Origin of the sequence: Hymenobacter sp. (genome assembly GCF_036388155.1) — a bacterium.
Lineage (GTDB): Bacteria > Bacteroidota > Bacteroidia > Cytophagales > Hymenobacteraceae > Hymenobacter.
Map to the genome: position 1 here is coordinate 1 of NZ_DASVSI010000087.1, position 52,636 is coordinate 52,636.

General features: G+C 63.7%; 44 protein-coding genes. 23 read left to right on the forward strand and 21 right to left on the reverse strand.

Features of this window, described 5'->3' with window-relative positions:
- Window positions 1-129: 129 nt before the first annotated feature.
- From VF629_RS12055 to VF629_RS12065, 3 genes are all read right to left on the reverse strand, one after another.
- On the reverse strand, window positions 130-717 hold the full coding sequence (locus VF629_RS12055; protein WP_331058734.1) for a cytochrome c oxidase subunit III: 588 nt from the start codon (window positions 715-717) through the stop codon (window positions 130-132).
- A 153-nt stretch (window positions 718-870) separates the two neighbouring features.
- Window positions 871-1,209 carry a hypothetical protein gene (locus VF629_RS12060; RefSeq protein ID WP_331058735.1) on the reverse strand — a complete coding sequence of 113 codons (339 nt, stop codon included), beginning with the start codon at window positions 1,207-1,209 and terminating at the stop codon, window positions 871-873.
- Window positions 1,202-1,456, reverse strand: coding sequence for a hypothetical protein (locus VF629_RS12065; protein ID WP_331058736.1), 255 nt, complete (start codon window positions 1,454-1,456; stop codon window positions 1,202-1,204). Before VF629_RS12065 ends, VF629_RS12060 begins: the two co-directional genes overlap by 8 nt.
- Window positions 1,457-1,630: 174 nt before the next feature.
- Between VF629_RS12065 and VF629_RS12070 the strand changes: the two genes are divergently transcribed.
- Window positions 1,631-2,404 carry a hypothetical protein gene (locus VF629_RS12070; RefSeq protein WP_331058737.1) on the forward strand — a complete coding sequence of 258 codons (774 nt, stop codon included), beginning with the start codon at window positions 1,631-1,633 and terminating at the stop codon, window positions 2,402-2,404.
- Window positions 2,405-2,424: 20 nt separating this feature from the next.
- Here VF629_RS12070 and VF629_RS12075 read toward each other — a convergent pair whose 3' ends face one another.
- Window positions 2,425-3,810, reverse strand: coding sequence for a M23 family metallopeptidase (locus tag VF629_RS12075; protein ID WP_331058738.1), 1,386 nt, complete (start codon window positions 3,808-3,810; stop codon window positions 2,425-2,427).
- A 113-nt stretch (window positions 3,811-3,923) separates the two neighbouring features.
- On the opposite strand from VF629_RS12075, the gene VF629_RS12080 reads away from it, so the two are divergent.
- The 4 genes from VF629_RS12080 to VF629_RS12095 all read left to right on the forward strand — a co-directional run bounded on the left by VF629_RS12080 (window position 3,924) and on the right by VF629_RS12095 (window position 7,035).
- The gene (locus VF629_RS12080) at window positions 3,924-4,775 is read left to right on the forward strand and encodes a hydroxymethylglutaryl-CoA lyase (RefSeq protein WP_331058739.1); all 852 of its coding nucleotides are present in this window, start codon (window positions 3,924-3,926) and stop codon (window positions 4,773-4,775) included.
- Window positions 4,776-4,787: 12 nt separating this feature from the next.
- Complete coding sequence (locus VF629_RS12085; protein WP_331058740.1) at window positions 4,788-5,528, forward strand: (Fe-S)-binding protein; 741 nt, start codon at window positions 4,788-4,790, stop codon at window positions 5,526-5,528.
- 215 nt (window positions 5,529-5,743) lie between these two features.
- A complete protein-coding gene (locus VF629_RS12090; RefSeq protein WP_331058741.1) occupies window positions 5,744-6,238 on the forward strand; it encodes a hypothetical protein in 495 nt (164 codons plus the stop codon).
- Entirely contained in the window at window positions 6,196-7,035 is an 840-nt protein-coding gene (locus VF629_RS12095) for an O-antigen ligase family protein (protein WP_331058742.1), read from the forward strand. The genes VF629_RS12090 and VF629_RS12095 overlap by 43 nt, the downstream gene beginning before the upstream one ends.
- A 25-nt stretch (window positions 7,036-7,060) precedes the next feature.
- Here the strand turns inward: VF629_RS12095 and dapA are convergent, their stop codons facing one another.
- On the reverse strand, window positions 7,061-7,945 hold the full coding sequence (gene dapA / locus VF629_RS12100; protein WP_331058743.1) for a 4-hydroxy-tetrahydrodipicolinate synthase: 885 nt from the start codon (window positions 7,943-7,945) through the stop codon (window positions 7,061-7,063).
- A 131-nt stretch (window positions 7,946-8,076) separates the two neighbouring features.
- On the opposite strand from dapA, the gene VF629_RS12105 reads away from it, so the two are divergent.
- The gene (locus VF629_RS12105) at window positions 8,077-8,994 is read left to right on the forward strand and encodes a polysaccharide deacetylase family protein (RefSeq protein ID WP_331058744.1); all 918 of its coding nucleotides are present in this window, start codon (window positions 8,077-8,079) and stop codon (window positions 8,992-8,994) included.
- Between the two features lie 514 nt (window positions 8,995-9,508).
- On the opposite strand, the gene VF629_RS12110 is transcribed toward VF629_RS12105, so the two are convergent.
- The 8 genes from VF629_RS12110 to VF629_RS12145 all read right to left on the reverse strand — a co-directional run bounded on the left by VF629_RS12110 (window position 9,509) and on the right by VF629_RS12145 (window position 18,985).
- Window positions 9,509-10,333, reverse strand: a complete 825-nt coding sequence (locus VF629_RS12110) for a rhodanese-like domain-containing protein (RefSeq protein WP_331058745.1) — start codon at window positions 10,331-10,333, stop codon at window positions 9,509-9,511.
- A gap of 99 nt (window positions 10,334-10,432) precedes the next feature.
- Window positions 10,433-12,535: an NAD-dependent DNA ligase LigA gene (gene ligA / locus VF629_RS12115; protein WP_331058746.1), complete on the reverse strand. Its 2,103-nt coding sequence runs from the start codon at window positions 12,533-12,535 to the stop codon at window positions 10,433-10,435.
- A gap of 140 nt (window positions 12,536-12,675) precedes the next feature.
- Window positions 12,676-13,284 (reverse strand): DUF4920 domain-containing protein, encoded by a 609-nt coding sequence (locus VF629_RS12120; RefSeq protein WP_331058747.1) that lies wholly within the window; start codon window positions 13,282-13,284, stop codon window positions 12,676-12,678.
- A gap of 65 nt (window positions 13,285-13,349) precedes the next feature.
- Entirely contained in the window at window positions 13,350-13,970 is a 621-nt protein-coding gene (locus tag VF629_RS12125; protein ID WP_331058748.1) for a hypothetical protein, read from the reverse strand.
- 164 nt (window positions 13,971-14,134) lie between these two features.
- A complete protein-coding gene (locus tag VF629_RS12130) occupies window positions 14,135-14,908 on the reverse strand; it encodes a hypothetical protein (protein WP_331058749.1) in 774 nt (257 codons plus the stop codon).
- Window positions 14,905-16,716 carry a S8 family serine peptidase gene (locus VF629_RS12135; RefSeq protein WP_331058750.1) on the reverse strand — a complete coding sequence of 604 codons (1,812 nt, stop codon included), beginning with the start codon at window positions 16,714-16,716 and terminating at the stop codon, window positions 14,905-14,907. Before VF629_RS12135 ends, VF629_RS12130 begins: the two co-directional genes overlap by 4 nt.
- 142 nt (window positions 16,717-16,858) lie before the next feature.
- Window positions 16,859-18,313: a M20/M25/M40 family metallo-hydrolase gene (locus tag VF629_RS12140; protein WP_331058751.1), complete on the reverse strand. Its 1,455-nt coding sequence runs from the start codon at window positions 18,311-18,313 to the stop codon at window positions 16,859-16,861.
- Window positions 18,314-18,376: 63 nt separating this feature from the next.
- Entirely contained in the window at window positions 18,377-18,985 is a 609-nt protein-coding gene (locus tag VF629_RS12145; protein ID WP_331058752.1) for a histidine phosphatase family protein, read from the reverse strand.
- Window positions 18,986-19,140: 155 nt separating this feature from the next.
- Between VF629_RS12145 and VF629_RS12150 the strand changes: the two genes are divergently transcribed.
- From VF629_RS12150 to VF629_RS12205, 12 genes are all read left to right on the forward strand, one after another.
- The gene (locus tag VF629_RS12150) at window positions 19,141-19,821 is read left to right on the forward strand and encodes a response regulator transcription factor (protein WP_331058753.1); all 681 of its coding nucleotides are present in this window, start codon (window positions 19,141-19,143) and stop codon (window positions 19,819-19,821) included.
- A 113-nt stretch (window positions 19,822-19,934) separates the two neighbouring features.
- Window positions 19,935-21,305 carry a sensor histidine kinase gene (locus VF629_RS12155; RefSeq protein ID WP_331058754.1) on the forward strand — a complete coding sequence of 457 codons (1,371 nt, stop codon included), beginning with the start codon at window positions 19,935-19,937 and terminating at the stop codon, window positions 21,303-21,305.
- A gap of 244 nt (window positions 21,306-21,549) precedes the next feature.
- The gene (locus VF629_RS12160) at window positions 21,550-22,329 is read left to right on the forward strand and encodes a polysaccharide biosynthesis/export family protein (protein ID WP_331058755.1); all 780 of its coding nucleotides are present in this window, start codon (window positions 21,550-21,552) and stop codon (window positions 22,327-22,329) included.
- Between the two features lie 47 nt (window positions 22,330-22,376).
- A complete protein-coding gene (locus tag VF629_RS12165; RefSeq protein ID WP_331058756.1) occupies window positions 22,377-24,770 on the forward strand; it encodes a GumC family protein in 2,394 nt (797 codons plus the stop codon).
- A 32-nt stretch (window positions 24,771-24,802) separates the two neighbouring features.
- Window positions 24,803-26,386 (forward strand): lipopolysaccharide biosynthesis protein, encoded by a 1,584-nt coding sequence (locus tag VF629_RS12170; protein WP_331058757.1) that lies wholly within the window; start codon window positions 24,803-24,805, stop codon window positions 26,384-26,386.
- Complete coding sequence (locus VF629_RS12175; RefSeq protein WP_331058758.1) at window positions 26,383-27,630, forward strand: glycosyltransferase family 4 protein; 1,248 nt, start codon at window positions 26,383-26,385, stop codon at window positions 27,628-27,630. Before VF629_RS12170 ends, VF629_RS12175 begins: the two co-directional genes overlap by 4 nt.
- Window positions 27,631-27,660: 30 nt before the next feature.
- Entirely contained in the window at window positions 27,661-28,956 is a 1,296-nt protein-coding gene (locus VF629_RS12180; protein WP_331058759.1) for an O-antigen ligase family protein, read from the forward strand.
- 58 nt (window positions 28,957-29,014) lie between these two features.
- Window positions 29,015-30,235, forward strand: a complete 1,221-nt coding sequence (locus tag VF629_RS12185) for a glycosyltransferase family 4 protein (protein ID WP_331058760.1) — start codon at window positions 29,015-29,017, stop codon at window positions 30,233-30,235.
- A gap of 29 nt (window positions 30,236-30,264) precedes the next feature.
- Window positions 30,265-31,302 (forward strand): nucleotide-diphospho-sugar transferase, encoded by a 1,038-nt coding sequence (locus VF629_RS12190; RefSeq protein ID WP_331058761.1) that lies wholly within the window; start codon window positions 30,265-30,267, stop codon window positions 31,300-31,302.
- On the forward strand, window positions 31,299-32,585 hold the full coding sequence (locus VF629_RS12195; protein WP_331058762.1) for a glycosyltransferase family 4 protein: 1,287 nt from the start codon (window positions 31,299-31,301) through the stop codon (window positions 32,583-32,585). Before VF629_RS12190 ends, VF629_RS12195 begins: the two co-directional genes overlap by 4 nt.
- Window positions 32,586-32,747: 162 nt before the next feature.
- The gene (locus tag VF629_RS12200; protein WP_331058763.1) at window positions 32,748-33,587 is read left to right on the forward strand and encodes a glycosyltransferase family 2 protein; all 840 of its coding nucleotides are present in this window, start codon (window positions 32,748-32,750) and stop codon (window positions 33,585-33,587) included.
- Window positions 33,588-33,617: 30 nt separating this feature from the next.
- Window positions 33,618-36,296: a T9SS type A sorting domain-containing protein gene (locus tag VF629_RS12205; protein WP_331058764.1), complete on the forward strand. Its 2,679-nt coding sequence runs from the start codon at window positions 33,618-33,620 to the stop codon at window positions 36,294-36,296.
- A 147-nt stretch (window positions 36,297-36,443) separates the two neighbouring features.
- On the opposite strand, the gene VF629_RS12210 is transcribed toward VF629_RS12205, so the two are convergent.
- The 3 genes from VF629_RS12210 to surE form a co-directional block, all read right to left on the reverse strand.
- Window positions 36,444-37,190 (reverse strand): WecB/TagA/CpsF family glycosyltransferase, encoded by a 747-nt coding sequence (locus VF629_RS12210; RefSeq protein ID WP_331058765.1) that lies wholly within the window; start codon window positions 37,188-37,190, stop codon window positions 36,444-36,446.
- Window positions 37,191-37,312: 122 nt separating this feature from the next.
- The gene (locus VF629_RS12215) at window positions 37,313-38,653 is read right to left on the reverse strand and encodes an exopolysaccharide biosynthesis polyprenyl glycosylphosphotransferase (protein ID WP_331058766.1); all 1,341 of its coding nucleotides are present in this window, start codon (window positions 38,651-38,653) and stop codon (window positions 37,313-37,315) included.
- A 507-nt stretch (window positions 38,654-39,160) separates the two neighbouring features.
- Window positions 39,161-40,021, reverse strand: a complete 861-nt coding sequence (gene surE / locus VF629_RS12220) for a 5'/3'-nucleotidase SurE (protein ID WP_331058767.1) — start codon at window positions 40,019-40,021, stop codon at window positions 39,161-39,163.
- A gap of 159 nt (window positions 40,022-40,180) precedes the next feature.
- Here surE and VF629_RS12225 point away from each other — a divergent pair, with 159 nt between their 5' ends.
- The 3 genes from VF629_RS12225 to VF629_RS12235 all read left to right on the forward strand — a co-directional run bounded on the left by VF629_RS12225 (window position 40,181) and on the right by VF629_RS12235 (window position 44,600).
- Complete coding sequence (locus VF629_RS12225; RefSeq protein WP_331058768.1) at window positions 40,181-40,606, forward strand: DoxX family protein; 426 nt, start codon at window positions 40,181-40,183, stop codon at window positions 40,604-40,606.
- A gap of 57 nt (window positions 40,607-40,663) precedes the next feature.
- Entirely contained in the window at window positions 40,664-42,427 is a 1,764-nt protein-coding gene (locus VF629_RS12230) for a M14 family metallopeptidase (protein WP_331058769.1), read from the forward strand.
- 352 nt (window positions 42,428-42,779) lie between these two features.
- Complete coding sequence (locus VF629_RS12235; RefSeq protein WP_331058770.1) at window positions 42,780-44,600, forward strand: alpha-amylase; 1,821 nt, start codon at window positions 42,780-42,782, stop codon at window positions 44,598-44,600.
- A gap of 298 nt (window positions 44,601-44,898) precedes the next feature.
- Here the strand turns inward: VF629_RS12235 and VF629_RS12240 are convergent, their stop codons facing one another.
- The 3 genes from VF629_RS12240 to VF629_RS12250 form a co-directional block, all read right to left on the reverse strand.
- Entirely contained in the window at window positions 44,899-46,419 is a 1,521-nt protein-coding gene (locus tag VF629_RS12240; protein ID WP_331058771.1) for a sigma 54-interacting transcriptional regulator, read from the reverse strand.
- 101 nt (window positions 46,420-46,520) lie between these two features.
- The gene (locus VF629_RS12245) at window positions 46,521-48,092 is read right to left on the reverse strand and encodes a hypothetical protein (RefSeq protein ID WP_331058772.1); all 1,572 of its coding nucleotides are present in this window, start codon (window positions 48,090-48,092) and stop codon (window positions 46,521-46,523) included.
- Window positions 48,093-48,122: 30 nt separating this feature from the next.
- Entirely contained in the window at window positions 48,123-49,229 is a 1,107-nt protein-coding gene (locus tag VF629_RS12250) for a vWA domain-containing protein (protein ID WP_331058773.1), read from the reverse strand.
- 183 nt (window positions 49,230-49,412) lie between these two features.
- Here VF629_RS12250 and VF629_RS12255 point away from each other — a divergent pair, with 183 nt between their 5' ends.
- The gene (locus tag VF629_RS12255; protein WP_331058774.1) at window positions 49,413-49,694 is read left to right on the forward strand and encodes a DUF427 domain-containing protein; all 282 of its coding nucleotides are present in this window, start codon (window positions 49,413-49,415) and stop codon (window positions 49,692-49,694) included.
- 283 nt (window positions 49,695-49,977) lie between these two features.
- Complete coding sequence (locus VF629_RS12260; protein WP_331058775.1) at window positions 49,978-50,802, forward strand: methylated-DNA--[protein]-cysteine S-methyltransferase; 825 nt, start codon at window positions 49,978-49,980, stop codon at window positions 50,800-50,802.
- 87 nt (window positions 50,803-50,889) lie between these two features.
- Here the strand turns inward: VF629_RS12260 and VF629_RS12265 are convergent, their stop codons facing one another.
- Window positions 50,890-51,735 carry a cupin-like domain-containing protein gene (locus tag VF629_RS12265; RefSeq protein WP_331058776.1) on the reverse strand — a complete coding sequence of 282 codons (846 nt, stop codon included), beginning with the start codon at window positions 51,733-51,735 and terminating at the stop codon, window positions 50,890-50,892.
- A gap of 230 nt (window positions 51,736-51,965) precedes the next feature.
- On the reverse strand, window positions 51,966-52,636 hold a 671-nt coding region (locus VF629_RS12270; protein ID WP_331058777.1), incomplete at its 5' end, for an acyl-ACP desaturase.

The window sequence follows — 52,636 nt, forward strand, 5'->3', positions numbered from 1 at the left end:
CGTCCGGGACGCGGACTACAGAGTCCGCGCTACTTGTCGCGCTACATCAGGTGCCCAATGCTAAAGCCAAACGCCCCGCTAACCATTGAATTAGCGGGGCGTTTTGTTAAAAAAACTTGGGTTTCGACGTTAAAACAAGAACAGGAACACGGCAAACAGCACCACCCACAGCACATCTACAAAATGCCAGTAGGTACCTAGCAGCTTAATCTGCCGGCGGTGGTAGGGGTTGCGAATGAAAACGAGGCTGCGCACCGCGTCGCGGTCGGCGTGCAGCACCTGCAGCAGCAGGGCGAGCAACAACACCATGCCCCCCAGCAAGTGGGCGACGTGCAGCGCGGAAATCAGGTAGATGAACTGCCCGCTGCTGCTGCTGGCCTCGCCCCGAAACGGCACGCCATGCGTCATGAGCTCGCGCCAGCCCAACACCTGCAGGCCCGAAAAGATGCAGCCCAGCAACAGGGTGGCCCCCAGGCAACGACCGAGGCTGGCCAAGTCGTCGTGCTCGTACAGTCTGAGTGCTTGACCAATGGTGTAGCTACTAATAACTAGCACAATGGTACTCAACGAGAAATACCGGGGAAACGGGTGCAGGCCGGTGGGCACGCCACTGCGAATGCGGGCCGTGGCATAAGCCACCACCAGCATCAGAAACATGACGGTGATGGCTACCAGGGCCAGGTACAGCGCCACCTGCAACGGTGGCATTCGCTCCATGCGGTTGAACGGGGAAGGACGCCGCCGGGCCCCCCCCACTTGGTTTCTACGTTCGTGTTCGAAGTTCATCGGGCTACGCCAAGGGATGTCCTTACGCTAACCCATCGGGCAGAAATTAGTTGCAAAAAGCCCGTATTTGATAACGCCAGTGCGCTATCGAAAGAACGAGCCGATTTTGCCCAACACCGCGTTGAGCGTAATCTTGGGAGTCCGGTTCACGCCGAAAGTGACGTAGGTTTTGCCGGCCACGCGCAGGTCCAGCACCCAGCCCAGCTGCCGGGCCAGGTCGTTGATTTGCTGCATGGGGTCGGGCCCGGGCGGGCGCGGGGTTTTGGGCGCGCCGGGCGGCTTGGGCGGCCCGGCGGTGAGCAGGTCGAGCACCTGCTGGCTGGGCACGTTCAGGATGAGGTAGGTGCCGGCCGCGGCCAGCTGCAGGGGGTGGCCGTTCCAGCTAAGGACCAATTGGGCCTCTATTTCGAGGGTACTAGGCACCGGCTTCGGGGCCGTTGGCCGGGAGCTGGGGAGTGGTGGGCGCAGCGGCCGCGGGTTGGTCGCCCCGCGTGCGGATGCGTAAGGAGCCGTTCAGCTTCCAGGTAGCGGCGGGCGCGTTGGGATTCTGCGGGTTGGGCACTTGCAGCTCCATTTGCTCAAAAGCGCAGCTGAGCTCTACGCCGCCCGAAAGCTTGCCGAGCAGCGACGCGGCCATGTCGGCCCAGTTAGAGGAAGAAGAATCGGGCATGGTTGCTGTATAGAAAGGTGAAGCGGAGAAAGGAGAGCGTGTTTTTTGCCTCTACGAGGGGCGCAAAGTACGACCTTGCCCCCGCTAACGCAACCAAACGGCGGAGGTTGCCACCGGTTTGCGCGGCCCGCAAACTGCGTAAATTACCCCCGCTGCCTACTTAACTCATTCCCAATGCGCACCCTCGGTTCATTGTTCGCTTCCGCGGTAGCTCCCCTGCTGCTGCTTGCTCTTTCGGGGCAAGCCCAATCGGCGCCCCCCGCCGGCCCAGCAGAAGCCCCAACCTGCGACCATCCTTTCGGCTTGCGCGAGAGCCAGAACCTGGAGTACCGCTTGCTCGACGCCAAAGGCAAAGCGACCGGCACCTGGCGCTACCGCGTGCTGAAAATCAGCACCGACACATTGGGCAAAAAAAGCCGGCGGGTAGCGACCACCCGCGTCCGAATGAAGAGCGGCCTCTACGACCTGGGCAATCGCGTGAAGCAGCAGCAGGACCTCACCGTGTTCTGCCGGCGCGACACCACGTTTACCGATGGCATGGCCGAACTCAACTACGACGCCATGGATTCTTTCCGCGACCGCCTCAAGGCCTACACTCCCACTCCCATGGCTTGGCCCAACCAGCCCACCACGAGCAGTGCCCTGCCCAACGGCGGCATACTGGTACAGGTGAGCAGCTCCGCAGTGGCCATCGCCAAGGTGTCGTCCGTGGTGCGACAGCGCAAAGTGCTGGCCGGGCCAATGGCCGTCACGGTGCCCGCCGGCACTTTCACCTGCTACCAAGTGGAAAGCCAGCGCGAGTACGCCACCGCCGCCCGGGCCGACCTGGTGATGAAAAGCGGCGGCCGCACCGTGGACTACTACGACCCGGCCGTGGGCATTGTGAAAACCGAATACTACGACAAAGGCGGCAAGCTGGCCCAGACCAAGGTGCTCGCCAAGCGCTAGCGCGCTGCGGTATAGATGCGCTACAGAATCACCCAGCCGGTTTCCCCACCGGGGCCCCGCAAGAGACTGTAGCCCTCGGTTTGGCCGAGCACAGACACGGGCGTTTGGGCTGCCAACGCCCCCCGCGCCGGGGCGGCCGTGAACGGCTGGCCCAGCAGCTCTACCGCGGTGGGCAGCACCAATTGGCGCAGCGGCGCGCCACTGGCCCGCACCACGCCCTGGGCCGGCACGTACCCCTCCTGCCCCGTGGGCGTTTGGACCCGAAGCGAAGTGCCCTGCTGGCCCACTACCAGCAGCGGCAGCTGCTTGGGCAGCTTGGCAATGGCTGGCGCGGGGCGCTTTTTGTCCGCGGTTGGGGTGGGGCGCAGGTCGGTGGCGGCGCGCAGGCGCACAAACTCGCCCCGTTGGTCGGGGCCGTTGGGGAGGGCGGCCGCGGGGTCCGTCCGACGCACGAAGGGGAACGGGTCGACGGCTCCCCGGCCGCTCCGGTAAATGCCAAAATGCAAGTGCGGCACGGTGGTGCGCGCGTTGCCGGTGTTGCCCACCAGGCCCAGCGTGTCGCCGGCCCGCACCTGTTGGCCCGCACTCACCAATTGCTTGTCCAAATGAGCGTAGTAGAGGTGGCTGCCGTGCTTGGTGTCGGCCAGCCACACCACCCGGCCGCCGATGGGCGTTTCGCCGGTTCGGGTCACGAAGCCGTCGGTGGCCGCAATGGCGGGGGTGCCCCGTTGGGCGAAAATGTCAATGCCCTCGTGCTGCCGGGCGCCGGCGTCGCGCGCGGCGCCCCAGAAGCTGCCCACCGCCGCGTCGGTGCGTCCCAGCACCGGAAACACGCTCAGGCTGGGCTCGCGGCTTACGCGCAAGGTGTAGCGCCCGGCGGCCAGCAGCTCGGGCTGCACGCGGAGCAGGTGCTGCCCGTCGTCCTCGGCCCGGTAGCGGAAGTCAACGGCCAGGGTATCGGCGCTGGCCACCGGCGCGGCGGCCTGGCCGGGCACCACCTCAAAAGCATCCAGAAAAACCCGCACGGCCGCCCCTGCCCCCAGCGCCAGGCTGACGTGGATTTGCTCGCCGGCGCGCACGTTGTAGCGGTAGCTGGTGGCGGTGGGGCGCTCGGGCCGCAGGTAGCCCGTTTCGGCAAAGGGCAGGGTTACCACCAGGGAGTCGCGCAAGGCCTGGTCGGCGGCCTGCAGCCAGGCCCGGCCGGCGGGGCGAGTATCCAGCCCAGCTTGTTTTAGTTGGCGGGCGTACGCTTGGTGAGGCGTCGACTTTTGAAAAATTGCTTGCAGCGTCTGCTGTTTGCTACAGCCGCCAAGACCGAGCAAGCCGGCGGCCAGCAACATCCAACCAAATCCTGAGAGCGGCCGGGTAGTCAGCCGCTGAATGCGAGAGTCCGTGGTGAAAGGCATACCCGGCAAACAGCGGCGCGGGAGTCGTAGTTCGGCATGGGGCGCGGCCGCCTCCACGGGCCTGAACCGCGCTGCTACCTTTACGCCCGATTCCGCCCCTCACTCCTTCCCCCATGAAGCTTATCGAATGCCCGCGCGACGCCATGCAGGGCCTGACCGATTTCATTCCAACGGCCACCAAAACGGCTTACCTCAACGCCTTGCTGCAAGTGGGGTTCGACACGCTGGACTTTGGCTCCTTTGTGTCGCCGAAAGCCATTCCGCAATTGCGTGACACCGCCGAAGTATTGACAGGCCTAGATTTGACGAACACCACCACGAAACTGCTGGCCATTGTGGCCAACCGGCGCGGGGCCGAAACGGCCCTTGAGCACCCCGAAATCAGCTACCTGGGCTTTCCCTTGTCGGTGTCGGAAACCTTCCAGCGTCGCAACACCAACCAGTCGACCGCCGAAGCGCTGGCCGACGTGGCCGCCATGCACGAGCTGTGCGAGCAGCGCGGCAAAACCCTGGTCACCTACCTGTCGATGGGCTTTGGCAACCCCTACGGCGATGCCTGGAGTCCGGAAATCGTGACGGAGTTTACCCAGCAGCTAGCGGCGCTGGGCATCCGCATTGTGGCGCTTTCGGATACCATCGGCGCGTCATCCCAGGCCACTATCGCGCCCTTGTTTTCGGCCCTGATTCCGGCGTATCCGGCCATCGAGTTTGGGGCGCATCTGCACACCACTCCTACCACCTGGCACGAAAAAGTATCGGCCGCCTACCAGGCCGGCTGCCGCCGCTTCGATGGCGCCATTGGCGGCATTGGCGGCTGCCCCATGGCCGCCGACGAGCTTACCGGCAACATGGCCACCGAAAACCTGCTGGCCTTCCTGGCGGAAAACGGGCAGCCCTCGGGACTGAATTTGGAGGCCTTTGCCCGGGCGCGGGAGGCGGCGGCCGGCGTGTTTGCTTTTCACTAAGTCATCGCTGCCATGCCTACTTCCGTCGATATTTTCATCCCTTGCTTTGTCGACCAGCTGTACCCCGCCACGGCCCTCAACATGGTGAAAGTGCTGGAGCGCGTTGGGGTGCAAGTGCACTACAACGCGGCCCAAACCTGCTGCGGCCAGCCCGCCTACAATGCCGGCTACGCCTTCCAGAGCCGCACGGTGGCCGAGAAATTCCTTGTAGATTTTGAGGCCCCGGCTACGGAGGCGCGCTACGTGGTGAGCCCCTCAGCGTCCTGCGTGGGCATGGTGCGCAACAGCTACACCGAGCTGTTTGCGGGCACCTCCCAAGAGAGCAAATGCCGCGGGGTGCAGGGCCGCACCTATGAGTTCACCGAGTTTTTGGTGGATGTGCTGGGGGTGAGCGCCATACCCGGCGCGCAGTTGGCAGGCAAGTACACTTACCACGACTCCTGCTCGGCCTTGCGGGAGTGCGGCATTCGGGCGGCGCCGCGCCAGCTGCTCGACGGCGTGGCCGGCCTGCAACGCCTGGAAATGGCCGAAACCACCACCTGCTGCGGGTTCGGCGGTACGTTCGCCGTCAAGTTCGAAGCCATTTCGGTGGCCATGGCGCAGCAAAAGGTTGAGCACGCCCTCGACACCGGCGCCGACTACATTGTGAGCACCGACGTGAGTTGCCTTATGCACCTGGAAGCATACATCAACAAGGAAAAGCTGCCACTCAAATGCCTGCACGTGGCCGACGTGTTGGCCAGCGGCTGGTAAGCCGGCGCAAACGCATGGCCGCTCATCGCAGGCTTTTCGCGCTAGCCGAGCCCGCCTGCCTGAGTACCCCGAAATTTTATTTCGGCCCCGTTGAATAGTCGTAAGCAATTCGTTCAACCGGGCCGAAATAAAATTTCGGGGTACTTATTTACCCAAGCCGTTTTCAGGGGCCATCTTGCCGGACAAAAACCTCCCACTAGCTGATTTACCGTTCAGTGCAATACTATTACTCCGGTCGTCTTTCGCAGCACCTGCTGTGGCTGGCCTGCTTGGCGGGCGCAGCCGGCCTGTTGGCCGCGCGGGCGCTGGTGGCGCTGGCCCCGGTGGTGGGCGTGCTGGCCGCACTGGCTAACCCCAACGTGCGGCGCGACTGGCCCCAGTACCTGCGCAACGGCGCGGCCATGCGCGCGGCGGCCGTGGTGGTTTTTTTGCTGCTGAGCGGGCTGTACACCAGCGAGTGGGCCACCTGGCGACACGAGCTGTTCCGGAACCTGCCCTGGCTGGGGGTGCCGCTGGCTTTCACGCTGGCCGTGCCACTCACGGCGCGGCAGCGCCTGGCGGTGGGCTACCTGTTTGTGCTGGGCACTGCGGCCGTGGGGCTGGCTACGCTGGGCCAATACCTGATGGACCCCGCAACGGCCAACGAGGCCATTGGGGTGGGCAGAACATGGGGGCCATCACCCTCATCTTTCATATTTCCTTCGGCGTAATGCTGGCATCGGCTTGCTTCTGGGGCCTGTTGCTGCGCCGAAGTTCCTTGGTGGGACCGGTTGGGCGGGCCTTGCTGTTGGGCGCAGCCGTGGCAGCAGCCCTTACGCTGCACGTGCTGGCCTACCGCACGGGCCTGCTGGTGTTTTACGTAGGGCTGCTGGCTTACGCGGTGCGCCAATTACTGCAGAAGCACGTGGCCGCCGGCTTGGGGCTGGCGCCGTGGGTGGCGTACCGCTCGCTGGGGTCGGTGCGGCAACGGGTGGGCGCCACCCTGTGGGATGTGCAGCAATTCACGCTCGGCCACGACATCAACGACTATTCCCTGGCCCGCCGCTTGGCAGCAATAGAAACCGCCCGCAACGTCATCGGCCAGCACCGGCTGCTGGGCGTGGGCCCGGCCGACGCCCACGCCGCCATGATGGAGCAATACGCCTGGAAAGATTTTGGTCTGCGGCCCGCCAACCGCGTGGAAGTGCACAACCAGTACCTGCGCGCCATGCTTGGCGGCGGGTTGGTGGGCCTGACCCTGCTGCTGGCGGTGCTGTTCTGGCCCCTAACCAAGCCTTGGGCGCGGCGCAACCCGGCTCTGGTCTTTTTCATCCTGCTGCAAGCCACCGTCATGCTGGTAGACGCCGTCCTGGAAATGCAGATTGGCCTCAACCTGTTTGTGTTCGGCTACGGCTACCTGGTGGTGGCGGGGGAAAGGCAATGGCAAACTTCTGCTTCTGGGCAAAACGGGGCAGCGAGCCCACTCGCCTCTCCTTTGGCAAAGCAAGAGTTGGCCCGACCACTGTAGGGCGCTACCCAAGCTCAGCCGCTGCTTACAGAGATTTCCGGATTCGGTCTTTCAGCCCGGGCGTGGCTTCGAGCAGGGGGAGCCGCACGGCCGCGCCGCACACGCCCAGCGCCTCCAGGGCAGCTTTTACGCCCACGGGGTTGCTCTCCTCGTACATGAGGGGGTTGAGTGGCAACAGGCGAAACAGTTCTTCGCGCGACGCGGCAAAATCGCCGGCCAGCGCGGCGCGGGTCATGTCGGCGAAGCGTTTGGGGAAGGCATTGGCCAGCACCGAAATGATGCCTTCAGCGCCGCAGGCCACGAGCGCAGGCGTAAGCACGTCGTCGCCCGAGAGCAAAAGAAAATCTTTGGGCTTGCGGGCGGCAATGTTCAGGCACTGCTCCATGAGGCCGCTGGCTTCCTTGATGCCGATGATGTTGGGGTGCTGGGCCAGGCGCAGCGTGGTTTCGGCCGTGACGTTGGACGCCGTGCGGCCGGGTACGTTGTACAGAATCAGGGGCACGGGGCTGGCGTCGGCCAGGCGCAGGTAATGGGCTATCAGGCCGGCCTGACTGGGCTTGTTGTACGCCGGGCTGGCCGAGAGCACGGCCGCAATGCCGTGCAAATCCGTGGTTCGGAGCAGTTCTTCGGCGGCGGCCGTGTCGTTGCTCCCAATGCCGTACACGAGGGGCACGCGGCCGGCCACGTGCCCCTTGGCCACGCGCAGCAGCTCGGTTTTTTCGGCGGCCGTGGTTGTTGGCGACTCGCCGGTGGTGCCGTTCACCACGAGGTATTCCACCCCGCCTTCGATGCAGAAATCAAGCAGGCGCCGCCAGCCCGGGTAGTCCACCGCGAAGTCGGAAGTAAACGGAGTGACCAGGGCCACCCCCGTGCCGTGAAACTGCGCAAGGTGGGAATTAGTGTTGTTCATGCCGGGCTTTGGGAAGTAGTTTTGTGCAAAGGTAGGGGCGCGTCGCACGCGCCCGGCGGCCATTGCCGGTTGCCACGCCCGTTTTTTTCGCCGCCCCATCCGGCGGACGCGTGCGACGCGGCCCTGTTTCCATGAAATTCTCTTCTGCTTCCCTCCTGCTGGCGGGCCTTGTGTTGGCCGCTTGCGACACCAAAGTTGCCACCACCGGCGAAACGGCCACCAGCTCCGCCACCGTCGAGGCCGTGGACCCGGCCGCCGCCGAAACCTCCGGCACCCGCGCCACCTCCGACGACGAGGCCAACGCCGCGCCCGCCCCCGACCCCCGCACCATCCCGGCCGCCAAAGCCAGCGACGCGGCCGCTATTCTGGCCCGGCCGCAGGTGCCCATTTTGTGCTACCACCAAGTGCGCGACTGGACCGGGCGCGACTCCAAAGGCGCCAAGGACTACATCGTGCCGGTGGCGCAGTTCAAGGCCCAGATTAAGATGCTGGCCGACTCGGGCTACCACACCATTTCGCCCGACCAGCTCTACGCCTACATGACCACCGGCGCCAAGTTGCCGAGCAAGCCCATCATGCTCACCTTCGACGACACGGACCTCGACCAGTACACCGTGGCCCGCCCCACGTTGGACCAGTACGGCTTCAAGGCCATGTACTTCGTGATGACCGTGAGCCTGGGCCGCCCCCGCTACATGACCAAGGCCATGGTGAAGCAGCTGTCCGACGAAGGCAACGTCATCGGTTCGCACACCTGGGACCACCACAACGTGAAGAAGTACCAGGGCGAAGACTGGGTGACGCAAATCGAGAAGCCCACCAAAACCCTGGAAGAAATCACGGGCAAGAAAATCACCTACTTCGCCTACCCCTTCGGCCTCTGGAACCCCCAGGCCTTCCCCGAGCTCAAGAAGCGCGGCTTCGTGGCCGCCTTCTCGCTGGCCGAAAAGCGCGACCAAACCGACCCGCTGTTCACCATCCGCCGCATCATTGCCAGCGGCTACTGGACGCCCCGCACCCTGCACAACAGCATTGTACAGTCGTTCTAAACGAACTGCGTGTGGTTTCGCTGGTAAACCAATCTGCCCTAAAACGGGAAATAGCCTGGCTACTCGGTAGCTGGGCTATTTCTTTTTTGCTGCTGGCCGCTGTAGAAGCTGTTTCGCAAGTAGGCGCCGCCCGGTCCGACGCCTTAGGCGTCCGACCGGTTGCTGGTTGGGCTTTCGGGTGATTGTGCGACCAACAACCGGTCGGACGCCTACGGCGTCGGACCGGCCCATATACCGTCTTCAGAGCTGAGCTTAGCTTCGAATACCTGGCGCAGCCCGAGCTGGAAATCCAACTGCACAACACCTACTTCGTGTCTGAGCCTTAAGCAATTACCACACTCTTGTTTATGGTGCTGTCGTTGCCAACCTTCTTCTTGCGAGCTTTGGTGGCCAACTTCCGCCGGCGCGCAACCAATTGGGCACTGGGCGCGGTGCTGGTGCCCTGGGTACTACTTGGCCTGGCCTTGTTAGCGAGGTTTCTTATTTGGCACCCACGCGGGTAGCTTCCCCAACGCTACTTCGCGCCTGCCGCCTTCAAAGCAGAATAGCCGCCAGCGTTGATGACGTTCAGAATGCCCTGTTGCTGCATGAGGGCCGCGGCTTGGCCGCTGCGGTTGCCGGTGGCGCAATACAGCACGTAGCGCTTGGCGGGACTAAGCTTGGCCAATTGCTGCGCAAAATCAGCGGCGCGGAAATTGAGGTTTTGGGCATTGTTGAAGTGGCCCCCTGCGTACTCCTCGGGCGTGCGCACGTCGAGCACCGTCACTTGCGGGTCGGCGAGGTGCTGTACTGCGCTGGCAATGTCAATGGCTGCCACTGCCGAGGGCGCGGCCGGAGCCGTGCTGCCCGTCGTGGCCTTGGCGCTGGGCACTTGGTGCACCACCACCACAAACGGGTAGTCGCCTTTCATCTGGCTGTAAACGGTGGCTTCGAAGTCGGGCGCTTGAAAACGCACCGCCTCGCAGCCGGGGCACGTAACGGGCTGGGCGGTGAGTTTACGGCTTTTTAGCTCGCTGCGCAGTTGCCGGATGCAGGCCGCCTGCGTGGTTTTCAGCACCACGTCCTGCCCGGGGCGTTGGGGCCGCACGGTGAGCTTTGTGGCGGGCACGGCCCCGCCATCCGGCGCGGGCCACGACCAAAATGCCTCGCGCGAAGCCGGCGTCGAGCTTTGGAATTTCCACTCGGCGGGCAGCAGCTTGGTGACCGCCGCGGTGCTGGTGGCCGCGCTCGGGTCGGCCCCAATGGCAAGCAGACTGGAAAGCTCCAGGCATTGGGCCTGCACGGACGACGCGGCTACTCCTTTCCAAAGAAGCAGCAAGAGCACGACTAGAATTTTCATGAGTGGGAACAAGAGGTCAAATATCGGGATTTCAGTCGATAGACAAAAATATTGCCGATTTATTGCAAGCTCTTTCCCGCACGCCCCGCTCCTGTTTTCTTAGAACAAGTTTCCTTGCTCGCCAGGCCCGGCAGCGGCGGGCCCCTCGCTGGCAGCTTCGGCTGCCGGCGCTTCGCCGGGAGTGGGCAGCAGGGCCATCAATTCGGTTTCGGAGATAATCGGCACTTTGAAACCCAGGGCTTTTTCTCGCTTCGCCGGTCCCATGTTGTCGCCGGCTACCAGGTAGCTCAGCTTTTTGCTGATTGACCCCGTGATTTTGCCGCCGTTGGAGACGATGAGCTGCTGCAATTCTTCCCGGCTGTGGTGCTCAAACACGCCCGAGATGACAAACGTGAGGCCCACCAGCCGGTCCGAAGCGGGCACAGGCGCTTCGCCGGTCACGGCCAGTTGCACGCCCGCCGCTTGCAAACGCGCAATCAGGGTGCGGTTTTCGGGTTGTTGAAACCAGTGGGCAGCGGCCACGGCTATCACCCCGCCCACTTCGGGCACGGCCGCCATTTCTTCGGCCGAGGCGGCCATCATCGCCTCAATGCTGCGGTAGTGCGCGGCCAGTTTCTGGGCCACGGTTTCGCCCACGTAGCGAATGCCCAGGCCAAACAGCACCCGCGGAAACGGCACCTGTTTGCTGGCCTCAATGCCGGCAATGAGGTTGTCGATGCTTTTGGCACCGAGGCGTTCCAGCGTCACCAACTCCGGGCGGCGCGCGGGCAGGTCGTAAATGTCGGCCGGGGTGTTCACGAGGCCCAGGTCAAAAAAGCGGCCCACGGTTTCGGCACCCAAGCCGTCAATATTCAGCGCCTTGCGCGACACATAGTGCTCCAGCCGGGCCTTCAATTGCGGCGGACAGCCCCGCTCGTTGGGGCACCGGAAATGAGCCTCGCCCTCCGGCCGTACCAGCTGCGTGCCACACGCCGGGCAGGCGGTGGGGTACTGAATCGGGACGGCTTCGGCGGGCCGGGCGCTAAAGTCAACCCCCGTGATTTTGGGGATAATTTCGCCGCCTTTCTCCACGTACACCATGTCGCCCAGGCGCAGGTCGAGCAGGCCAATTTGGTTGGCGTTGTGCAGGGTGGCGCGCTTCACCACGGTGCCGGCCAGCGGCACAGGCGTGAGCATGGCCACCGGCGTGACGGCCCCTGTGCGGCCCACGTTGTATATCACCTCGTTGAGGCGGGTGCGGGCTGCCTCGGCCGGGTACTTGTAGGCGATGGCCCAGCGGGGACTTTTGGCGGTGTAGCCCAGCTGGTCCTGCTGCCGCAAGTTGTCAACTTTGATGACGATGCCGTCGGTGGCCACCGGCAGGTCGAAGCGCTTTTTGGCCCAGTGATGCACAAACTCCAACACTTCTTCGATGTTGGAAGCGCACCGCCAGGTGTCCGACACCGGCAGGCCGTAGCGGCTCAGGGCCTCCAAGGCGGCGCTGTGGCTGGGAAAGTGCCGGCCCGGCGTGAGCAGCGAGTAGGCGTAGAAGCGCAGCTTGCGCGCCGCCACCAGGGCAGAATCCTGCAGCTTGAGCGTGCCGCTGGCCGCGTTGCGTGGGTTGGCCAGCAGCGCCTCGCCGTTCTGCTCCCGCTCGGCATTGAGCTCGGCAAACACCGGCAGCGGCATAAAGACTTCGCCCCGCACCTCAAAGTCGTCGGGCTGGTCGGTGCCGGCGCGCAGGGCCAGCGGCAGCGTTTTGATGGTGCGCACGTTGGGGGTCACCACGTCGCCGCGGGTGCCGTCGCCACGGGTCACGCCCTGGGTGAGCTGGCCGTGCTCGTAGCGCAGGCTCATGGCCACGCCGTCGAATTTAAGCTCGCACACGTAGCTGAAGGGCGCGCCTTCGAGGCCGCGCTGCACCCGCTCGTCAAACTCCCGCAGGTCGTCTTCGGAGTAGGTATTGCCCAGGCTGAGCATGGGGTAGCGGTGCACCGCCGTCGGGAATTGCTTGGTGATGGTGCCGCCCACGCGCCGGGTGGGCGAGTTGGGCAGGGCCAGGTCCGGGTATTCGGTTTCCAGCGTTTGCAGCTCGGCCAGCATCTGGTCAAATTCCTGGTCCGACACCTCCGACGTGTCGAGCTGGTAATACTGGTGGTTGAGGTGGTGCAGGCGCTCGGTGAGGGCAAGGATGCGTTGCTGAACGGCGGAAATATCGGGCATGGGTGGGGCGCGGGAAGCCGCAGAAGAATTCGATGGAACTGGTAGCGCAAGCTACGACGCCCACGAAAAACGAGGTAATAACCGAAAAAGGCCGCCTCGAAGGGCGGCCTTTTAGTGCTTTAGCAGTCAGGCAGAAATGGCTAGTCGCGCACGATTACGCCATCCGCCAAAAAGGTGAGCTGCTGCTCGTCCTGCGTGATGGCGGCCACTTCCTGGTCGGACTTGCCGGCGTCTTTGGCGTAGTGTTGCAGGTCCTCTTTGGGCACCGTGCTGCGGTGGGCCCAGCCGCTCACCACTACGTTGTGGCCGCTGAGGTCTTTGGGCACAAAAAAGGCGTAGTCACGGAAGCGCACGCGCATTTCTTTGCCATCGGCGGTGGGCAAGGTCATCCAGCAGCCTTTGGCCTGGCACACGGCCGAGGCCTTGCCTACCAGCTTTACCTGGGCCGAATCGCGCCCGCCCAACGCGGTGTTGATGGCACTCACGGGCAGGGCGCCTTCGGGGCTGAACGCGGCGCCGTAGGTCTGGCCGGGCGCGGGCGGCGCAATCATGGTGCTGGAGTTGTTTTCGGCTTCTTCTTCGGTGGTGCGCTTTTCTTCCGAGCCGGGCGGCACTTCAGAATTATGCCCGTTCACTTCCTGCTGGCCTTCGCTCACGGGCAGCACGGGGTTGATGGGTGCCGAAGGCACCAAGCGGATGTACGCCAGAATGACGGCGAGAACGATGACAAACGAAACAAAAAACTTCATGACGCGAGGGCAAAAGGGGTGGCTGGTAAAAAGTAGTAACCGACGTTATCTACGCGGGGGCGCTGCTATTGGCTGAGGACGACGGCTTTGCCCAGCTTGCGGGCGTAGGTCAGGCGGCGCTCCACGCCGTTGGCCACGGCGTAGTCGAAGCCCACGGCGTTGGGGTCTTCCCGCAAGGCTGCCCAGGTTTTGGCGTCCACTTCGGCGGGCTGCTCGGTGCCGGCGGGCACGGCGGGCTGCATGAAATGCGCATCGGCAAAGAAGTTGTTCATGCCCTGCAAAATGGCGATTTCCTTGTCGCGCACGCTCGCCGACTGGGGGTCGTTCAGCGCCTTTTCGCTGAGCAGGGCCCGGGCGGGCATCACCTCGTGGCGCAGGGTGTCGCCGGTGCTGCTCGTCACAATCAGGTGGGCCTGCGCGGTGAGCACGCGCGGGCCCCGCAACTGCAGAATGAAGTTATCGGGCTTAACGGGGTCAGAGAAAGGATGCCTTACGCTCACGGTATTCAGCACGGTTTTGCTGCTCACGCGGTTGCGCTCGCCCGCTGCCGGGGGGCGGTAAGTGGTGCGGGGGTCAACGGTAGAGGTATTTACTTCGCGCTCGGTGCTGACGCACGAAGCGAGCTGCCCCGCCATGCCGGCGGCCAGCAGGAATAAGCCAGTAAGTTTGAGTGATGGGGTTTTCATAAGTTGAAAGAAGGCCGCGCTGAGTGGGAAGCGCGTGCGAAGGTAAGGTGGGAAAAGATGGCCAAAGGCTTTCCTTGGAACCAAAATCGAGCCAGCCATTTGCCAACGGGAAGTTTACGGCAACGCCTCGACAATGGGTTTCCGAAGGCCATCAAACCGGATGGTTAGAACAGTCCGATTTCTAGCCCTACCACCCACCGCGGCAGGTCGGGCCACTGCTCGTAGCCCGGCCCAAACACCGACGAAAGCCGGTAGCGCCCCGTAAGCGCATAGCGGTCGACGCCCAGCCGGGCTCCCACCCCGCTGGTCCAGCGGCGCAGGTAGGGCAGCCCGTGCTCGGTGGTCTCTACCGACCCAATGCCTGGGCCGGGCTCGTCTTCGGTGGCGTGGTTGGTGGCGGCCACCCAGCCCCCACCGGCCAGCAGGTCCAAGTAGCGGCCCACGCTATTGCCGCGGCGGCCGGCATTCAGGCGCACGCTGACTTCAGAGTAGAGCTGGTGCAGGCCCAGGCTTTCGCGCCGGTGCAAGGCAGGGCTGGGCACCAGTTTGGTGGGGTTTTGTGACAGCTGGTAGCGCAAATAGCCGTAGCCCAGGTCCAGGTTCAAGGCCAGCGCCTGGCTGAACCGAAACTTGAGGCGCCCGCCCACGCGCAGCTCCGCCGAGCGCAAGCCATGGTCGAGCTCCGCGCCCTGGCCGGCGGCCCCCGCGAGCAAGCCGTAGCTCACGTACGCGTGGCCAAAGTATCGCCGGTTGGGCCCAAACTTGTTTTTCACGGTGTCCTCGGCCACGTTGGCCTTCACCAGCACTTGCTGCGCCTGCCCCAGCAGCGGCGCACATACCAGCAGCCCCAGAGCAGAGGCGCGCCGCCGGCAGCTGCGCGTGGCCACTGCTTCTCGCAACATCTTCGGCCCTAAATACTTCAGAAGCAGTGTTCTCATTCCGAATAGGTGCCGGTGTAGCCTTTGAAATGCACTCGGAGCACGTCGCCGCCGCGCAGCAGCCGGCGCGGCACCTGCACCACCAGCCGCTGCGTAACGGCGCGGGTTTCGTAGCGCCGCAGCACGCCCCGGCGGTCGGCCAGGTTCCAGTACAAATAAGCGGGGTAGTTGGGCTCCGGCAACGGCGCCAACGGGGCGTTGCCCGTGGGCGAAGGCTGCTCGCGGCCCACGGGCGGCACCGGCGCACCGGCGGGAGCTTTGGCGTCGCTCACAGGGGCGGGGGGCAACACGGCTTCGCTTTGGTCGGCCATTAAAGGCAGGATTTCGGCGGGCCGAATGGCGGCTTCGCTGCGTATTACGACGGCCACCAGGCTGTCGTGCGGCACAAAGTCGAAGGTGGGCACCGGATTTTCCGCTGGCTTGGTGGGCGCCGCAAAATGGCGGAAGCGCGGCCGGCCAAACCCGTGGGCATAATCGAAATACGGGTAGAGCTCGGCTGATTTTTCCAGGCCCTGGAACACCTGCATGGCCGTCAGGCTGCGGTTTTTTTGCCACACGCAAGCCGCCAACCCCGCCACCAGCGGCGCCGAAAAAGACGTTCCTTCCAGCCGCTCGTAGTCGGTGGGCGTGGTAGTCAGCACCACGCCGAAGGCGGCCAGATTGGGCTTGGGCCGGCGGTCGGCCGTGGGGCCGTAGGAGCTGAAGTCGACGTGCAGGCCGGTTTCGGGGTCAACGCCGCCCACGGCCAGCACGGAGTCCGCGTCGGCAGGCGTGCCGATGCGCACCCAGTCGTTGTCGCCGTCGTTGCCGGCGGCGCTCACCACCAGCAGGCCCTTGCGCGCCGCCAGGTTGGCGGCCCGCGATATCAGGCTGAGGCGGCCGTTCATCTGCTCGGGGAAATAGCGCTGCTCGGTGTAAGCCAAGGAAGAATTGATGATGTCGGCCCCCAGCCGGTCGGCCCATTCCACGGCGGCCAGCCAGGCTTCTTCCTCGGCGTAGCGCTCCCGGTGCAGCTGCTCGGTGCGGGCCAGCAAGTACTCGGCCCCCGGCGCCAGGCCCAGGGCGGGGCCCGGCGTGCCTCCAGGGCCGGCGGGCAGGCGGCCGGCCAGGCAACCCATTACTTCGGTGCCGTGGCTGCCGGTGTGGTACACGTCGTCGCGGTTGCGCAGGAAATCGTGCGTGGCCACCACTCGCTTGCTGGCCAGGAGCTCCTGAAAAGCCGGGTGGGTGGGCATGCCCCGAAAGCCGACGTCGAACACGGCGATGCGCAGGCCGCGGCCATCAAGCCCGGCTGCGCGCAGCGCCGGACCGTCGAGGTGCGCGGTTTGGCGCCGGGCCAGCAGGTAGTCGTTGGCCGAAATGGAGCCCGGTTCAGGCGCCACACCCTCCTCGGCTGAGGATTTTTCGTGGCTGGCCACTTCTACCCGGCGCGCGGGCCACGCTTCCACCCGCAGAACCCCGGGAATGGCTTGCAGCAACGCCGCTTGCGCGGGCGTGGCCCGGCACGCAACCGCATTAAACCACCGGCTTACCAAGGTCACGGTGTCCACCGCAGCGGCAACGGCGGCCACGTATTCGGCCCGCACCGGCAAATCAGTGCCTTCGAAAGCCGGCAGGTGCTGGCGTTGGCGCCGGGCTTGCGCCGCCGGGGTGAAGTAGCCGGCGGGGTCAAACGGCGCGCTGCTTTTGTCGCGGAATGTTACCCAATAGCGACTGGTGCCTTCCCGCGGCAGGACTTGGGCCCCGGCCGGCTGCGCAAGCCCCAGCCAGCTTCCCACTCCCCACAAAAGACACACCAGAAGCTTCATCAAATTCAAATAAGCTAGCCTTGGTTGTCAGTTGTCAGTTGTCAGTTGTCAGGGTTATGACAACCTCCTTATGAGCCATCAGCTATGCGCTATCAGCAACTGACAACCAGCAACTGACAACTGACAACTAGCAACTACCAACTTAGAGGCCGTACTTGCTGAGCAGGTAAATGAGGGACGCCATGCCGGCGCCGCCCAGCTCCAGCTCGCGCTTGTGCACCTTGTCGAAGGTGTCGGCGGCGGTGTGGTGCAGGTCGAAGTAGCGTTGCGAGTCGCCGTCGTAGCCAATCAGGGCTTTGGGGCGAACGGTGGCTTTTAGGGGCTCGATGTCGGTGCCGCCGTGGCCCGGCGTCAGGGCGTCGACGTGGTAGGGACGCAACAGGGGGCTCCACTTGGCCATTTTGGCCAGGGTGCCGGCTTCGCTGTCTACGTTGAAGCCGCGGGGCGTAAAGCCGCCGCCATCCGACTCAATGGCCGCTACGTGGGTTTCTTTGTTCAGGGCCGCCAGGCGCGCGTACTCCTGCCCGCCGCGGGCGCCGTTTTCTTCGTTCATAAACAGCACGGCGCGCACCGTGCGCTCGGGCCGGAAGCCCGTGGCGCGCAACAAGCGCAGGGCCTCCATGCTTTGCACACAGCCCGTACCGTCGTCGTGGGCGCCTTGGGCCAGGTCCCAGGAGTCGAGGTGGCCCCCCACGGTGATGATTTCCTCCGGGAATTTGCTGCCCTTGATTTCACCTACCACGTTGTAGCTCTTCTCGTCGGGCAGGGTCTGGCATTCCATTTCCAGCTCGAACTGCAGGTCGTTGTTGGCCTTCAGCAGCAGGCTGAGCTGGTCGGCCGCGTTGGTGCTAAGGGCCGCGGCGGGCACTTTGGGCACGGCGGGGTCATAGCTCATGGTGCCCGTGTGCGGGTAGTCGTCGCGGGAACTGGTCAGCGAGCGCACGAGGGCACCCACGGCGCCGCGCTTCGAAGCCTCAATGGCCCCGGTGCGGCGCTGGTCGCCGGCGCGGCCATAGGCCACGCCTGGCTCAATCAGGGCGTCGTCGAACGGCCGGTTGAAGAACACGAACTTGCCCTTCACGGCGGCTTCGGGCAATTGGCGCAGCTCGTCCATGCTCTTCACTTCCACCACGCCGGCCTTCAGCTTGCCGTTGGTGCCAATGGAGCCGCCCAGGGCGCACACCGGCACTTTGATTTCCTTGCCCTTGTTGCCCACAATCTCGCCTTTCTCCTTGGCACCCCGCACCCAGTGCGGCACCATCACCTCCTGCAAATACACGCGGTCGAAGCCGGCTTTCTCCATGGTGGCCTTGCCCCACTCCACGGCCTGCTGGGCCTGGGGCGAGCCCGACAAGCGCGGCCCAATGGTGGTGGTGAGGTAGCGCAGGTTTTCGTAGCTCTGGCCGCGCAACAGGGCCTCGTCGTAGATTTTGCGCAGCGCCAACGAGTCGGTGCGGTACGCTGCCAGCTCCGCGGCTTTGTCAACTTTGGCAGGTTTGGGGGCGCGTTGGGCAGACGCCGCGGAAGCGGCCCCGGCCAGCAGCGTCGCGGCCAAAGCCGCGCGGCGGCCCCAGGCAGCAGAACGAATCAGGTTCATAGGAAAGCAGAAAGTGAACCCCTTTTGGGGGGCTTAGCGGCGAAAGTAAGCGGCAGCCGCGGCTTACTTCATGGGCGTGGCCTGGGCGCTGGGCTTGGCCGCGGCTTTGCCCTTGCGCTCGGCACCGTAGCCGCGCACGTCCACCGTGGGCGTGGCACCGTCCACGAGGCGCACCGTGAACAGGTAGTCGTACTCATTGTCAGCAATTTCCTCCACGGGCCGGGTGGCACCGAAGTCGTCAATGAAAGGCAACAAGGTGTTGGAATGGCCCACCACAACCACCGTTTTGCCGTGGTATTCTTTCTCGATGCGGTCGGCCAGGTCGTGCCCACGGCGGGGGTCGTATACCTGGGGCTCAAGTTTGAGGGCTTCGGCCAGCGGCGCCACCGTGGTGCGGGTGCGCTTGGTGTCGGTGGTGAAAATGGCCACGGGGCCGCGTTTTACCAGCGTTTGGCGCAGGGCCAGGGCCCGGGCGGCGCCCGCGGGCGAAAGCGCAGGGTCGGCGGGGTTAGCGGTGTCTTTTTCGGCGTGCCGCACCAGGTAAATGGTGGTTACCGGCGGCTTCACCTTGGTTTTGGCCTTGGGCTGCGCCTGGGCGCTGGCCGTGGCGGGACTTGCCAGCGCGGCCACAAAAGCCACCGCCGCCAGCCAGAGAGATACACGTGCGTTCATAGGTATATTGGGTTGCAAAGAGCAGAGCGTTGGTGCAGCAAATTACGCCACGGGCGGCAAACGCCGGCCGCGAAAAAACCAGTCCTTCACCTGACCTTCAGCCAAGATGCAGTACTGTTGCGGCTGCAACTTGCCACTCACCAACTGATTTCCCCATGCACGTCCTGCTCATCGAAGACGAAAAAAGCCTCCACCAGGAAATGCGCCTGTTTTTGGTGCAAGCCAAATACCTGGTCGATTCGGCTTACACCTACGCCGAAGCTTCGGAGAAACTCTTTGTTAGCAGTTATGATTTCGTGCTCCTCGACCTGGGCCTGCCCGACGGCGACGGCCTGGTGCTGCTCGAGGAAGCGCGCCTGAACGAGAAACAAGAGGCTTCCTTCATCATCCTCTCCGCCCGGGGCGCCATCAACGACCGCATCCGCGGGCTGGACCTGGGGGCCGACGACTACCTCCCCAAGCCCTTTTCGCTGCTGGAACTCACCAGCCGCATGCACGCCATCACCCGGCGCAAGTTCAACCTGAAGCGGCCCGAAATCACCTTTGGGCAGGGCTTCCGGATGGACCCCAATGCCCGGTTTGTGCGCCACGGCAGCCAGGACGTGCCCCTCACGAAAAAGGAGTTCGACTTGCTCCATTACTTGCTGCTGCACCGCGGCCGGGTGCTCACCCGCCTGCAGCTCGGCGAGCACCTGTGGGGCAATGTATTGGAAGACGACTCGGACTCAAATTACATCGACGTGCACATCAAAAACGTGCGCAAAAAACTGGCCCCGTTTGGCACCGCCGACTTTCTGGAAACCGTGCGCGGCATCGGCTACCGGGCGGCGGAGTAGCTTCAATGGGTGAAGGAGTGAATGGGCGAAGGAGTGAATGGGCAATCATTGCCGCGGAACCTCATTTGCGCATTCACTCCTTCACCCATTCACTCCTTCACCCATTTTACCGCATGCGTCTCGAAGTAAAGCTGGCTCTCTACAATGCGCTTTCCAAGCTCCTGTTGGTGTTGCTGGGGGCACTGGCCATTCCGCCGGTGATGCACCGGGCCGCGGTGGCCCACACCGACCTGCGCCTGCGCTACAAGCAGCAGCGGGTGCTGGCCCTCATCGACCGCGACGGGCTGGAAGCTTTCGAGCGCAGCAAGCGCGCCGAAAGCGACGCCGACTACAACATCCTCAAGCAAGAGTTCATCACGCTGACGCCCCTGCCCGCGGGCACCCCGCTCGCCCCCGAACGCATTTTTGAGGAGCCCCGCCGGGTAGACCAGCAAGTGGAGGAGTACCGGATTCTGCAGTTTACGCGCCCGGCCCGCAGACCCGGAGAAACCGCCAGCCAACTCGAAATCGGCTCCTCGCTCGACCTGATTGACTTGCTGACCGGGACCTTGCAGCAGCTGGCTTTCGCGCTGCTGGTGGCCGCCTCGCTGGTGGCCGTGGTCATGGACGGTGCCGTCACGCACTACCTGCTGCGGCCCTTGCGGGAGCTCATCAACCGCAAGCTGCGCGGCATTCGGCAACCCTCCGATTTTCGGTTTGAACCCATTGATACTGACACGGCTGATTTCCGCAAGCTCGATGACCGGTTGAATGCTTTGATGCACCAAGTGCAGTCGGCCTTTGCCAAGGAGCGCGAGTTCATGAGCAACGTGAGCCACGAGCTGCTGACGCCGGTGAGCATCCTGCAGTCGCGCTTCGAAAACATGCTGCAGGACCCCAGCTTGTCGGAGGCGCACGCCCAACAAATTGTGGAGTCCCAGCGCACGCTTTACCGCTTGCGCAACACCGTGCGCACCCTGCTGCTCATTGCCAACATCGAAAACGCCCAGTACCTGCGCGACGAACCGGTGCGCCTGTCCACGGCCCTCGCCGACGTGGCCGAGGAACTGGAAGACCGGCGCCTGCAGCGCGAGCTAACCCTGGAAGTCGACCTGAAAGGCAACGACCTGCGCCCCCACGCCAACGCCAGCCTGCTGCACCTGTTGCTGCGCAACCTGCTCTCGAACGCCATCAAGTACAACCGCGAGGGCGGGCACATCCGGGTGCTGGGCCGCGAAGGCGCCGGGGGCAGGTACACGCTGCGGGTGGAAGACACGGGCCCGGGCATTGCCCCCGCGCACCTGCCCTACCTCTTCGACCGGTTCCGGCGGTTCAATGCCACCGGGCCGGGTTCCCCCGAAGGCTACGGCCTGGGCCTGCCCATTGCCAAAACCATCGCCGGCTTCCACGGAGCCACGCTGCGCACCGAGTCGGAAGTGGGCCGCGGCACCGCCTTTGTGCTAGACTTTGGCTCAGTGGATGGGCCGGCGCCCACCACCGTCTAGCTCGGGGGTTGGGGTGCTTATTTTAGGCAACGGGGGTAGCGGCTCCGACTGGAATTTCGCGCCATGTCTTTGGTTGAACGACTAATGCCCCTTTTGGTAAGCTGTACAGTAGAAAACGTGGAATGCCTCAGTGCAAACTGAAAGGACGTCTAAATATATTAATTTTTCGTTAATATTTTGTATTAATGCATTCATTTCATTAATTTACTTTTTTATAGAACCATTTAATGAAATGAGGAGGTGTATGGGAGTGCATTTACGGACGGGAAATATTTTTTTTGCATGGCTATTTTTTCTTAGCGGTTGCGTAACCCAGCAAAAGCTGCCTTATCTGCAAGGTCAGGCCTATTCTACCCTCAGCCCCGTTAACATCGCCAACGCGCGCCCGGACTACCAATTGCAGGCCGGCGACGTGTTGAGCATTCGGGTGCAGAGCGTGCAACCCGTGTTGAGCGACATTTTCAACGTGCCCAGCACCCAGACCATGACGGCCGGCGACCCCAGCACGCTCTACCTGGCGGGCTACCCTGTGGACGAGGCTGGCACCATCAACCTGCCCACCGTGGGCCGGGTGAAGGTGGCCGGGCTGAGCGTGAAACAGGCCGAAACCTTGGTGCAGGGCAAAGTGGGCGCCTACGTGCGCGACGCCAACGTGCTCATGAAGCTGCTCAGCTTTAAAATAACGGTGCTGGGCGAGGTGCGGCAGCCGGGCCGCTACTTCATCTACAACCCGCAGGCCACCGTGCTGGAAGGATTGGGACTGGCCGGCGACCTCACCGAGTTTGGCAACCGCGAGAACGTGAAGCTCATTCGCCAAACCCCCAAAGGCTCGCAGGTAATCCTGCTGGACCTGACCGACGCCAAGCTCCTGCAATCCCCCTACTACTACCTGCTGCCCAACGACGCGCTGTACATCGAACCCCTGAAGGCCCGGGCCGTGCGCGGCAACGCCAGCAACCTGGGCATCGTGTTCGCGGGCGTGTCGGCCATTGTGTTGCTGCTCAGCTTTTTGGATATCAAATAAAGCTTCGCTTATTAAATTACCACGGGCTTTATGCTCCCCCTATCCATATGGAAACGCGCCCTGCTGTCTTCTCTGCCGAATTGGACTTACACGAGCTTTTTTTTAACCTTCGGCGGCGCTGGCTTTATTTTGTGGGTTCCCTGCTGTTGATGGCAGCATTGGCCTGGACCTACCTGCAGGTGAAAGCGCCGCTGTACGACTTCCGGGCCACGCTGCTCGTGGGCGACCAGTCCACGGGCTCGAAGCAGGCGCAGGAGCTGCTGCAGCTCTTGGACAGCAAGTCGAAAGGGTTGAAGATGGAGGATGAAGTGGGGCTGCTCACTTCCTCGGGCATGGTGCGGCGCACGCTGGCCCAACTCCCGTTTTCGGTAGGCTACTTCGCGGAACCCAAGTCGTGGCTGAATTGGGTGCGGCCGCTGCAGGTGCGCGAGCGCGCCCCCGAAGACGCCCCCTTCCGGGTAACCACGGCCCCCAACCGGCCGCAGGTCACGGGCGTGTCTATTTACGTAGAATCGGTAGCCGCCAACAAATTTCGGGTGCACGCCTCGGCGAAGCGCGGCGAGTTGCGCTACCTAAGCACGGGCGAGCTGGTGCGGGAAGTAAACGGGGTAGAGCTGGACCAGACGGTGGCCGCGGGCGACACGCTGCGCAGCCCGCTGCTGACGGCCGTGTTCCAGCCAGGGGCCGACTGGGCGGCTTTTGAGAGCGGCGCGCGGTATTTCTTCCGGCTCAACGACGAGGCCAGCCTAGTGGGAGACTACCTGAGCCGGCTGAAAGTGCGCCCCACCGACCACGAGTCCCGCATCCTGGAGCTGAGCACGCGGGGCACGGTGCCGGCCAAAGAAATCCGGTTTCTGAACGCGCTGATGAACACCTACGTGGAAGACGACCTCGTGCAAAAGAACCAGATTGGCCGCAAAACCGTCGCTTTTCTCGACGAAGAAATCAACAAGCTGGCTTCCTCAAAGTCGCGCGCGGCCCAGAGCCTGAGCACGTTTCGCTCAGCCAACAGCGTGGTGGACGCCGACGCGCAGTCGGGCGTGGGCATTCGGCAGCAGAACGAGCTCACGGCCGCCCGGGCCCGGCTGGCCACCCAGCGCCGCCAGTACCAGAACATGCTGAACTACCTGGAGGAACACAGCAAGCCCGGCAGCCTCACCGCGCTCAGCAGCGCGGGCCTCGACGACCCAGCAGCCACCGGCCTCATTCAGCAGCTGGCCGAGCTGAACGGCCAGCGGGCCGCCCTCACGGTGAACGCCAGCGAGATAAACCCCCTGCTGCTGGTGCTGGACGAAAAGATAAACACCACCAAAGCGCTGCTGACGCAGACCCTGACGGGCCTGGTGGCCACCGCCAGCAACGGCCTGCGCGACGTGGACCAGCAACTGGGCACGGTGCAGGGCCAGCTCAACCGCATGCCCGAAAACCAGCGCCAGCTCGGCACGCTGCAAGCCACCAGCAACTTCAACGAAAAGAACTACAGCTTCTTGGTGGAAAAGCGCAGCGAGGCGGCCATTGCGCTGGCCACCAATACCACCGACAAAAAGGTGGTGGACCCCGCCAAGCAAAGTAGCCTGGGCCCCTCGGCCCCCAAGCCCTTGCTGGTGGCGCTGCTGGCTGGCCTGGCCGCCGTGGTGCTGCCGGCCGGGCTGGTGATGCTTCACACCAGGGCCAACCGGCGCGTGCAAAGCAAAGCAGACCTGGCGCGCCTCACCAGCATCCCGGTGCTGGGCCTGATTCCGCACGGCACGGCCGACGAAATGCAGAAGATGCTGCACGACACCCGTGGGCCCATTTCCGAGGCCTTTCGCTCGGTGCGGGTGAACATGCACTACCTGGCCAGCGGGCACCACCACCGGGTCATCGGCGTCACGTCGTCGGTGCCGGGCGAAGGCAAGAGCTTTTGCGCGGCGAACCTGGCCGCGGAGCTGGCCCAAAGCGGCCGGCGGGTCATTCTGCTCGAATGCGACATGCGCCGCCCCACGCTGGCCCGCTACTTTGGCCTCGACGCGCACGCCCCGCACGGCCTGAGCACCTACCTGGCCGGCGAAAGCTCGCTGACCCAGGCCCGCAGCAGCACCAACATTCTGGGCCTGGAAGTGCTGTGCTGCGGCCCCCTGCCCCACAATCCCACCATGCTGCTGGAAAGCTCCTTGCTTGGCGAGCTGGTGCAGCACCTGCGCATGAGCTACGACTACGTCATCGTCGACATCCCACCCTTTGGCTACGTGGCGGAATTCCTGGTGCTGCTGCAGTACCTCGACGCCAAGCTGTACGTGGTGCGCCAGAACTACACCGACCGGGGGCTGGTGAGTCAGATTAACGAAATGCACCGCGACCACAAGGTGGAAAACATCTACATGGTCATCAACGACGTGCACTTCGCCAACACCTACGAATACCGCTACAAAGCCACTGCCTACAAGTACTACGGGGTGTGACGCTTCGGTCCGGGCCGCTTTCCTTTTCCTTTATGGCAGTTACCTCATCCCCATCGTTGGCCGCCACGGCCGTGCGCGGCGTGCAGTGGACCACGGCCGCGACCGTGCTCACGGCCGTGCTGCAAATCGGCTACACGGCCGTGATGGCGCGCTTGCTGGACCCCGCGGCGTTTGGCCTGGTGGCCATGACCGGCGTGGTGCTGCGCTTCGGCAGCTACTTTGCCGAGATGGGCCTGGGCCATGCCCTGGTGCAGCGCTCCCGCATTGACGCCGACGATGTGCGCGCCACGTTCACGGCCTCGTTGGGGCTGGGGCTGGCGGTGGCGGGCTTGGCTTGGCTGGGGGCTCCGCTCGCGGTGCTGCTGCTGAAAAACGAGGCCGTGGTGCCGCTGGTGCGGGTGCAGGCGCTGGGGTTCGTGCTGGTGGGCCTGGGCGTGACGGCCACCAGCCTGCTGCGCCGCAACATGCGCTTCGAGGTCATTGCCAAGGTGGAAGTGGCGGCCTACGTGCTGGGCTACGGGGGCGTGGGCGTGTCGCTGGGTTGGCTGGGCCTGGGCGTGTGGAGCTTGGTGCTGGCCAGCTTGGCCCAGCAGTTCTTCGCCGCAGTGCTGAGCTATGCCGTGGTGCGGCACTCGCTGCGGTTCACCTTCGTGCGGGCGCCGTACGCGCGGCTGCTGGGCTACGGCGGTCGGGTGTCGGTGGTGGGCTTTTTGGAATTCGTGAACGGCAACCTCGATACGCTGCTCATCGGGCGGCTGATGGGTTCGGGGATGTTGGGCGTCTACAACCGCGCCTACATGCTGCTGTATCTGCCCATGTATTTTCTCACCCACAGCCTGGCGCGGGTGGCGTTTCCGGCGTTCAGCAAAATAAAAGATGACCTGCCCCAGGTGCGCGCTCTGTACCTGACCAGCAGCACGCTGGTGGCCACCCTCATTCTACCGCTGTGCGCCGGCGTGGCCGTGGCCGCCCCGGAGCTGGTGCAAGTGCTGCTGGGCCCACGCTGGGCGGCGTCGGTGCCCATTCTGCGGGTGCTGTGCATCGCCATTCCGCTGAGCATGACCACCATGTTTGCCGGCATTGTGGCCGATGCCCGCGCCAACCTCCGCCGCAAGGTGGTGCTCAACCTGCAGTTTATGACCTTGCTGGCCAGCTTGTTCTGGCTGCTGCGCGGCTACGGCTTGGGCGGCATTGCCCTGGCCATCGGCACGGGCGAGGTGGTGCGCACCTTCCTGTACATGCGCGTCACGCACCAGGATTTGGGCATTCCCTATGCCCGCATCCTGGGCCTGTACCGCCCGGGCCTGCTGAACGCGGCGGCGGTGGGCGCGGCCCTGCTGGCGGTGGCGGCCGTGCTGCGGCCCTGGCACTGCCCGGCGCTGCTGGCCCTGGCGCTGCTCATGCTCACGGGGGCGGTGGTGCTGGGGGCCGTGCTGCTGCGCTGGCCCACGGCCGAGCTGCGGCCGGCGCTGCAAACCCTGCTGGCGCGGCTGCGCGGCCTCGGGGCCTTGCCCGCGTGGGCGCACCCGGCCCTGGGCCGCTACGAGAGCTATTTGCAACGTTCCGCCGAGCACACTCCTGCTTTTGAACCCCTTGCTACCTCCCTTACCTCATGAACATCTTGTTGACTTCGCTGATGGTGCCGGGGGCACCCACGGGCGTGCGGGTGCACTACGAGCGGCTGGCCGAGGGATTGCGGGCGCAGGGCCACCGCGTCACAGTGGTGACGCAGGACAACCTGCCGCGGTGGATTCGGCGCTCCATTGGAGGCGTGCGCCGCGGGCTGGGGCTGGTGGCCGGCCGCCTGGGCCACCAAATTGGGCTAGAACTCGGCTTTGTGGCCGAAATTTACTTCGCCATCGACCGCCGCGAGCCCTACGACGTGGTGAACGCCCAGGACGTGAGCAGCGGCTGGGCCGCCCGCCTGGCGCTGCCCGCACGCGTGCCGGTGGTGGTGACCGGCCACTTCAACGACCACCCCGGCGAGGAAATCGTGCAACAGCTGAGCATCCCAGCCAACAGCCTCACGGAGCGGTTTTTGCACCGCTGGTACAATTTCCTGCTGCGCCGCACCCGGTATTTCCTGGGCACTTCGGACTACGTGCTGCGCCGGGCCTTGCCCTGGCTGGACCCCAACGGCCACCACGTTGCCGTGCACAACGGCGCCGACCTGGCCGCCTTTGCCCCGCCCCGCCCCTACGCGCCGCCCGCCGCCGGCCCCGACTTGCGCCGGCTGTTTCCGGGCCGTTCCGTTATCCTCAACATTGGCCAGTTGGAGCGGCGCAAAAACCAGCAGTACCTGGTGCAGCTGGCAGCCGAGTTGCGGCAGCACACCCCGGATTTTGTGGTGGTGCTGGTGGGCTTGGGCGAAGACGAAGCGCACTTGCGCCGGCTGGTGGCCGAGCAGGGCCTGCAACGCGAGGTAGTGCTGCTGGGCTACCACCGCCACGTGGCGGGGCTGCTGCACGGCGCCGACGTGTACGTGCACACGGCTACCCGCGAAAATTGCCCGTACGTGCTGGTGGAAGCCATGGCCGCGCAGTGCCCGGCCGTGGCCCTGGTGGCGGGCGGCAGCCCCGAGCTGCTGGCGGCCACGCCGGAAGCTTCCATTCCGCAAACCACCACGCCGGCGGCACTGGCGAGGCAGTTGCACGGCTTGCTGGCCGCGCCGGACGCGCTGCTGGGGCTGCAGCAGCGGCAGTACGCCCACGCCCGCCAGCACTTTACGGTGGAAGCCATGCTAGCCAAAACTCTGGCTTTTTTCGAAACCGCGTGCCAGCACCAGGCGGGCCCGCTGGCGGAGCCCGCCCCACCGCCCCTCGAACCCCACCTGCATTCTGCTGCGCCCCGGTTGGGCTAGCTGCCCGTCCATTCCTGCACCGTCGACCCCATGAAAATCAACCTTGGCTTCCTGCTGATTGTGCCTTTGCTGGCCGTGCTGGCCACCAATGCGGCCTTCTGGGAATTTATTTACGGCCCCCAGGTCGACCAGGAGCCAGAGGGCGTGAAGCTCTATACCTACCTGCTGTTTGCGGCGTCGGCCGGCGCACTGGTGCTGTACGGGCGCTACATGGAGCCCATCATACGAAACTGGCTGCTGGTGGTGCTGGCCGCCATCGCGGGGCTCATGCTCGAATCTTATGCCAACCAAGGGTCCTGGATGGCTTACCCGCACGTGTTCAGCAAGTTGCTGGTGCTGCTCATCATGTTTGGCATTTACGCCTTTTATCGGCGCTTCGGGCTGCCGCCCATGGGGCAGGTAATCGAAACGTTGACGGTGGTGCTGCTGGCCAACCTGCTGGTGTTCCACCGCGACTCGCTCAGCCTGTCGGCCTTTGCGGAGAACGAGCGGGGTTTCGGCTCGGCGGCGGCTTACCTGTTTGTGCCAGTGGCGCTGTACTGCCTCAACCGCTACTTGCTGCGCGGGGGCTGGCTGGTACTGGCGGGGTTTCTGTTCTGTTTGCCGCTCATTATTTTTCTGCAGCACCGCTCGGTGTGGATTGCCACGGCCGTGGCCCTGCCCATCGATTTGTGGCTGTTGCGCCGGGTGCCGGGGGCGCGGTTTTCCTTGCCCAAGGTACTGGCGCTGGTGCTGCTGCCCGCCGTGCTGGGCTCGTTGGGGGCCACGGCTTTGGTACTGGACAGCCCCGAGGTAGTGAACCGCCTGGCCACCAACCTGGAGGACATGGCCAATGCCGACAAACAGGGCACTGGCAGCTGGCGCCTCAAGCAGATGGAGTCCTACGTGCCCCTGGTGCAGGAGCGGCCGCTGGCCGGCTGGCGGCTCGAAGGCTTTGAAGTCCCCATGCAGTTCTACGACCCCAGCAGCAACCAGCCCATGTGGCAGGACCGCACCGGCCACCATTTTCATAGCTTTTACCTGGACCGGGCGTTTTACTTCGGCGCCGTCGGCATTGCGCTGGTGCTGCTGGTGCCCCTGGTTCGCACCGGGCAGCGGCTGTGGCAGTCGGGCCCCATGCGCCCCGACACGGCCCTGCTGATTGCCTACTTCGCCTGCCTGCTGGTGTTTTCGGCTTCCTACGACTGGTCGACTTACCACTTCGGCCTGCTGGGCTTGCTGCTGGCCTACCTGGCCGAGCCGGAGCCCCGGCCGGCAACCCCCGCCCTGCAGGAAGACAGGGCCGCTGCTCCCCTGCCGCTGCCCCGCGCTTATACCCGCATGTAACGCTTTATCATCAACTGCCATCGGCCTGTAGCTGAGTGGCTTATTCCCCTGCAACGCCATGAAGATTCTCTGGCTGGCCCCCTTTCCTCACCCGCTCGACACGGCCGCGCACCCGGTGCCGTGGGTGGGCACCTTGGCCAATTTGCTCAAGCAAGTGCCCGGCATCGAGCTGACTGTGCTGAACTGGACGCCCCGCCTGACTGCGCCGGTGGAGGAGTTTGACCGCGACGGCATGCACTTCATTTACCTGAAGACGCCGCCCGTGCGCCAGGACATTCTTACGCTTTACCGGCGGCGCATTGCCATCGTGCGCGAGTACCTGCAGGCGCATGCCCATGCCTACGACCTGCTGCACCTGCACGGCTCGGAGCTGCAGCTGCCGGCCATGACGGCGGGCTTGGCCGTGCCCATGCTCCTTTCGGTGCAGGGCATCGTGTCGGTGTATGCCCGGCACGTACCGGACCCGCTTTCCATGCTGAAATTTTTGTGGACGCTGGCCGGCTTTTACGAGCGGCGCTACCTGCCCACGGTGCACCACTTCCTGTGCCGCACCCACTGGGACAAAGCCCACACCGCCCGGCTAAGCCCCGGCTGCACCATCTACCACAACTGGGAAACCCTGCGGCCCGAGTTTTTTGCCGCCGCCGAGCGGCCCAAGCCGACGCTTCTCGCCCGGCCCCAAGTGTTGTTCGTGGGCGGCAGCCAGGCCATCAAAGGCTTCAAGGAAGCGTTGCTGACCTTCGACCGCATTCGGCAGGCCGCGGACCTGCGGCTGGTGATAGTGGGCCGGCTGGGCGACGACGAGGTGCAGGCCGTGGTGCAGCGCCACCGCCTGCGCCACATCGCCCCGGAGAGCGTGGAGTGCCGGCGCTTCCAGACCGCGGCCGAACTGGCGGCGCTGTGCCGGGAGTCGTTCTGCCTGCTCCACCCGTCCTACATCGACAACAGCCCCAACAGCGTGTGCGAAGCCCAGCTCATGGGCCTGCCCGTGGTGGCCACCGACGTGGGCGGCGTGGCCTCGCTCATCACCGAGGGCGAAACCGGCCTGCTCGCGCCCCTCGACCCCGCCGCCCTGGCCCGGCAAGTGCTGCGCCTCTACCACGACCGGGCCCTGCACCGCCGCATTGCCGCCAAGGCCCAAGCCCTGGCCCGGCAGCGGCACGACCCGGCCACCATCCTTGAGCGCACCCTCGATGCCTACCGGGCCGTGCTGCAAGCCGCCCCCCGCCCCGCCGCCAGCCCGCAGGCCGCCGCGGTTCTGCTCCCCGAATTTTCCTAACAAAGCATTGTGCATTAGCCCATATTAGCATGAACAATAAAGCTACTCTAGAGCCTGATGAGGGGCTGGCCACGCCGGTGTTGCTGCTCGTCTTCAACCGCCCCGACACTACGCGGCAGGTATTCGAGGCCATCCGGCGGGCCCGGCCGGCCCGGCTCTACGTGGCCGCCGACGGACCCCGCCCCGCCCACCCCACCGACGCCGCCCGCTGCGCCGAAACCCGCGCCGTGACGCAGGACGTGGACTGGCCCTGCGAGGTGCACACCCTGTTTCACGAGCGCAACCTGAACTGCGGCCTGGGCCCGCTCACGGCCCTGAACTGGTTTTTCGAGCATGAGCCCGAAGGCATCGTCTTGGAGGACGACTGCGTGCCGTCGCCCAGCTTCTTTTGGTTTTGCGCCGACTTGCTGGCCCGCTACCGCGACGACGCGCGGGTGATGCACATCGGCGGCAACAACTTTGGCTCCGAAGCCCGGAAGCCCGGGGCGCCGGGGGAGCCGTCTTATCATTTCTCGACGCAGCGCAACAGCTGGGGCTGGGCCACTTGGCGCCGGGCCTGGCAGCTCTACGACTACCACCTCACCGGCTTCCGCGAGGCCGTGGCGGCCGGGGCGCTCGACCACGCGTTCGGCGGGCCGCTGGAGAAGCGCTACCGCTTGGGCAAGATGGCCGCCGTGCTGGACCTGCCCTCGCCGCCTGACGTGTGGGACTACCAGTGGGAATACGCCATTGCCCGACACCGCGGCCTCTACGTGGTGCCCGCCGTGAACCTGGTGGGCAACATCGGCTTCGGCCACGACTCGACCCACACCCACGACGGCGGCGACGCCATGGGTGCCGTGCCGGCCCGTGACCTGGCGTTTCCGCTGCGCCACCCCGCCCGCGTGGCCCCGGACCGCCGACGCGACAAGCGCCGGTTTCAGGAGTTTTTGCTGGGCCGCGTGGCCGCTGTGGTGCGGCGCGTGTTGGCCGGCCAAAAGCCCGTGGCCGCCGGGCTGCAAAGCCCCAAGCAGCCCCAGCGCATCTCTCAGCCCGTGTCTCAGCCTGCTAACGCCCTGCAATCATGAAGATTTTGCTTTCGGCTTATGCCTGCGACCCGGCCAAAGGCAGCGAAGAAGGCACGGGCTTCCACTACCTCTGGGAAACGGCGGCGCTTGGGCACGAAGTATGGTGCCTGACCACGCCGCGCGGACGAGACAACCTGGAACAACGGCTGGCTGAACGGGCCGACGACCCCGTTGCGGCCCGCATTCACCCCGTGTACGTGGCCGTGCCCCCGGCCGTGGACTTCCTCTACCGCTGGCAGTTTGGGGTGTACGTGCACTACATCGCCTGGCAGCGGGCGGCCTGGCACGCGGCCCAGCCCCTGGACCAGCGCCTCAACTTCGACCTGGTGCACCACATCACGTACAACAGCCTGCAGATGGCCTCCTGGCTGTGGCGCCTCCGCAAGCCGCTGCTGTTGGGGCCCCTGGGTGGGGGCATGCAGGCGCCGGCGTCCTTGCGCAAGTACCTGCCCGGCTGGTTCAAAACCGAAACCCTGCGCAACGTGGTGGGCCAGCTGCTCACCGCCTTCGACCCCAACGTGCGGCAATCGTTGCGCCGGGCCGCCCTGGTGTTCGTGGCCAACCGCGAAACCGCCGCCCTGGCCCGCCAGCTGGGTGCCCGCCGCGTGGAGCTGGCCATGAGCACGGCCCAGCCGGCCAGCTTTTTTCCGGCCGCCTACCAGCCGCGCCCGCCCCTGGCGGGCCGGGAGCTGCGCATTTTGTGGCTGGCGCGCGTATACCCGCGCAAGGGGCTGCATTTGGTGCTCGATGCCTTGGGCCGCGTGGACAAGCGGGTGCCTTTTCACCTCGACATCATGGGCGACGGCCCGGTGGGCCACCTGGTGCCGGGCTGGATTGCCGAGGCGGGCCTGCAGGACCGGGTGACCTGGCACGGCCAAGTGCCCTACGCAACCATTCGCGCCGCCTACCTCGGCCACGACCTGTTCATGCTGTGCAGCCTGCGCGACACCTTTGCGGCGCAGTACGTGGAGGCCATGGCCCTGGGCCTGCCCATTCTGACGCTGGACCACCACGGCGCCACCGACTTCATTCCCGACGACGCGGGCGTGAAAGTGCCCGTGCAGTCGGCCGAGGCCACCGCCGACGCCCTGGCCCGCGCCGTGGAACGCCTCTACGACCACCCCGAAGAACTGGCCAGCTGCGGACGGGCCGGCTTTGCCTTCGCCAGCCGGTACAGCTGGCCCCAGCTGGCCCGGGAGCTGCACCGCCGCGCCGCGGCCGCGGCCCCGGAGCTGGCCGGCCTGGCACCCGCGGCGCCCTTGGTGGCGGCCACCGCTTCATAGACCGGCTTTTCTGTTCCGGGGACGCGTGCAAACGTGAAAACTCAGCCAAGCCACGTGTAATTGTTTAACGCTCGACTTTTACCTTCTTTCCTCCGCCCAAAACGTCTTAGCAATACTCTGGCGGCAGCAAGCTTTCCAGTTTGTCCGCCGGCCCTTCCTGCCATGCTTTACATCATCATTCCCGTGTTCAACCGGTGGCCGTACACCCGCGCCTGCCTGGAATCGTTGCGTGGCCAAACCAGCCAAGACTTTCGCACGGTGGTGGTCGACGACGGTTCCAGCGACGAAACGGCCTCGGCGTTGGCTCGTGAGTACCCCAAAGTGGAAGTGGTGACCGGAACCGGCCACTGGTACTGGACGGCGGGCGTGAACGCCGGCATTCGCCGCGCCCGGGCCCTGGGCGCCTCCCGCGTGATGACCCTCAACAACGACGTGGTGGTGGCGCCCGACTTTGTGGCCCAAATGCTGGCCGCGGCGCAGGAGCACCCCAGGGCCGTGCTGGGGGCGCTGGAGTTCGACGCCCACACGGGCGAGCCCATCTACGGCGGCGAGCGGTTGGATTTTCGCACCAACACGCGCCACGACTTGCTGGCCGAACTCCCCCCCGACCAGCGCCGCGGCTTGCAGCCCGTGACCTACCTGCCCGGCCGCGGCCTGCTCATTCCGGGCGCCGTGCTCGATGCGATTGGGTTGTTTGACGAAAAGCGCCTCCCGCACTACCTGGCCGACTTCGACTACACCAGCCTGGCACGCCTGGCAGGCTTCCCGGTATATTGCAATTATGAAGCACGGCTAGATACGTATCCTGAAGAAAGCGGCCAAACCTTGACGCGAAAAAAACGGAGTTTAAGCGGGTACTTGCAGCACCTGTTTGGAATAAGAGGCGGCGGCAATGTGGTCAACTTTACCTATTTTGCGCTAAAGAACTGTCCCAAGCCCTATCTACCCTATTTTTTACTAAATGGCTATGCCCGGCGGGTGGTGGGATATTTTCTACACTAAGCGCTACATCTTCAACCAAAAAGTGCAATTATGATAAAACTTAACAATTCGGTCATTGGACTTTTTTTCTCATTAAGCGGGCTGCTGGTGGCTTGTTCTTCGCCCGCCAGCGGCAGCACCATCGTCATCACGCAGGGAGGCACGTACCGAGGGACGTACCAGAGCTCGTCGTCGTCGGTGCCGTGCGTGCGCGTGGCCACCAGCCAGCCCGTGGTGCTGGAGGGCTGCACCCTGACCGGGGCCGGCAACCTGATTGAAGCCGCCGAAGGCGCCAACCTGACCGTGCGCAACTGCCGCGGCCAGGCCCTAGCGCCGTCGGTGGACGACCAAGCGCCCGGCCGCTTCCTCGACGCCTATCGGGCCCAGCGCCTGGTGATTGAGCACAACGACTTCGCCGGCACCAGCGGCATCGTGGTCAACCGCTGGTCGGGCACCGGCGCGCCGGGCCACACCCTGACCGTGCGCTACAACCGGGTGCGCAACATAGACGGGCGCTGGCGCAACGGCGGGGGTAGCACCCGCAGCAGCTTCCTCATTTTGAATACGGTGCAGCAGGTGCCCGGCATGGAAGTGGCCTACAACGAGGTGGTGAACACGCCCAACCAGAGCCTGGTGGAGGACAACATCAACTTTTACAACTCCTCGGGCACGGCCCAGAGCCCGGCCCGGGTGCACGACAATTTTGTGCGCGGCGCTTACCCGTTCCCCGCCACGGCGGGCCATTTCACGGGCACGGGCATGACCACCGACGGCGACGCTGCCACGCCCGACGGCGCCACCGCCTACGTCGAAGCCTTTCACAACCAATTTGTGAGCACCTGCAACGCGGCCATGAACATTGCCGCCGGCCACGACGTCTTCTTCCACGACAACCGGATGGTGACCAGCGGCCTCCTGCCCGACGGCACCCGCCTGCAAGCCACGTACGCCGCCACGGCCGTGTTCAACTTTTACCAGCAGCCGGGCAATGTATTTTACAACAACCGCGTGGCGAACAACACCATTGGCTACGTGAAGTGGGGCGCCACCATTCCCTACCCCGACCGCCAGGACCTGAGCCCCGGCAACTGCGCCCCGTGCACCGGCACCGCGCACCTGCCCAACCCCATCACACCGGCCACCGAGGACGGCGAATGGCAGCTGTGGCAGCAGAAGATTCAGCAAGCCGGCGTCACCATTGGGCCGGTGAGTGCCAGCGCGCCCACGCCGCCTCCCGCCGCGGCCACCGGCCAGGTCAGCAACCCCGGCTTTGAGGCGGACGGCCAGCCCGAAGGCGCGCCCTCGGGCTGGCAAACGACCACCGGAGCCGGCACCAACGACAACGCCGACTACACCGAAACCTACCCCGACGCTCATTCCGGCAACTTCCACGGCACCCACTACCGCCCCGAAGCCTACGAAGTATACACCCACCAAACCGTTCGCGGCCTGCCGAACGGCACTTATGCGTTTAAGGCGTGGACGAAAAGCACGGGCGGCCAGCCGCATGCCCAGTTGCGTGCCCAGGACTACGGCGGCCCCGCCGTGAGCGCCAACGTGCCGGCCACGCCCGACGGCGAGTGGGTTCAAGTGACCCTTTCGGGCGTTACGGTGACCATTGGCCAATGCGACATTGGTTTTTACTCCCGAGCCGGTGCCGGGCAGTGGCTGTATTTTGACGACGTGGAATTAGTCCAGCAAAACACCCCGCCGGCCGTGTCGCTCACCACCTCGGCCACAAGCGTCGCCTTGGGCCAAGCGCTGGCCTTGAGCGCCGCCGCCACCGACCCCGACGGCACCGTGGCCACGGTGGAGTTTTTCGAAGGCACCACCAAGCTCGGGGAAACCACGGGCGCCCCCCATCAGCTAAGCTGGACGCCTACGGCCGCGGGCAGCTATGCACTCACGGCCCGGGCCACCGACAACGCCGGCGCCACCGCCACCTCAGCGGTCGTGACGGTGACGGTAGCGGCTCCGGCCCCCACGCCGCCGGTGGCATCCGTCAACGCGGTGCTGAACCCGGGCTTTGAAGCCGACGGCGGAGCAGTGGGGTCGCCCTCGAACTGGCAAACCACCACGGGCGCTGGCACCAACGACAACGCCGACTACACCGAAACGCACCCCGGCGCGCACACGGGCAACTTCCACGGCACCCATTTCCGCCCCGAAGCCTACGAAGTATACACCCACCAAACCGTCAGCAACCTGCCGAACGGCACGTACACGCTCCGCGCCTGGGTGCAAGGCAACAGCACGCAGTCGCAGCTGCAAGCCCAAAACCATGGCGGGCCGGTGGCCAGCGTGGCCTTGCCCGCCACGGGCCAGTGGACGCAGGTTTCCCTATCCAACGTGAACGTGAGCAACGGCCAGTGCGAGATTGGCTTCTATTCTAAACCGGGTGGTGGCCAATGGCTGTATTTCGACGACGTGGAGCTGCTGCGGCAGGACGGCGGCACTGCCCGGGTGGCGGCCGCCGCCGGCACGGCGCCGCTCTACCCCAACCCGGCCACCAACCAAGTGACCGTGAGCGCCAGCTACCCGCGGGCCACCGTTGTGGTGCTGGCCCTGATTGACGCCCAGGGCGTGGTCGTGTCCGAGCACCGGCGCCAGGCCACGGCCGGGCCCAACCAGTTTACCCTGGACACTGCCAACGTGCCCAATGGCCTGTATACGCTGCAGGTGAAGAGCAACCAGCCCCTGGTTCGGCAACGCCTGCAAGTGCAGCACTAACCAGCTATCGGGCTGCCAAAGAGCGGTCCTGCTCGGCTAAACAAAGTAGCTTTGCTGCGCAACCAATTCCGTTTGGTTGTGCGGTAGGCATGCTTCGTTCAGCTCAGCAGGACCGTTCAGGTTTACCAGACTGTTTCTTCGGGGCGCTTACTTTCCAGAAAGCGTCTTGCGGGCCATTAGGTATAGAAAGCGGGAGTTGGTGACCAGGTAGCGGCGCCAGAGGCGCCGCGGCTCCAGCCACAGGCGGTAGGCCCATTCCAGCCACAGCTTGCGTGCCCACACCGGCAAACGCTCTTCCAGCCCGCCGTACACCAGAAAGGCCTGGCCCACGCCCAGCATGCACGCCTTGATTTTGCCGCGGTGGTCGGCCATCCACCGCTCCTGCCGGGGGCAGCCCAGGGCCACAAACAGCAAATCGGGGTCGGCGGCGTTGATGGCGGCCACGTGCTCGACCTCCTCGGCCGCAGTGAGGGCGCGGAAGGGCGGGGCGCAGGTGCCCACCACGCGCAGGGTAGGCAACTCCCGCGCGGCCCGCTCCCGGATGGCGGCCAGCACGGCGTCGGTGGTGCCGTAGAAATACACCGCTTGGTCGCGGCGGGCGGCTTCGGCCAGCAGGGCCGGCACCAGGTCCATGCCCGCCACTCGCTCTTGCCGGCGGCCGCTCAGCCACCCGGCTACGCTGGCCACGGGGCCGCCGTCGGGGGTTACCAAGCTGGCGTCGTCGAGCACCTGCTGGAAGCTGGCGTCACGGTGGGCTTCCACCACCATGTGCACGTTGGCGCAGCACACGTAGGCCGAGGCGCGGGCGGCGCCCAGCTGCAGGATGCTTTCCACAAAATCATCGAACGAGCCCGTGGAAATGCCCGAGTTTAAAACCAGTTGTTTCGATAGCATAAGCAGAAGAAAGACGCGCAACGCGCAACTAGCAAGCAATAACTGATAAGCAATGGGCAGGGCCAGGTCAAACCGCAAAAGTACAGCCCTTGCAGTCGAGCTACTTGCTGCTACCTACCGCTTCAATAAGCGTTTTTTTCGCCAACTATCATGTTGCGCACGGTCTGCCCAATAATCTTCAGGTCGAGCAGCAACGACCAGTTTTCCATGTATTTCAGGTCGTACTCCACGCGCTTTTCCATGGCGCCCTCGGCCCGGGTTTCCCCCCGGAAGCCGTTCACCTGGGCGTAGCCCGTAATGCCGGGCGTGACGGTGTGGCGCTGGGCATACACCCGAATGTATTTGGAATATTCTTCGAGTTGCGACACCATGTTGGGGCGGGGTCCCACCACCGACATGTGCCCGAGCCAGACGTTGAAAAACTGGGGCAACTCGTCCAGGCTGGAGGCGCGCAGGAAGCGCCCAATGCGCGTGACGCGCGCGTCGCCCTTGGTGGCCTGCAGCTCGTTGCCGCCCAGGTCCATGCGCATGGTGCGCAGCTTGTAGCAGGGAAACAGCTTGTTGCGCCGGCCGGGCCGCAGCTGCTTGAACAGCACCGGGCCCGGCGAGTCGAGCTTGATGAGCAAGGCCAGCACCGGCAGCACAACGGGGAAAATGCCCACGATGACAAAGCCCGAAAAGGCCAGGTCGAACACTCGCTTGACGAGTTGATTGACGCGAAAGCCCAACGGGTTTTGGCGCACCGTGAGCAGGGGGCCGCAGTCGTGGAAGTGCACGTTCACGCCCTTGTGCAAGGTCCCCTCAAAGTCGGGCACAATGCGGAAAGCAATGAAATGGTCGTCGGCAAAGGCGGACAGCTCTTCCAGGAAAGCGGTTTGGTTTAGCGGCAGCGCAAAGTAGATTTCGTCGATTTCCTCGCGCTCGCAGAAGGCTTTCACGTCGGCCACGCCCCCGCGCAGCAGGTGCTGCACGTCCTCGGGGACGGGACCATCGGCGAAAAAGCCCGCGCATTGATTGGCCACGGGCTCGTGCACGCCCAGGAAATGGTACAGCTCGCACCCGCTGCGGCTCGCGCCCACCACCACAAACCGGCAGTGGGGCCGCGCCCAACGGTAGCGGTAGGCGCGGTACAAAAATGCTATTACCAAGCGGCTGCCCACCACCGCCCCGCCGGCCAAGCCATAGAGCATCATCAGGAAGCGAATGGGCAGCACCCGCAGCTGCAGCACAAGCAAGCCGCCCGTGAGCAGTATGCCGTGCAGCAAAAACGTGAGCAGCACGGACCGGAATTTCTCGGTGTAGGACGTGAGCCGGTCCACGGGCACGGGGTTGGCAAAATGCCCCGCCACAATCCACCACAGCAGGATGTAAATGGCCAACAACGACGGGTAAGTGCCCACAAACTGCCAATCGCCGCGGTGATAATAGGACACCACGCGAAAAGCCCCGAAAATCCAAAGCACATCAATGAGCAACAGAACTACTTGGTTTACTTGAGTTCTCCGTGCCTGTAGCGTGCGCCCGTTGTACATGTCCAGCCATCTATTAATTAGACAATTTAATACTCTAAATTTACCATAAAATTATGTAATGCAATAATTTTTATTGAAAAAGTTAAGTTTTTACACAATGATAACATACCTACCCCTTCCCGCCCTCTTCAGCTGAGCGCTGCATGTAGTCACCAACCCGCCTAAGTAAAGTGTGCAATCAACCCGATTTCATGGCTCATAATTGGCGGCCGGGCATACCGCTCGCTACGCGCTGGGCTTTTCGGTTTGGTGCGCCACATCCGTGTGCATCTGAATATAATTGGCGTGCGTGGCCAGCCCGGCATCGGCGTAACTCGCGCGCAATGCAAAAATAAAGGCGCTCCTTTCGGAACGCCTTTCATGGATTGGGATGCCGTCATCCGTCCTTTGGTGCTGCTTGAAACCGTGCCCAGGCAGGCCATTGGCTGCATTAGCGGCTTAGCCTAGATTGGCCACGCCGTAGTCCTGCGACGGCACGGGCTGGGGCGGCGCGGCCACCTCGGTGGGTTCGGGCAGCGGGAGTTGCCACTGGGTGCTGAGCTGCGAAAGGCCCGCATGCGCGGTCAGGTCGAACTGGCAGGGCACCACCGACACGTAATTGTTGGCCAGGGCCCACTCGTCGGTGTCGGTGCCGTGGTCGAGGTTGAGGAACGAGCCCACCAGCCAGTAGTACGGGCGCTGGTAAGGGTCGAGGCGACGGTCGAATTCCTCCTGCCACTTGGCGCGGGCCTGCCGGGCCAGGCGCAGGCCGGCAATGGGCGTGGCGGAGTTTTTGGGGATGTTCACGTTGAGGGCGGTGCCGGCGGGTATGCCGTGGGCGAGGGCGTGGCGGCACACCTGGCTCACCCACTCGCCTACGTGCGAAAAGTCGGCGTTGGGGCCGTACTCGCACAGCGAAAACCCCACGGCGGGCAGGCCTTCGATGGCCGCTTCGATAGCCGCCGACATAGTGCCAGAGTACAGCACGTTCACCGAAGCATTGGAGCCGTGGTTGATGCCCGACACCACCAGGTCGGGATTCCGGCCTTTCAGCACGTAGTGTTTGGCAATTTTGACGCAGTCGGCGGGCGTGCCCGAGCACTCGTAAGCGTCGACGTCGGGGCCGAAGACGGGGTTCCTGGTCAGGCGCAGGGCCTGGCCGATGGTGATGGCGTGGCCCATGCCGGACTGGGGCGAGTCGGGGGCGACCACCACCACTTCGGCGCCCAGGCCTTGCACTATTTCTACCAGGTGGCGGATGCCGGGGGCGGTGATGCCGTCGTCGTTGGATACCAGGATAAGCGGGCGCGAAGTAGTCATGAAAACGAGCGAAAGTGAAGAGGTGGCGGGGCCTGGCCACAAAGGTAGCCACCTCGCCTACCGCCTGGCGGCCCCAATTGTTTCGGGCCGCACCGACAGCCTTTCTCCGCGTTTTCCGTAATTAGGCCCTTCTACCGTCCACTTCAACTTCTCAAATCGATGATATTCACCAACCGTTACCAGGCCTCCGACTTGGGGTTGCTGCTGTTGCGACTCGGCCTCGGCGTGATGTTTATGGTGCACGGCTTGCCCAAGCTGGCCGGTGGGCCCACGGCCTGGGCGGGCGTGGGCGGGGTGATGGCAGAGGTTGGCCTGGGCTTTGCGCCGGCCTTTTGGGGGTTCCTGGCCGCGGTGGCTGAATTTGGGGGCGGGCTGCTGCTGGCGGCTGGCTTGTGGTTCCGGGCGGCGTGCTTCTTCCTGCTCATCACCATGATTATGGCCACGATAATGCACCTGAGCAAGGGCGACGGCTTCAGCGGCTACTCGCACGCTCTGGAGGCGGCCTTTGTGTTTCTGGGGCTGCTGTTTGTGGGCCCCGGCCGGTACAGCCTGGACGAGCGCCTGTACGGCGGCCGCCTGCGGTAGCGGGTGGTTAGCACGGCTCGCCTGCTTGATAAGGAGGGGAGTTCGTTCTTTTGCGGCATGCTCGCTCTTTTTCTTACGTCTCTGCTGATGACCACCTCCCCTGCTCCGGCGCCGGAATGGCGCACGCCCTTCGAAACCGGTGGCGGGAACACCACCGCTACCTACGCCGAATGCGTGGCCTACTACCAAAAGCTGGCCGGGGCCTACCCCAAGCAGCTGCACCTGGCCACGGCCGGTCCCACCGACTCGGGCCAGCCGCTGCACGAAGTCGTACTCAGCCCCGACGGCGACACCGACCCGGCCAGCATTCGCCGGAAAAACCGGCGCATTCTCTTCATCCAAAACGGCATTCACCCCGGCGAGCCCGAGGGCATCGACGCCAGCATGATGCTGGCCCGCGACCTGATGCAGCAGAAAAGCCTGCAGAAACTGCTGAGCAACGTGACGGTGGTCATCGTGCCGGTGTACAACATCGATGGGATGCTGAACCGCAACGCCACCACCCGCGTCAACCAGAACGGCCCGGCCGAATACGGCTTCCGCGGCAACGCCCGGCACCTCGACCTGAACCGCGACTACATCAAGCAGGAGTCGCGCAATGCCCGCTCGTTTGCGGCGCTGTTTCAGAAGTGGCAGCCCGACGTGTTCGTGGAAACCCACACCTCCAACGGCGCCGACTACCAGTACACCATGACGCTCATTGCCACCCAGCACAGCAAGCTGGCGCCGGCGCTGGGCACTTACCTGCAGGGGCAGCTGCTGCCCGCGCTGTACAAGGGCATGGACAAAAAGAAGTCGCCCATGACGCCCTACGTGGACTTCGACGGCCAAACGCCGGAAAGCGGCCTGCGGGCTTTCCTGGAAACGCCGCGCTACTCCACCGGCTACGCGGCGCTGTTCAACACCATCGGCTTCATGCCCGAGACGCACATGCTGAAGGCCTTTGCGCCGCGCGTGCATGCCACGTATGATTTTCTAAAAACCGTGCTCGAAACCGTGGGCCAGCAGTCGGCCGCGCTGGCCGCGGCGCGGGCGGCCGCGGCGTCGGCCATGGCCACGCAAGCCGTGTTTCCCCTCACCTGGAAGCTCGACGACAGCCAGCACGAAACCGTGCAGTTTCGCGGCTACGAGGGCAAGCTGAAGCCCAGCGAAGTGAGCGGGCAGCCCCGCCTCTACTACGACCGCGCCGCACCCTTTACCCGGCAGGTGAAGTACTTCAACACATTCAGGCCCAGCACCACGGCCCAGCGCCCCACGGCCTACCTCATTCCCAAAGCCTGGGCCGAAGTGGTGGACATACTGCGGCGCAACGGCGCCACGCTGGAGCCGCTGGCCAAGGACGTGACCGTGCCCGTGCAAGCGTATTACTTCGAAGATTTCAAGACCACGCCCCGGCCTTTTGAGGGGCATTACGTGCACAGCCAAGTGCAGCTGCGCACGGCCACCGAAACCGCCACTTTTCACCAGGGCGACTTCGTGGTGTACGTCAGTGACACGGCCCCCGCGCGCTACCTCCTCGAAACGCTGGAGCCGCAAGCAACGGATTCCTTCTTCGCCTGGGGCTTTTTCGACAGCGTGTTGCAGCAAAAAGAGCATTTCTCCGACTACGTGTTCGAAGACGTAGCCGCCGACCTACTTCGCCGCGACGCCGCGCTGCGTGAGCGCCTGGAAAAGCTAAAAAAGGACAACCCCGCCTTCGCCGCCAACGGCCCGGCCCAGCTGGAATGGGTGTATCTGAACTCGGCTTACCACGAGGCGGGGCATAACCGCTACCCGGTGGCGCGCTGGCTCGGCCAGGGGCGCGTAGACGAAGCGCGCTAGCATCTGGTCGCCCTGGCTTGGGTCGCGCAGCTTAGGAATTACGAGTGTGTTGTTCGGGCTCTGATTTGGAGTCAGCTTCTGCTGAATTGTTGTTAGCGTGTGCAATTTATTCTGGTAATAAGTCTGATAATTTACAAGCCATTAAACCACATTAAATGTCAAGCCCAATATTTTTTTGCGCTTGATTTTGCGAAAATGGCAAACGCCGACTTTTGCCCTTGCCCCAAAATGACAAATATGCAATCGTTTGCACAAGCTATTATCATTCTGTAAAAAGCCAGAATTCTGCACGGCAGTGGGACGAAAGTGACGCTCTACCTTGGGGCTTCACTCTTATAATTCCCACCACCATATGACAAACTTTCTCCGCGGGGCAACCCGCGCATCGTTCGCTGCTGCCTTGCTGTTAGCAGGCTGTGCCAAGGAAGCCTCGCTTCCCGCCCCTGGGGTACCGGCCGCTGTGGCCCCGACCATTACCAACGCCACCGTCGCCAATGGGGTGATGATGCAAGGCTTTTACTGGGATGTGCCCACCAGCACCCCCGCCGGCACCTGGTGGCAAAACCTGGGCAGCAAAGCCACCGAGCTCAGCCAGGCCGGCATCACGGCCGTGTGGCTGCCGCCGGCCTACAAGGGCTCGGGGGCCCAGGACGTGGGCTACGGCGTGTATGACCGGTACGACTTGGGCGAATTCAACCAAAAAGGCACCGTGGCTACCCGCTACGGCACCCTGGCCCAGCTGCAGAGCTGCATCACGGCCCTGCACGGCAAGGGCGTGCAGGTGTACGAAGACATGGTGATGAACCACCTGACTTCGGCCGATGCCCAGGAGCAGTTCAACGTGGGCGGCACCAACTACAACGTGTACACGAGCTTCACCTACCCCGGCCGCAACAACGTGTACAGCACCTACAAATGGCATTATTATAACTTCAACGCCACGCAGCAGGCGCCCAACAATGGCTGGTACCAGTGGAACGCCTACGACTTCCAGCCCTACGCCAACGGCGACGCCTACGACAACCTGCTGGGCTCGGAGATTCGCTACGCCGACGTGAACCAGCGCACCGAAACCAAGAACTGGGGCAACTGGATTACCACCAAGCTCAACCTGGACGGCTACCGCCTCGACGCTACCAAGCACATCCAAACCTCGTTTGTGAACGAATGGCTGGACGCGGTGAAGGGCACCAGCGGCCGCTTCGCCGTGAGCGAAGCGTGGTTTCGCAACCTGAGCGACCTGAACAACTACGCCGCCGCCACCGGGGGCCGCACCAGCTTGTTCGACGTGCCGCTGCACTACACTTTCCAGGACATGAGCAACGGCAACGGCGCCTGGGACATGCGCGGGCTGCAGTTTGCCGGCTTCACCGAAGCCAACGGGGCCTTGTCGGTTTCCTTCGTCGACAACCACGACACCGACCACCGGGAGGGCGCCCTCTACTCGCCGGTAGTCAACCTGAAGATGCTGGCCTACGCCTACATTCTCACCCGCGAAAAGGGCTACCCCTGCGTGTACTACCGCGACTTTTACGAGTACGGCCTGGGCACCCAGCTTAAGAAGCTCCTGGCCATTCGCAAAGCCAATGCCTATGGGGCTGCCAATGAATACACCGGCGTGAACGACGCCAACGTGTATGCCTATTCCCGAGCTGGCGACGCCACCCACAAGGGTCTGCTCCTGCTGCTGAACGACGGCGGCAGCGCCGCTAGCAAGGGCATCACCACGCCCTTCCCCAATGCCACCCTCACCGATGCGACCGGGAACAACACCGGCACCGTGACCACCAACGCCAGCGGCTACGGCGTGTTTCCGGTGGGGGCCCGCTCCTACGCAGCGTGGGTGCCAGGCGGTGGCACCACCACGCCCCCTCCCACCGGCACCACGGCCGTGCAGTTCAACGTGAACTACAGCGGCACCGTGGCCGGCCAAGACGTGTACGTGCTGGGCAGCACCGCCCAGCTCGGCGCCTGGAACGCGGCCAACGCCATCAAGCTCAGCGGCGCGGCTTACCCCAAGTGGAGCGGCACCATCAACCTGACCAGCGGCACATCGGTGCAGTTCAAATACATCCGCAAGGACGGCGCCGGCAACGTGCTCTACGAGGGCGGCTCCAACCGCGTGTTCACGCCCACGGGCACCAGCCAGGTGCGCAACGATACCTGGCAATAACGCCGGTTCGGCAGCGGCGTACGCCTGCCGGTCCGACGCCCTAGGCGTCCGACCGGTTGTTGCCAGCACTATCCATACTCAACGTCCTCACAACAACCGGTCGGACGCCTAGGGCGTCGGACCGGGGCCTACCTTGGGCACGAACTCAATCCAGTGTGGCAATGGCGCTGCTGTTTGCCCCGGCAAAGCCCGCAACCAAAAAAGGCTGACCATTCCGGTCAGCCTTTTTTGTTTCTAAACAAGTTGCTGGAAATGAACCGGATGAGCCAGTCTCAGCGTAGCGATAAACTTCCGTTGCCTAACGCCGGCGGCGCGGCTTCTCGTCTTCGTCCTCATCGTCGTCATCCCCGAAGGTGGGCATGGTGAACATCGACGAGAGCAAGTCTTTGAACTGCGCGCCCGAAGTGAGGCGGTTGCGCGAAATCAGGCTGTGCTCGGCCAGGCCGTGCAGCAGGAATTCCATGAGGAAATAGGTGTGCTCAGGGGTCTCTTCCGGGTGCAGTTCCTTCACGATGTCGCGCAGGCCGGGCACCTGGTCGAGAGCCTTTTTGTAGTCGGCAGTACTGGCGTCGTGCAACAGGTCCAGCGTGTTGCCGCTGCCGAACCACTCCTGCACCGTTTTGTAGGGCGAAGGCCGGTTTTTCAGCTTTTTCGACTTGTCGGGGTCGGGGAAGTACTGAAGGAAAAGCGTGCGGACAGCTTTGCCCATGAGTTTCTCGGCCACGATGCCGGCACCTTCCTGCTCGCCTTCGTACACCAATTCCACCTTGCCCGTAATGGCGGGCACGGCCGAGATAAAGTCCCCCACGCGCACGTAGGTGTTTTTTTCGCCATTCACCAGGGCGCGGCGCTCGGCGCCGGCTATCACCTGCTCGTAGGCCGAGATGGTGAGGCGGGCCGACACGCCCGACTTGGCATCCACGAACTCGGAACCGCGGGCCTCTACGGCCACCTGCTCCACCAGGTCGTGCACGATTTCGTTGCTGGTCACCATGCCCTTCTGCTCGTCCTTGATGCGGGCTTCCTGCTTGGTGATGCGCTTGCCGATTTCGATGGACTTGGGGTAGTGCGTGATAATCTGGGCGTCAATCCGGTCCTTGAGCGGCGTCACGATGCTGCCGCGGTTGGTGTAGTCCTCGGGGTTGGCCGTGAACACGAATTGAATATCGAGCGGCAGCCGCACCTTGAAACCGCGAATCTGGATGTCGCCTTCCTGCAGGATGTTGAACAGCGACACTTGAATACGGGCCTGCAAGTCGGGCAATTCGTTAATCACGAAAATACCCCGGTGCGCCCGCGGAATCAGGCCGAAATGAATCACCCGCTCGTCGGAATACGGCAGCTTGAGGGTGGCGGCTTTGATGGGGTCGGCGTCGCCGATGAGGTCGGCCACGGACACGTCGGGCGTGGCCAGCTTCTCGGTGTAGCGCTCATCGCGGTGCAGCCAGGCCACGGGCGTGTTGTCGCCGTGCTCGGCAATCAGGTTTTTGGCAAACACCGACAGCGGCTGCAGCGGGTCGTCGTTCAATTCCGAGCCGGCCACCACGGGCATGTACTCGTCGAGCAAGTTGATGAGCAGGCGCGCAATGCGGGTTTTAGCCTGGCCGCGCAAGCCCAGCAGGTTGATGTGGTGCCCGGCCAGAATGGCGCGCTGCAAGTCCGGAATCACGGTCTCGTCGTAGCCGAAGATGCCCGGAAATACTTCTTCTTTGTTTTGGAGCTTGTTAATCAGATTTTGCCGCAACTCAGCTTTTACCGAGCGGGGCTTGTAGCCACTGGCGCGTAGCTGGCCCAGGGTCTGGATGTTGTCGTGCTTCATAAAGGGCGTTGGAGGGAAACTGGCTTCCCAAGGGCTTTAACCGTGAAAGGCGGGCTGAGGTTCAGGCGGTGGCCACGCCCGGTCATGAGCCCACAACCGCGCTAGTGGCGCAGCCGGAAGGCGAGGTACGTTGTCCCGCCCACTTCGTCGTCCCAACGCTTCAGAATGAGCAGCAGCTCGCCAGAATTGAAGGGGTCGCTGAAATGATAGTAGTAGGTGCCGGCGGGGTAAAAGTCGTACTGGGGCGCGGGCGGCAAGCGCTTGGCACCCGGCCGGGGCCGAAACGTGAGGGTGCTGTCCGTGACGGTATAGGTGCCGTCGCCATTGAAAGCCGGTATTTCAGAGTCTTCGCTAACCGTTTTTGCCCAGTGCGAGCCGGCATACTGAAATTTTCCGTCCCGTAGCGTCACGATTGGCCGTTCGCGGTAGATGAAATAGGCCTTCAGGTCGATACTGTCCGTCGCCCCCTTCCATTGCGCGGCCGGCTTTATGTAAGAGTCATTTTGCATGAAGTGTGCTTGCCGCAGCAGGCCCTGCCGCACGAAGGCCTGGTTTTGGCTTTTGGCAATATCGGCCCGCACGCCTTGGAGGAAAATAGCCTTATGCTCCTGTTCCGTTGCGGTCAGGGAAGCAAGATAGACAGCTTGGTTGTGGGCCGTGATGCGCCGCACCACCGCCGAAGCCGTGTCCTGCGAAAAATGCAGCTCAAAAAGGCTCGACGCTCCCCAGTTGCGCGAACCACGGGCCAGCACCCGGTCTCCATCGGCCCACAAGCGGGTAATGTATAAGTCGTCCGAACTTGCCAAGTAGCCGTGCCAAGGCACGGTAATGCGGTCACGCACCTCAAACACCCGCCAGGTGCCGCCCCCGTCTTCCGTCTTTAGCACCAGCCGGTCGGTGAGCTGCACCAGCAGCCGCGCCTCGGCGCAGCCCGCAGACACCAGTTGGCCCAGGTGGCCCAGTAGCAGTTTCGGCCGGCGCCCACGCCCGGCGGCCAGGTACACGCTGGCCCGCCCGGGCTCATACGTCCGCGCTTGCCGAACCCCTTCGGTACGGCGCACCGTGAGCAGCGGGCACGTGAAAAGCGAGTCGGACAACGGGCCCGCTGCCGCAAGGGGCTGGGCGAGCCACTCGGTGGTAATGCGGTCGGGGCGAGCGGCCGGGTTGCGAAAAAAATTCCAGCCGCAGTTGGCAATGCGGCCCCCCTCCACTTGCACGTTAAGCAAGGGCAAGTATGCCGCCGGCACCCAGAAACGGCCGGGGCTGAACGGGATGGAATCGACGCGCAGCACCTGGGCGCCGAAGGCATTCAGCCCGTAAATGCGCATCGTGTCGGAGCCGTGTACCACATTCACCGTAAAATCCGAGGGCACGATTCCCCCGCCCGGCGTGGGCACAGCAGCGTAGGCGCGGTAGCCGTCGCGGCCATCCTGCCGGAAGGCCGGCGCGAAATCATACCCCTGGCCCCGGTGGCTGCGTAGCTCCTCGGGCGTGTCGGGCCGCCAGGTCGGGAAGCAGCGGTAGTCAGAACGGCTGGGTGCTACCAGCCGGCCCTGCGGGTCGAACAGCCGGAACCGCAGCTCGCCGCCCCACGGCCCGGGCTGGGCTAGGCCGCGCAGGGCCGACGTAATAAAGAATATGATAAAGAATAACAGCAGCCGGCCTTTTTTCATGGCCTGAATATAGCGGCTGTCCTTGCGGCGCTACAACGTCTTGCGGCGGTTTTTCTTGTAGTCTTCGAACACCAGGTGGCCCAGGCCTTTCAGGCCCGAATAGTAGGCTTTGCCCTGGTTTACCTCCGTAAACTCCTCCACAAATTTCTGCAAAAACGGGTCGGAGGTAATCATGAAGGTGGTGATGGGAATCTTGACGCGGCGGGCGGCGGCGGCCAAGTTCAGCGTCTTGTTCACCACTTTGCGGTCGAGGCCGAAGGCGTTTTTGTAGTAGCCGTTGCCTTCCTTCAGGCAAGTGGGTTTGCCGTCGGTAATCATGAAAATCTGCTTGTTGGGCGTTTTGCGCTTGCGGAGCAGGTCCATGGCCAGCTCCAGGCCGGCCACGGTGTTGGTGTGGTACGGGCCCACTTGCAGGTAGGGTAAGTCCTTCACTTCAATCTGCCAGGCGTCGTTGCCGAACACGATGACGTCGAGGAAGTCCTTCGGGTACTTCTGCTTCACGAGCTCGGCCAGGGCCATGGCCACCTTTTTAGCGGGCGTGATGCGGTCCTCGCCGTAGAGTATCATGGAGTGCGAGATGTCAATCATCAGCACGGTGCTGGTCTGGGACTTGTGCTCGTTTTCGCGCACTTCCAGGTCGCCTTCGGTCAGCATGAACTCGCCGCCTTCCATGCCGTGGTTCAGCTGGGCATTGCGGATGGATTCCGACATCTGAATCGACTCCAACGAGTCGCCGAAGCGGAACTCGCGCAGGTCGGTGCTTTGCTCGTCGCCCTGGCCGGTGTGCGGCGTGCGGTGGTTGCCGGTGCTGCTCTTTTTGAGCTTGCCGAAAATTTCTTCGAGGGCTGATTTGCGGATGCCCTGCTCGGTTTTGGGCGTAATCTTGAATTCGCCTTTTTCCTGCTCGTTATCATCGATGTAGCCCTTTTTCTTCAGGTCATCGATGAAATTGCCCATGCCGTAGTTGTCGTCGGTGAGGCCGTACTGCTTGTCGAGCTCGTTGAGCCAGGAAAGCGCCTCGCCCACGTCGCCGGAGGTGATGGTGACGAGCTGCATGAACAGCTTAAACAACGATTCAAAGCCCTTTTCGGGCTGGTCTTCGGGCACAAAATCGCGGAAGCGGAAGCCAACGGCCATAATATTTCTCTTTCAGGATAGGCTCAAAAAACAACAACAGCGCGGGCAATGTTCAATTGCGAGCAGCGCAAAGCTCCAGCTTTGCGTTTTGCTCGCACCGTCGGCATGGGTATTCCCGCTGTTCAACGGCAAGCATTCTGTTCAACAATACGCAAAGCTGGAGCTTGGCGCCATTTCCCACCCATGAAAGCCATCTGGAACAACACCGTCATCGCCGAAAGCGATGACACCGTGGTAGTTGAAAACAACCACTATTTCCCCGCCGATGCCATCAAAAAAGAGTTTTTTGAGGACAGCATCGCCCAAACCACCTGCCCCTGGAAAGGCCGCGCCAGCTACTACTCCCTGAACGTAAACGGCGAAAAAAACAAAGACGCCGCCTGGTACTACCCCGAGCCCAAAGACGCTGCCAAGGAAATTGCGGGCCGCGTTGCGTTTTGGAAAGGCGTGCGAGTGGAGAAGTAATTCAGCCACGTTTATCGGCAACAAACGGCCTGCTGAGCGCAGCCGAAGCCTCTCCCGCTCCAGCTGTCATGTTGAGCGTAGCAAAACATCTTCTCACAGCTGAACGGATGGTTCTGGCTGAATAAGGTCCTTCGCTGCGCTTAGGATAACAGCCCTGAGCAGTAGAGAGGTTTCGACTGCGCTCAGCAGGCCGTTCTTTGCTTTGAGCTACAACTGCGCAAGAATCGGGTTTTACCCTGAAGCCGAGCCCACGAATTTTGTGGTCAATCAGCTCGAAAACCCCATGACTGACTACCAACGCATTGCCGCGGCGCTCGACTTTTTGCGCACCAATTTCCAGGCCCAACCCAGCTTGGAGGAAGTAGCCGCACAGGCTCACTGGAGCCCCTTTCACTTCCAGCGCAAGTTTCAGGAATGGGCCGGCGTGTCGCCGAAGAAATTCCTCCAGTACCTCAGCCTCGACCACGCCAAAGGCCTGTTGCGCCAGCAAGCGTCCGTTGCCGAAGCCGCTTATGCAACCGGCCTTTCTGGTACCGGTCGCCTGCACCACTTATTTGTGACGCTGGAGGCCATGACGCCCGGTGAATACCGGCACGGCGGGGCCGCGCTGGCCATCAGCTACAGCTTCGGGGAGAGCCCATTCGGCACTTATTTGGCCGCGTCCACGGCCCAGGGCCTGTGCAAGCTCACGTTTGCCGAAAACGAGGCGGAGGCCTTGGCTGAACTGCGGGCGGAGTGGCCAAACGCTGCGCTGACAGCCGCCGAAAGGCCTTCGCATGTGCTGCTGTCCCGCTTTTTTGCGCGCACCTTCTCCCCCACCGAGCGGCTGCACCTGCACCTGAAAGGCACGCCGTTTCAGCTCAAAATCTGGGAGTCCCTGCTGCGCATTCCCGAAGGCCAGCTGCGCACGTACTCGCACGTGGCTGCAGCGGCCGAAAGCCACGCCGCCGTGCGGGCCGCGGGCACCGCCATCGGCGCCAATCCGGTGGCCTACCTCATCCCCTGCCACCGCGTTATTCGCGGCACCGGCGAGTTGGGCCAGTACCGCTGGGGCGCCACGCGCAAGGCGGCCCTGCTGGGCTGGGAAGCCGCGCAAACCGTTGCTTAGCTATTGTTCGAGTTGTTAGCGCGGCATTGCTGACCAGCCCCGCAACACATGGCGCCGGAGGGCAAGCAATGCGGCCGAGCGGCCGGCTCAGGCCGGGCGGGCGTCGGCCAGCCGGCACACTTTCCCTGCCAGCCAGGCGTAGCTGTACATGGCGACCGCCTTCATTGTGCTTTGCCTTTTTTTGAAATCCCACACGTCGCGCAGAAAGTCTGGGTAGTTTTTGCTGTTGAGCTGGTCAAAGGCCACCGAAATGGTGTTGGTGAGCGAATAGGCCGTGTGCCAGGTGCCAAAGGGGATGAAGAGGGTTTCGCCGGGCCCCACGGTGAAATGAATGGGAGTGGCTTGGCTGTAGAGCGGAAATTTCTCAAAATCCGGCTCGAACACGTTCAGCTCCGATTGCCAGGAATCGTTGGGCTTGGGGTAGAGCAGGTGCTCCTGCCCACGCGGAAACACGGTGAACCGCTTTTCGCCGTAGAGCTGGGTAATCCAGGCGTTGAGGTGGTAATAATCGAGGTGCAGGTAGGGAAACTTGCCGCCGGGGCCACCGATGAATAATTCGGTTTCGCCGCCCCAGTGCCCCAGCGAAAAAGCTTTGTGATTCAGCCAATTAGGCTTGGCATAATTCAAGTCCAGGGGCTGCAACAGCGGCAGCACTTCGGGCAGCGTCGCGGGAATGTCGAAGATGCACGGGTAGGGCGCCGGCCGCTCGGGGGTGCTGTTTTCGAGCAGGTCCATCACTTGGCGCATCGAGTATTCCTGCCCGTTGACGGTGGTGGTCCGGTCGCCGAAATGCTCGGCAAACCACGCCGGCGTGAACAGGCCGTTGGCCTTCCACACCTGGGCGGCCTGCGTAAAAACCACTGGCACGCCGGGATAGTAGAACTCCTGCATGAACTCGCGGTGCGAGATGTTGCCAACCCGTTGAATTTCCATTTTTAGCTAATGATAAGACTTTGGGCGGAATGCCCGCGACAAAAGCCCCGAAATATACCTTTTAATAGATAGATACAAGCAAGGCAGCATTAGCGTAGGAGCCTCGACTGGGGTGGCCTCGGCCGGCCCAGCAGAACCTGCTTGGCGCTACGGGATGCACCCCACCCAACAAGGGCAAAAAAAGCCCCACTCAGCGGGGCTGGGTGGGGCGGTGTGCCGGGGCCGTCAGGCTACGAAATCCACTTGAACTTGTACTCCAGCTTGGGCACGGGCATGCGGTCGGCCACGCGGCGCAGGCGGTTGGGCAGGGCCATGATGTAGTCACGGGCTTTTTCGGCCTCGCCGTTCAGGCCCTTGATGTGCTCGATGTCCCAGTCAACAATAAGTGAGTCGAGGATGTCGGTGTAGTCGGCGCTGGTGTACACGCCCAGGCGCTGGGCGGCGTCGGTGAAGTGGCCAAAGGTTTTGCCCATTTCCACGCCCATTTCGCGCATGTAGTGGGCCGGCATCACGATTTTCTTGCGCATCATGTCTTCGAAGGCCAGCATCATTTCGGAGGGGTCGACTTCAAAGATTTTCTCCACGAAGGTTTTGTAGGCGCGGGCGTGGCGGTTTTCATCGCCGGCAATCATGCCGCAGATTTTCGAGAGCTGGTCGTCGCCGGCGGTGCGGGCCAGCTGGCCCACGCGGCGGTGCGAGATGTTTGTGGCCTGCTCTTGGTAGCTGGTGTAGACAAAGGCGCGGTAGGGGTCGTTAGCCGTGCCGAGGTCGAAGGCGTCGTTGATGAGGTACTGGGTGGATACTTCCATCTCGCGCATGTTCACGCGGCCCGAGAGGTAGAGGTAGCGGTTGAGCAGGTCGCCGTGGCGGTTTTCCTCGGCCGTCCAGCCCCGAATCCATT

Bases quoted from the DNA above. Each gene is read 5' to 3' on its own strand.
- VF629_RS12145 (WP_331058752.1), bottom strand. From the start codon at position 18,985: ATGAACGCACGTGTATCTCTCTGGCTGGCGGCGGTGGCTTTTGTGGCC.
- VF629_RS12140 (WP_331058751.1), bottom strand. From the start codon at position 18,313: ATGAACCTGATTCGTTCTGCTGCCTGGGGCCGCCGCGCGGCTTTGGCC.
- VF629_RS12225 (WP_331058768.1), top strand. From the start codon at position 40,181: ATGATATTCACCAACCGTTACCAGGCCTCCGACTTGGGGTTGCTGCTG.
- VF629_RS12205 (WP_331058764.1), top strand. From the start codon at position 33,618: ATGATAAAACTTAACAATTCGGTCATTGGACTTTTTTTCTCATTAAGC.
- VF629_RS12210 (WP_331058765.1), bottom strand. From the start codon at position 37,190: ATGCTATCGAAACAACTGGTTTTAAACTCGGGCATTTCCACGGGCTCG.
- VF629_RS12165 (WP_331058756.1), top strand. From the start codon at position 22,377: ATGGAAACGCGCCCTGCTGTCTTCTCTGCCGAATTGGACTTACACGAG.
- VF629_RS12180 (WP_331058759.1), top strand. From the start codon at position 27,661: ATGAAAATCAACCTTGGCTTCCTGCTGATTGTGCCTTTGCTGGCCGTG.
- VF629_RS12175 (WP_331058758.1), top strand. From the start codon at position 26,383: ATGAACATCTTGTTGACTTCGCTGATGGTGCCGGGGGCACCCACGGGC.
- VF629_RS12135 (WP_331058750.1), bottom strand. From the start codon at position 16,716: ATGAAGCTTCTGGTGTGTCTTTTGTGGGGAGTGGGAAGCTGGCTGGGG.
- VF629_RS12185 (WP_331058760.1), top strand. From the start codon at position 29,015: ATGAAGATTCTCTGGCTGGCCCCCTTTCCTCACCCGCTCGACACGGCC.
- VF629_RS12160 (WP_331058755.1), top strand. From the start codon at position 21,550: ATGGGAGTGCATTTACGGACGGGAAATATTTTTTTTGCATGGCTATTT.
- VF629_RS12190 (WP_331058761.1), top strand. From the start codon at position 30,265: ATGAACAATAAAGCTACTCTAGAGCCTGATGAGGGGCTGGCCACGCCG.
- VF629_RS12120 (WP_331058747.1), bottom strand. From the start codon at position 13,284: ATGAAGTTTTTTGTTTCGTTTGTCATCGTTCTCGCCGTCATTCTGGCG.
- VF629_RS12130 (WP_331058749.1), bottom strand. From the start codon at position 14,908: ATGAGAACACTGCTTCTGAAGTATTTAGGGCCGAAGATGTTGCGAGAA.
- VF629_RS12155 (WP_331058754.1), top strand. From the start codon at position 19,935: ATGCGTCTCGAAGTAAAGCTGGCTCTCTACAATGCGCTTTCCAAGCTC.
- VF629_RS12070 (WP_331058737.1), top strand. From the start codon at position 1,631: ATGCGCACCCTCGGTTCATTGTTCGCTTCCGCGGTAGCTCCCCTGCTG.
- dapA (WP_331058743.1), bottom strand. From the start codon at position 7,945: ATGAACAACACTAATTCCCACCTTGCGCAGTTTCACGGCACGGGGGTG.
- VF629_RS12245 (WP_331058772.1), bottom strand. From the start codon at position 48,092: ATGAAAAAAGGCCGGCTGCTGTTATTCTTTATCATATTCTTTATTACG.
- VF629_RS12230 (WP_331058769.1), top strand. From the start codon at position 40,664: ATGCTCGCTCTTTTTCTTACGTCTCTGCTGATGACCACCTCCCCTGCT.
- VF629_RS12085 (WP_331058740.1), top strand. From the start codon at position 4,788: ATGCCTACTTCCGTCGATATTTTCATCCCTTGCTTTGTCGACCAGCTG.
- VF629_RS12125 (WP_331058748.1), bottom strand. From the start codon at position 13,970: ATGAAAACCCCATCACTCAAACTTACTGGCTTATTCCTGCTGGCCGCC.
- VF629_RS12065 (WP_331058736.1), bottom strand. From the start codon at position 1,456: ATGCCCGATTCTTCTTCCTCTAACTGGGCCGACATGGCCGCGTCGCTG.
- VF629_RS12055 (WP_331058734.1), bottom strand. From the start codon at position 717: ATGGAGCGAATGCCACCGTTGCAGGTGGCGCTGTACCTGGCCCTGGTA.
- VF629_RS12105 (WP_331058744.1), top strand. From the start codon at position 8,077: ATGAAATTCTCTTCTGCTTCCCTCCTGCTGGCGGGCCTTGTGTTGGCC.
- VF629_RS12240 (WP_331058771.1), bottom strand. From the start codon at position 46,419: ATGAAGCACGACAACATCCAGACCCTGGGCCAGCTACGCGCCAGTGGC.
- VF629_RS12250 (WP_331058773.1), bottom strand. From the start codon at position 49,229: ATGGCCGTTGGCTTCCGCTTCCGCGATTTTGTGCCCGAAGACCAGCCC.
- VF629_RS12195 (WP_331058762.1), top strand. From the start codon at position 31,299: ATGAAGATTTTGCTTTCGGCTTATGCCTGCGACCCGGCCAAAGGCAGC.
- VF629_RS12235 (WP_331058770.1), top strand. From the start codon at position 42,780: ATGACAAACTTTCTCCGCGGGGCAACCCGCGCATCGTTCGCTGCTGCC.
- VF629_RS12265 (WP_331058776.1), bottom strand. From the start codon at position 51,735: ATGGAAATTCAACGGGTTGGCAACATCTCGCACCGCGAGTTCATGCAG.
- surE (WP_331058767.1), bottom strand. From the start codon at position 40,021: ATGACTACTTCGCGCCCGCTTATCCTGGTATCCAACGACGACGGCATC.
- VF629_RS12255 (WP_331058774.1), top strand. From the start codon at position 49,413: ATGAAAGCCATCTGGAACAACACCGTCATCGCCGAAAGCGATGACACC.
- VF629_RS12150 (WP_331058753.1), top strand. From the start codon at position 19,141: ATGCACGTCCTGCTCATCGAAGACGAAAAAAGCCTCCACCAGGAAATG.
- VF629_RS12075 (WP_331058738.1), bottom strand. From the start codon at position 3,810: ATGCCTTTCACCACGGACTCTCGCATTCAGCGGCTGACTACCCGGCCG.
- VF629_RS12095 (WP_331058742.1), top strand. From the start codon at position 6,196: ATGGGGGCCATCACCCTCATCTTTCATATTTCCTTCGGCGTAATGCTG.
- VF629_RS12170 (WP_331058757.1), top strand. From the start codon at position 24,803: ATGGCAGTTACCTCATCCCCATCGTTGGCCGCCACGGCCGTGCGCGGC.
- VF629_RS12110 (WP_331058745.1), bottom strand. From the start codon at position 10,333: ATGAAAATTCTAGTCGTGCTCTTGCTGCTTCTTTGGAAAGGAGTAGCC.
- VF629_RS12200 (WP_331058763.1), top strand. From the start codon at position 32,748: ATGCTTTACATCATCATTCCCGTGTTCAACCGGTGGCCGTACACCCGC.
- ligA (WP_331058746.1), bottom strand. From the start codon at position 12,535: ATGCCCGATATTTCCGCCGTTCAGCAACGCATCCTTGCCCTCACCGAG.
- VF629_RS12080 (WP_331058739.1), top strand. From the start codon at position 3,924: ATGAAGCTTATCGAATGCCCGCGCGACGCCATGCAGGGCCTGACCGAT.
- VF629_RS12260 (WP_331058775.1), top strand. From the start codon at position 49,978: ATGACTGACTACCAACGCATTGCCGCGGCGCTCGACTTTTTGCGCACC.